This is a genomic window from Nocardia sp. CA-136227, assembly GCF_050955695.1.
Taxonomy (GTDB): domain Bacteria; phylum Actinomycetota; class Actinomycetes; order Mycobacteriales; family Mycobacteriaceae; genus Nocardia.
On sequence record NZ_CP192081.1, the window covers coordinates 2,118,394 to 2,174,829 of the forward strand.

53 protein-coding genes (2 of these 53 cut by a window edge) are annotated in these 56,436 nt (G+C 68.4%); 28 read left to right on the forward strand and 25 right to left on the reverse strand.

Annotated features, from left to right (window positions below):
- The 3 genes from ACQP06_RS09480 to ACQP06_RS09490 all read right to left on the reverse strand — a co-directional run.
- On the reverse strand, positions 1-510 hold the 5' portion of the coding sequence (locus ACQP06_RS09480; RefSeq protein WP_433671877.1) for a hypothetical protein. Its footprint begins 30 nt before the window's first position; 510 of the gene's 540 nt are visible here — the first part of the coding sequence; the start codon lies at positions 508-510; its stop codon lies off the left edge, out of view.
- Between the two features lie 26 nt (positions 511-536).
- Positions 537-956 carry a hypothetical protein gene (locus ACQP06_RS09485; RefSeq protein WP_433671878.1) on the reverse strand — a complete coding sequence of 140 codons (420 nt, stop codon included), beginning with the start codon at positions 954-956 and terminating at the stop codon, positions 537-539.
- Between the two features lie 211 nt (positions 957-1,167).
- Positions 1,168-1,818: an amino acid-binding protein gene (locus ACQP06_RS09490; RefSeq protein WP_357096145.1), complete on the reverse strand. Its 651-nt coding sequence runs from the start codon at positions 1,816-1,818 to the stop codon at positions 1,168-1,170.
- 245 nt (positions 1,819-2,063) lie between these two features.
- Between ACQP06_RS09490 and gatC the strand changes: the two genes are divergently transcribed.
- The 3 genes from gatC to ACQP06_RS09505 all read left to right on the forward strand — a co-directional run bounded on the left by gatC (position 2,064) and on the right by ACQP06_RS09505 (position 6,051).
- Complete coding sequence (gene gatC / locus ACQP06_RS09495; protein ID WP_357096144.1) at positions 2,064-2,363, forward strand: Asp-tRNA(Asn)/Glu-tRNA(Gln) amidotransferase subunit GatC; 300 nt, start codon at positions 2,064-2,066, stop codon at positions 2,361-2,363.
- On the forward strand, positions 2,360-3,829 hold the full coding sequence (gatA, locus tag ACQP06_RS09500; RefSeq protein WP_433671879.1) for an Asp-tRNA(Asn)/Glu-tRNA(Gln) amidotransferase subunit GatA: 1,470 nt from the start codon (positions 2,360-2,362) through the stop codon (positions 3,827-3,829). The genes gatC and gatA overlap by 4 nt, the downstream gene beginning before the upstream one ends.
- A 230-nt stretch (positions 3,830-4,059) precedes the next feature.
- Positions 4,060-6,051, forward strand: a complete 1,992-nt coding sequence (locus ACQP06_RS09505; RefSeq protein ID WP_433671880.1) for an ADP-ribosylglycohydrolase family protein — start codon at positions 4,060-4,062, stop codon at positions 6,049-6,051.
- Here ACQP06_RS09505 and ACQP06_RS09510 read toward each other — a convergent pair.
- Together ACQP06_RS09510 and ACQP06_RS09515 are read right to left on the reverse strand one after the other, a co-directional pair.
- Entirely contained in the window at positions 6,012-7,373 is a 1,362-nt protein-coding gene (locus ACQP06_RS09510) for an alpha/beta-hydrolase family protein (RefSeq protein WP_433671881.1), read from the reverse strand. The genes ACQP06_RS09505 and ACQP06_RS09510 overlap by 40 nt on opposite strands.
- Positions 7,374-7,507: 134 nt before the next feature.
- The gene (locus ACQP06_RS09515) at positions 7,508-8,293 is read right to left on the reverse strand and encodes a hypothetical protein (protein ID WP_433671882.1); all 786 of its coding nucleotides are present in this window, start codon (positions 8,291-8,293) and stop codon (positions 7,508-7,510) included.
- Between the two features lie 166 nt (positions 8,294-8,459).
- On the opposite strand from ACQP06_RS09515, the gene ACQP06_RS09520 reads away from it, so the two are divergent.
- The 3 genes from ACQP06_RS09520 (at position 8,460) to ACQP06_RS09530 (ending at position 12,427) form a co-directional block, all read left to right on the forward strand.
- A complete protein-coding gene (locus ACQP06_RS09520; protein WP_433671883.1) occupies positions 8,460-9,656 on the forward strand; it encodes a sensor histidine kinase in 1,197 nt (398 codons plus the stop codon).
- A gap of 96 nt (positions 9,657-9,752) precedes the next feature.
- Positions 9,753-10,412: a response regulator transcription factor gene (locus tag ACQP06_RS09525; protein WP_357096127.1), complete on the forward strand. Its 660-nt coding sequence runs from the start codon at positions 9,753-9,755 to the stop codon at positions 10,410-10,412.
- Positions 10,413-10,480: 68 nt separating this feature from the next.
- The gene (locus ACQP06_RS09530; protein ID WP_433671884.1) at positions 10,481-12,427 is read left to right on the forward strand and encodes a protein kinase domain-containing protein; all 1,947 of its coding nucleotides are present in this window, start codon (positions 10,481-10,483) and stop codon (positions 12,425-12,427) included.
- Here ACQP06_RS09530 and ACQP06_RS09535 read toward each other — a convergent pair.
- A complete protein-coding gene (locus tag ACQP06_RS09535) occupies positions 12,424-12,612 on the reverse strand; it encodes a hypothetical protein (protein WP_433671885.1) in 189 nt (62 codons plus the stop codon). The two genes, ACQP06_RS09530 and ACQP06_RS09535, sit on opposite strands and share 4 nt — an antisense overlap.
- Before the next feature lie 370 nt (positions 12,613-12,982).
- On the opposite strand from ACQP06_RS09535, the gene ACQP06_RS09540 reads away from it, so the two are divergent.
- Together ACQP06_RS09540 and ACQP06_RS09545 are read left to right on the forward strand one after the other, a co-directional pair.
- Positions 12,983-13,864: a helix-turn-helix domain-containing protein gene (locus tag ACQP06_RS09540; protein ID WP_433671886.1), complete on the forward strand. Its 882-nt coding sequence runs from the start codon at positions 12,983-12,985 to the stop codon at positions 13,862-13,864.
- Complete coding sequence (locus tag ACQP06_RS09545; protein ID WP_357096120.1) at positions 13,861-14,058, forward strand: DUF397 domain-containing protein; 198 nt, start codon at positions 13,861-13,863, stop codon at positions 14,056-14,058. Before ACQP06_RS09540 ends, ACQP06_RS09545 begins: the two co-directional genes overlap by 4 nt.
- 29 nt (positions 14,059-14,087) lie before the next feature.
- On the opposite strand, the gene ACQP06_RS09550 is transcribed toward ACQP06_RS09545, so the two are convergent.
- Positions 14,088-14,309 carry a hypothetical protein gene (locus ACQP06_RS09550; RefSeq protein ID WP_433671887.1) on the reverse strand — a complete coding sequence of 74 codons (222 nt, stop codon included), beginning with the start codon at positions 14,307-14,309 and terminating at the stop codon, positions 14,088-14,090.
- Between the two features lie 66 nt (positions 14,310-14,375).
- Positions 14,376-14,870, reverse strand: coding sequence for a carboxymuconolactone decarboxylase family protein (locus ACQP06_RS09555; RefSeq protein ID WP_433671888.1), 495 nt, complete (start codon positions 14,868-14,870; stop codon positions 14,376-14,378).
- Between the two features lie 86 nt (positions 14,871-14,956).
- Between ACQP06_RS09555 and ACQP06_RS09560 the strand changes: the two genes are divergently transcribed.
- Entirely contained in the window at positions 14,957-15,538 is a 582-nt protein-coding gene (locus ACQP06_RS09560) for a CGNR zinc finger domain-containing protein (protein ID WP_433671889.1), read from the forward strand.
- Positions 15,539-15,608: 70 nt separating this feature from the next.
- On the opposite strand, the gene ACQP06_RS09565 is transcribed toward ACQP06_RS09560, so the two are convergent.
- The 6 genes from ACQP06_RS09565 to ACQP06_RS09590 all read right to left on the reverse strand — a co-directional run bounded on the left by ACQP06_RS09565 (position 15,609) and on the right by ACQP06_RS09590 (position 22,620).
- Entirely contained in the window at positions 15,609-16,640 is a 1,032-nt protein-coding gene (locus tag ACQP06_RS09565; RefSeq protein ID WP_357279305.1) for an ATP-dependent 6-phosphofructokinase, read from the reverse strand.
- Between the two features lie 87 nt (positions 16,641-16,727).
- A complete protein-coding gene (locus ACQP06_RS09570; RefSeq protein WP_433671890.1) occupies positions 16,728-17,624 on the reverse strand; it encodes a hypothetical protein in 897 nt (298 codons plus the stop codon).
- Positions 17,625-17,780: 156 nt separating this feature from the next.
- A complete protein-coding gene (locus tag ACQP06_RS09575) occupies positions 17,781-18,737 on the reverse strand; it encodes a hypothetical protein (protein WP_433671891.1) in 957 nt (318 codons plus the stop codon).
- Entirely contained in the window at positions 18,727-20,550 is a 1,824-nt protein-coding gene (locus ACQP06_RS09580) for a protein kinase domain-containing protein (RefSeq protein ID WP_433671892.1), read from the reverse strand. The genes ACQP06_RS09575 and ACQP06_RS09580 overlap by 11 nt, the downstream gene beginning before the upstream one ends.
- 58 nt (positions 20,551-20,608) lie before the next feature.
- Positions 20,609-21,295 (reverse strand): response regulator, encoded by a 687-nt coding sequence (locus tag ACQP06_RS09585; protein WP_379101626.1) that lies wholly within the window; start codon positions 21,293-21,295, stop codon positions 20,609-20,611.
- Complete coding sequence (locus ACQP06_RS09590; protein ID WP_433671893.1) at positions 21,292-22,620, reverse strand: sensor histidine kinase; 1,329 nt, start codon at positions 22,618-22,620, stop codon at positions 21,292-21,294. Before ACQP06_RS09590 ends, ACQP06_RS09585 begins: the two co-directional genes overlap by 4 nt.
- A gap of 184 nt (positions 22,621-22,804) precedes the next feature.
- Between ACQP06_RS09590 and ACQP06_RS09595 the strand changes: the two genes are divergently transcribed.
- The 5 genes from ACQP06_RS09595 (at position 22,805) to ACQP06_RS09615 (ending at position 29,034) form a co-directional block, all read left to right on the forward strand.
- Positions 22,805-23,152 carry a hypothetical protein gene (locus ACQP06_RS09595; RefSeq protein ID WP_433671894.1) on the forward strand — a complete coding sequence of 116 codons (348 nt, stop codon included), beginning with the start codon at positions 22,805-22,807 and terminating at the stop codon, positions 23,150-23,152.
- A 40-nt stretch (positions 23,153-23,192) separates the two neighbouring features.
- On the forward strand, positions 23,193-23,987 hold the full coding sequence (locus ACQP06_RS09600; RefSeq protein ID WP_433671895.1) for an ABC transporter ATP-binding protein: 795 nt from the start codon (positions 23,193-23,195) through the stop codon (positions 23,985-23,987).
- Entirely contained in the window at positions 23,984-26,479 is a 2,496-nt protein-coding gene (locus tag ACQP06_RS09605) for an FtsX-like permease family protein (RefSeq protein WP_433671896.1), read from the forward strand. Before ACQP06_RS09600 ends, ACQP06_RS09605 begins: the two co-directional genes overlap by 4 nt.
- Before the next feature lie 24 nt (positions 26,480-26,503).
- Entirely contained in the window at positions 26,504-28,018 is a 1,515-nt protein-coding gene (gene gatB, locus ACQP06_RS09610; protein WP_433671897.1) for an Asp-tRNA(Asn)/Glu-tRNA(Gln) amidotransferase subunit GatB, read from the forward strand.
- 185 nt (positions 28,019-28,203) lie between these two features.
- A complete protein-coding gene (locus tag ACQP06_RS09615; RefSeq protein ID WP_433671898.1) occupies positions 28,204-29,034 on the forward strand; it encodes a MerR family transcriptional regulator in 831 nt (276 codons plus the stop codon).
- Between the two features lie 71 nt (positions 29,035-29,105).
- Here the strand turns inward: ACQP06_RS09615 and ACQP06_RS09620 are convergent, their stop codons facing one another.
- Entirely contained in the window at positions 29,106-30,233 is a 1,128-nt protein-coding gene (locus tag ACQP06_RS09620) for a PQQ-dependent sugar dehydrogenase (protein WP_433673278.1), read from the reverse strand.
- A gap of 198 nt (positions 30,234-30,431) precedes the next feature.
- Here ACQP06_RS09620 and ACQP06_RS09625 point away from each other — a divergent pair, with 198 nt between their 5' ends.
- Entirely contained in the window at positions 30,432-31,424 is a 993-nt protein-coding gene (locus tag ACQP06_RS09625; protein WP_433671899.1) for a DoxX family protein, read from the forward strand.
- A gap of 143 nt (positions 31,425-31,567) precedes the next feature.
- Here ACQP06_RS09625 and ACQP06_RS09630 read toward each other — a convergent pair whose 3' ends face one another.
- The 3 genes from ACQP06_RS09630 to ACQP06_RS09640 form a co-directional block, all read right to left on the reverse strand.
- Positions 31,568-31,888, reverse strand: a complete 321-nt coding sequence (locus tag ACQP06_RS09630; RefSeq protein WP_433671900.1) for a hypothetical protein — start codon at positions 31,886-31,888, stop codon at positions 31,568-31,570.
- Positions 31,889-31,904: 16 nt separating this feature from the next.
- Entirely contained in the window at positions 31,905-33,746 is a 1,842-nt protein-coding gene (gene ilvD, locus ACQP06_RS09635) for a dihydroxy-acid dehydratase (RefSeq protein ID WP_433671901.1), read from the reverse strand.
- Between the two features lie 158 nt (positions 33,747-33,904).
- A complete protein-coding gene (locus tag ACQP06_RS09640; protein WP_433671902.1) occupies positions 33,905-34,405 on the reverse strand; it encodes a PH domain-containing protein in 501 nt (166 codons plus the stop codon).
- A gap of 321 nt (positions 34,406-34,726) precedes the next feature.
- Here ACQP06_RS09640 and ACQP06_RS09645 point away from each other — a divergent pair, with 321 nt between their 5' ends.
- The 3 genes from ACQP06_RS09645 (at position 34,727) to ilvC (ending at position 38,260) form a co-directional block, all read left to right on the forward strand.
- Positions 34,727-36,685: an acetolactate synthase large subunit gene (locus ACQP06_RS09645; RefSeq protein WP_433671903.1), complete on the forward strand. Its 1,959-nt coding sequence runs from the start codon at positions 34,727-34,729 to the stop codon at positions 36,683-36,685.
- Positions 36,682-37,185, forward strand: a complete 504-nt coding sequence (ilvN, locus tag ACQP06_RS09650; protein WP_040860049.1) for an acetolactate synthase small subunit — start codon at positions 36,682-36,684, stop codon at positions 37,183-37,185. The genes ACQP06_RS09645 and ilvN overlap by 4 nt, the downstream gene beginning before the upstream one ends.
- Before the next feature lie 73 nt (positions 37,186-37,258).
- The gene (gene ilvC / locus ACQP06_RS09655) at positions 37,259-38,260 is read left to right on the forward strand and encodes a ketol-acid reductoisomerase (protein WP_357097642.1); all 1,002 of its coding nucleotides are present in this window, start codon (positions 37,259-37,261) and stop codon (positions 38,258-38,260) included.
- Between the two features lie 212 nt (positions 38,261-38,472).
- Here ilvC and ACQP06_RS09660 read toward each other — a convergent pair whose 3' ends face one another.
- Both ACQP06_RS09660 and ACQP06_RS09665 read right to left on the reverse strand, forming a co-directional pair.
- The gene (locus ACQP06_RS09660) at positions 38,473-38,781 is read right to left on the reverse strand and encodes a hypothetical protein (protein ID WP_433671904.1); all 309 of its coding nucleotides are present in this window, start codon (positions 38,779-38,781) and stop codon (positions 38,473-38,475) included.
- Between the two features lie 174 nt (positions 38,782-38,955).
- Entirely contained in the window at positions 38,956-39,726 is a 771-nt protein-coding gene (locus ACQP06_RS09665) for an SDR family NAD(P)-dependent oxidoreductase (protein ID WP_379101658.1), read from the reverse strand.
- A 183-nt stretch (positions 39,727-39,909) separates the two neighbouring features.
- On the opposite strand from ACQP06_RS09665, the gene ACQP06_RS09670 reads away from it, so the two are divergent.
- The 4 genes from ACQP06_RS09670 (at position 39,910) to ACQP06_RS09685 (ending at position 46,043) form a co-directional block, all read left to right on the forward strand.
- The gene (locus ACQP06_RS09670) at positions 39,910-40,473 is read left to right on the forward strand and encodes a TetR/AcrR family transcriptional regulator (RefSeq protein WP_433671905.1); all 564 of its coding nucleotides are present in this window, start codon (positions 39,910-39,912) and stop codon (positions 40,471-40,473) included.
- Positions 40,474-40,586: 113 nt separating this feature from the next.
- A complete protein-coding gene (locus ACQP06_RS09675) occupies positions 40,587-42,104 on the forward strand; it encodes an ATP-binding protein (RefSeq protein WP_433673279.1) in 1,518 nt (505 codons plus the stop codon).
- Complete coding sequence (locus ACQP06_RS09680; RefSeq protein WP_433671906.1) at positions 42,097-43,068, forward strand: PD-(D/E)XK motif protein; 972 nt, start codon at positions 42,097-42,099, stop codon at positions 43,066-43,068. The genes ACQP06_RS09675 and ACQP06_RS09680 overlap by 8 nt, the downstream gene beginning before the upstream one ends.
- A gap of 359 nt (positions 43,069-43,427) precedes the next feature.
- Positions 43,428-46,043, forward strand: a complete 2,616-nt coding sequence (locus tag ACQP06_RS09685; RefSeq protein WP_433671907.1) for a Z1 domain-containing protein — start codon at positions 43,428-43,430, stop codon at positions 46,041-46,043.
- A 90-nt stretch (positions 46,044-46,133) separates the two neighbouring features.
- On the opposite strand, the gene ACQP06_RS09690 is transcribed toward ACQP06_RS09685, so the two are convergent.
- The 3 genes from ACQP06_RS09690 to ACQP06_RS09700 all read right to left on the reverse strand — a co-directional run bounded on the left by ACQP06_RS09690 (position 46,134) and on the right by ACQP06_RS09700 (position 48,585).
- Positions 46,134-47,075 (reverse strand): HNH endonuclease, encoded by a 942-nt coding sequence (locus ACQP06_RS09690; protein WP_433671908.1) that lies wholly within the window; start codon positions 47,073-47,075, stop codon positions 46,134-46,136.
- Positions 47,076-47,427: 352 nt separating this feature from the next.
- Positions 47,428-48,312 carry an HNH endonuclease gene (locus tag ACQP06_RS09695; RefSeq protein WP_433671909.1) on the reverse strand — a complete coding sequence of 295 codons (885 nt, stop codon included), beginning with the start codon at positions 48,310-48,312 and terminating at the stop codon, positions 47,428-47,430.
- Between the two features lie 54 nt (positions 48,313-48,366).
- Positions 48,367-48,585 carry a hypothetical protein gene (locus ACQP06_RS09700; RefSeq protein ID WP_433671910.1) on the reverse strand — a complete coding sequence of 73 codons (219 nt, stop codon included), beginning with the start codon at positions 48,583-48,585 and terminating at the stop codon, positions 48,367-48,369.
- 14 nt (positions 48,586-48,599) lie between these two features.
- Between ACQP06_RS09700 and ACQP06_RS09705 the strand changes: the two genes are divergently transcribed.
- On the forward strand, positions 48,600-49,469 hold the full coding sequence (locus ACQP06_RS09705) for a helix-turn-helix domain-containing protein (protein WP_433671911.1): 870 nt from the start codon (positions 48,600-48,602) through the stop codon (positions 49,467-49,469).
- Positions 49,462-49,668 (forward strand): DUF397 domain-containing protein, encoded by a 207-nt coding sequence (locus ACQP06_RS09710; protein ID WP_379277547.1) that lies wholly within the window; start codon positions 49,462-49,464, stop codon positions 49,666-49,668. The genes ACQP06_RS09705 and ACQP06_RS09710 overlap by 8 nt, the downstream gene beginning before the upstream one ends.
- Positions 49,669-49,768: 100 nt before the next feature.
- Here the strand turns inward: ACQP06_RS09710 and ACQP06_RS09715 are convergent, their stop codons facing one another.
- Positions 49,769-50,608: a DUF559 domain-containing protein gene (locus ACQP06_RS09715; protein WP_433671912.1), complete on the reverse strand. Its 840-nt coding sequence runs from the start codon at positions 50,606-50,608 to the stop codon at positions 49,769-49,771.
- A 151-nt stretch (positions 50,609-50,759) separates the two neighbouring features.
- Between ACQP06_RS09715 and ACQP06_RS09720 the strand changes: the two genes are divergently transcribed.
- The 3 genes from ACQP06_RS09720 (at position 50,760) to ACQP06_RS09730 (ending at position 54,472) form a co-directional block, all read left to right on the forward strand.
- Positions 50,760-51,629 (forward strand): alpha/beta fold hydrolase, encoded by an 870-nt coding sequence (locus ACQP06_RS09720; protein ID WP_433671913.1) that lies wholly within the window; start codon positions 50,760-50,762, stop codon positions 51,627-51,629.
- Between the two features lie 271 nt (positions 51,630-51,900).
- Positions 51,901-53,970, forward strand: coding sequence for a neutral/alkaline ceramidase (locus ACQP06_RS09725; RefSeq protein WP_433671914.1), 2,070 nt, complete (start codon positions 51,901-51,903; stop codon positions 53,968-53,970).
- A 4-nt stretch (positions 53,971-53,974) separates the two neighbouring features.
- Positions 53,975-54,472, forward strand: a complete 498-nt coding sequence (locus tag ACQP06_RS09730; protein WP_433671915.1) for an N-acetyltransferase family protein — start codon at positions 53,975-53,977, stop codon at positions 54,470-54,472.
- Here the strand turns inward: ACQP06_RS09730 and ACQP06_RS09735 are convergent, their stop codons facing one another.
- Positions 54,473-55,471: an MBL fold metallo-hydrolase gene (locus ACQP06_RS09735; protein ID WP_433671916.1), complete on the reverse strand. Its 999-nt coding sequence runs from the start codon at positions 55,469-55,471 to the stop codon at positions 54,473-54,475.
- Positions 55,472-55,744: 273 nt separating this feature from the next.
- Between ACQP06_RS09735 and ACQP06_RS09740 the strand changes: the two genes are divergently transcribed.
- Positions 55,745-56,436, forward strand: the start of a protein-coding gene (locus ACQP06_RS09740) for an ATP-binding protein (protein WP_433671917.1). 1,357 nt of this gene lie beyond the right edge of the window; the window shows 692 of its 2,049 coding nt (coding positions 1-692); its start codon is at positions 55,745-55,747; its stop codon lies beyond the right edge, outside the window.

Below are 56,436 nucleotides of genomic sequence, written 5' to 3' on the forward strand. Positions count from 1 at the left end.
CGCCGTGCGCCAGGTCGGGGCCGGGCGGGTGCCGTCGAAAGTCCATCCGGCGATGGGTTCGGCGGCCTTCCAGAGCAGCACGTCCCCGGAGACCCGGACCACCTGGTACACGTCGTCGGTGCCCGGGATCAGCTGATTGCCGACGCAGTAGTCGGTGTAGCTGGTGCCGGGTTGCCGTGCGCCCGGACTGAATTGACCGACCGGGCTGCCGGTCGCGCCCGGTGTCCGCACCGTGGCGGGCCGATCGGTATCCGCCCCGGCGAACCAGTACGGCGCCCCGGCGTCGGTGCCGCACCGGAAGCTGGTGCCGCCCGCGATGACGGTGCTGTCCTGCGGGTAAGTCGTTCCCGCCCACAGACACCCGGCGCGGGCCCGGCGCTCGCCGGTCTCCGCCTCGGCGGTCGCGGCCAGCGGCAGCCCGGCGACGGCCAGGGCGGCGATGGCGATGGGCGCGGCGGCGGCCCGCCCGAAGCGTCGCGAGCCGCGCGGCGTGGTGATTGCAGTGGTCATGGTCGCTCCCTGGTCTCGGTACGTGGTCAGCAGTGGCTGGCGAGCGCGGGGCAGACGGTGTAGCCGGAACCGTCCCGGTCCCACTTGGGCGTCCAGGTGGCCGGGTCGCCGCCGCCGACCCGGTTCGGCGGTTGGTGCGGCGGGCGGACCGTGCCGGGTTTCCGCGGGTGCTGATTCTGGAGAACCGGATCGGTGTCGGTGTGGTTGAAGCCGAGCGGATCCCGGGCGTGGATGCCGGTGGGGTCATTGCCGTGCGTGATGATGCCGGACCGGTTGCCGCGGTCCCCGGACGTCCGCGACGGGTCGGAGGCTCCGGGTGATGTGCCGCCGTGTGTGGACGGGTCGGCGGATGCCTGTCCCGCGGCGAGCACGGCGGCGCCGGCCAGTGGGGCCAGGATCAGGCCGATGATGCGGAGGTGGGGTCGTGGTCGATGGGCGTGCTGCATGGCGTCATTGCCTCTCTGCGCGGCGTCTCGGCCGTTCCTTATCTACTAAGTAAGAACGTAGATGACCTACGTAGGTGAATAGTAGATAAAACCTGGGAATCTACTGAGTTCCTACGTAGGAAACGGCAGGCGCGCGGCGGCCCGGCAATGCGAAACGCCCCCACCGGATCTCCGGTAGGGGCGTGAAACGCGAGGTGAAAGCGGGTGTGACTCAGCCCAGCACGGTCGCGACGATGCCGGCCAGGTAGCCCAGGCGAGCCACCTCCGAGGGCCGGAAGTCCGGTCCGCCCGGGCGGCCCAGCAGCAGCACCTTGCCGGTGTTGCCGAGTGGCGCCGCCGCCAGCTTGGTGTCCATGTCCTTCCATAGGTCCGGCACCCAGTCGGCGTCACCGTCGAGCACCGACGGCTTCTCCAAGGGCATCCACGGCGCGGAGGCGGCCTGTGTGGACGGCGCGCTCTGGGAACCCACCACCCGGTAGGCGCCCTGCGGGCCCATGTCGATCACGGTCGACCAGCCGACCCGCAGCACCCGGGGCGCACCGTCGACGAGCACCTGCAACCGGTCGTCGCGTGCGTTGGCGACCTGGTCGATGAGCTCGAGTTCGCGATGGGTGTCGAGGATCCCCGAGTACGGCCGCAGCGAATCCACTTGCACATCGTGCAGTGATTCGGCGGCGGTGATGAGGGTGTCGGGCAATGCGCCCGTCGGCACCTCGACGACGATGTCGTCGATCGCGAAGCCGTCGCCGCGCTCGACGACATCCAGCGAGAGGATGTCCGCGCCAACGGAACCCAGCGCCAGCGCCAGCGATCCGAGACTCCCCGGGCGATCCGGAAGTTGCACGCGAAGCAGGTATGACACGTGCCTTCCTTTCTTTACTGTGCGACCGAAACTTTCCGACGGGTACCCGAGTCCCGCAATACTTACACCCTCGAGAGCCCGTTATCGAATCGAAGCATCTGCTGTGACGCGGGCCACCTACCCGTGGGTCACACATTGATGGTGCCAGGTCCGGCGCGTACCTGCGACCGGTGGCCGAAGGTGAACCCACTAGGCTGTCGGATGGCCAATCACCTAGCTCGAACCATGCCGAAAGGGGTCCCGCGGTGCCCGCCATCTCCAGGGACGAGGTAGCCCACCTCGCCCGGCTGTCCCGGCTCGCTTTGACGGACGACGAACTCGATCTGTACGCCGGTCAGCTGGATTCCATCCTGACCCACGTCGCACAGATCTCGCAGGTCGCCGCCGCCGATGTGCCCGCCACCGCATCCCCGAATCCGGAGACCAACGTGACGCGCCCGGATGTGCCGCGCCCGTGCCTGACTCCGGACGAGGCGCTCGCCATGGCCCCGGCCGTCGAGGAGCAGCGGTTCATGGTTCCGCAGATTCTGGGAGAGGGCGAATGACGGACCTGACCAAGCTGTCCGCGGCGGAACTCGCGGACAAGATCCACACCCGCGAGGTGTCCTCGGTCGAGGTCACCGAGGCCCACATCCGCCGCATCGCCGAGGTCGACGGGGAGATCAACGCCTTCCTGCACGTCGCGGGCGAGCAGGCGCTGGTCACCGCCGCCGAGGTGGACCGTCAGGTCGCCGCCGGGACCGTGGCCTCGCCGCTGGCCGGTGTTCCCTTGGCGCTCAAGGACGTTTTCACCACCGTCGACATGCCGACCACCTGCGGGTCGAAGATGCTCGAGGGTTGGGTGTCGCCCTACGACGCGACGCTGACCACCAAGCTGCGCGAGGCGGGCATCCCGATCCTCGGCAAGACGAACATGGACGAGTTCGCCATGGGTTCGTCGACCGAGAACTCGGCCTACGGCCCGACCCGCAATCCCTGGGACACCGAACGGATTCCGGGTGGTTCGGGTGGCGGCTCGGCCGCCGCGCTGGCCTCTTACCAGGCCCCGCTGGCGATCGGCACCGACACCGGCGGCTCGATCCGCCAGCCCGCCGCGGTCACCGCGACCGTCGGCACCAAGCCGACCTACGGCACCGTGTCCCGCTTCGGCCTGGTCGCCTGCGCGTCCTCGCTGGACCAGGGCGGCCCGTGCGGTCGCACCGTGCTGGACACCGCGCTGCTGCACGAGGTCATCGCCGGGTACGACCCGCGTGACTCCACCTCCCGCAATGTGCCGGTGCCGCCGGTGGTCGCCGCCGCCCGCGAGGGCGCCAAGGGCGATCTGTCGGGCCTGAAAGTCGGTGTGGTGCGCGAGCTTCACTCCGACAGCTACCAGCCGGGCGTCCTCGCCTCCTTCGACGCCGCGGTCGCGCAGCTGAAGGAGCTGGGCGCCGAGGTGATCGAGGTGTCGTGCCCGCACTTCGAGTACGCGCTGCCCGCCTACTACCTGATCCTGCCGTCGGAGGTGTCGTCGAACCTGGCGCGCTTCGACGCCATGCGGTACGGCCTGCGCGTCGGCGACGACGGCACCCACTCGGCCGAGCAGGTCATGTCCATGACCCGTGAGGCCGGCCTGGGCCCGGAGGTCAAGCGCCGCATCATGATCGGCACCTACGCGCTGTCCTCGGGCTACTACGAGGCCTACTACGGCCAGGCCAACAAGGTCCGCAACCTGATCGCGCGGGACTTCGACAAGGCCTACGAGACCGTCGACGTGCTGGTCTCGCCGACCAGTCCGTTCACCCCGTGGAAGCTGGGCGAGAAGGTCAACGACCCGCTGGCCATGTACCTCTCGGACCTGTGCACGCTGCCGACCAACCTGGCCGGGCACTGCGCCATGTCAGTGCCGTCCGGGCTCAGCGCGGACGACGGTCTGCCGGTCGGCCTGCAGATCATGGCCCCGGCCCTGGCCGACGACCGCCTGTACCGGGTCGGCGCGGCCTACGAGGCGGCCCGCGGCCCGATCGCCTGATCGGTCGATCCCGCAAGCGAATTCGGCCCCCGTCGGTATCCACCGGCGGGGGCCGTTCGCTGTCCGCGGACCGGACCGGTGCGCCGCAGGTCAGCGGGGGATGCGCGCCATCGTCCGGCTTGTCCGATTCCGGGCAGTCGGTATCCGGCCGATCCGGCATTGCCTGCGACGCGTCGGTCCCGACCGGTAGGCTGGCAGCGTTTCGGCGTGTGTGAAGGGTTTGTCAGGGGATGTTGCGACGCGGCGAAGTCTTCGCGGGCTACGTGATCGAGCGCGAAGTGGGCCGTGGCGGAATGGGTTCGGTCTACGCGGCCCGCCACCCTCGGCTCCCGCGGCTGATCGCGCTCAAACTGCTGCACCGGGAGATGTTCGGCGACAACGAGACCCGGCAGCGCTTCGAGCGCGAGGCCGATGTGATCTCCCAGCTCGACCACCCCAACATCATCACCGTCTTCGACCGTGGTGACGAGGGCGAGCAGCTGTGGATCGCCATGCAGTACGTGGACGGCGTCGACGGCGCGTCCATCGACCCCTTCGATCTGCCCCCGGACCGGGCGGTCGAGATCATCGTGCAGACCGCGGCCGCACTGGATTACGCGCACGCGCGCGGCGTCCTGCACCGCGACGTGAAGCCCGCCAACCTGCTGCTGTCGCGCTCCGGCGGCATCGGCACCGGCTTCGCCGAACGAGTCCTGCTCAGCGACTTCGGCATCGCCCGGGTGCTCGACGACACCGCGCACCTGACCCGCACCGGCATGCTCAACGCCACCCTCGCCTACGCCTCCCCGGAGCAGCTGACCTCCGCGCCCATGGGGCCGCGCTCGGACCAGTACTCCTTGGCCTGCACCCTGTTCCGGCTGCTCACCGGGCGCGGGCCCTTCGACGCGCCGAACATCGCGACCGTCATGCTCGGCCATCTGCAGTCCCCGCCGCCGTCCGCCGGCCAGTTCCGGCGTGAGGTCCCCGCCGAACTGGACGCGGTGCTGCGACGCGCGCTGTCCAAGGACCCGCGCGACCGCTACGAGACCTGCTACGAATTCGCGCGGGCCGCATGGGAGACGGTGGCCGAACCGGTGTCCCTGGTGCGGCGGCCCCGCGCGTTGGCCGCCGACCGGCTGCCCCGCGAGGACACCGTGCGCGGCTGCCTGTTCGGCGGCGCCATCGGGGACGCGCTGGGCGCGCCGATCGAGACCATGCTGCTGCGGAACATCCAGCTGCGCTACGGGAATCAGGGCGTCACCGGGGAGGGCGGCGGCTACAAGGGCCGCATCTCCGACGAGACCCAGCTGACGCTGTTCACCATGGAGGCGCTGATCCGCAGCGCGCGCGTGCGAGCTCGCGGCAATGCCGTGGCCGCCGGCATGATCCAGGAGAACCTGCTGGTGTGGCTGCGCGGGCAGGGTCAGGCCGCCGTGCCCGAACAGCCGGTGCCGTTGCAGAGCGGGCTGACCATGTACCCGGAGCTGATGACCTACCGGGGCCCCACCCAGACCACCATCTCCGCCATGCTGCGCGCGGCCGCCCGGCAGCGCCCAGGCACCCCGCTGGGCACCCGCGACCATCCGATCAACGACTCCAAGGGCTGCGCGGCTGTGGTGCGTTCCGCGCCCTGCGGATTCACGCCGTCGCTCGAGCACGCCTTCGAATTGGCCTGCGACGCGGCGGCCCTCACCCACGGCAACCCGAGCGGCTGGCTGCCCGCGGGCACCTTCGCGGCCACCGTGTACGGGCTGGGCCGGGGACTGGACGTGCGGACCGCCGTGGAACAGGCTCGCGCGCAGCTGGTCCGGAACCGGAACCACGAGGAGACCTCCGAGGCGCTCGACGCGGCCGTGCGGCTGGCCGACACCATCGCCTTCCGGGGACGGCCCATGCCCGCGCCCGGACTGCTGGAACGACTGGGCAGCGGCGTTATCGGGTCCGAGGCCCTCGCGCTGGCGGTGTGCGCGGCGGTGTGCGCCGAGAACGTCGGCGGCACACCGGAGGAGATCTTCCGCAACGGCGTGCTGCTGGCGGTCAACCACTCCGGGGACAGCGACTCCACCGGGTCCATCTGCGGCGCGCTGCTCGGGGCCCGCCTCGGCGCGGACGCCATTCCGGAGGTCTGGCGGGCTCGGCTCGACGCGGCCGCCGCCATCGACCGGCTGGTCGCGGACTTCACCCGCGAAGTCCGCGAACCGACTCAGCAGCCCGGCAGCACCGTGCCCTGGTCCACGCCGTAGCGGTGTCCGTGACCGGCCGGGGCGTCCAGCGCGCCCAGCAGGTCGGCGGAGGTCTGCAGGAAGCTCACCACCGGAAACCACGGCGGGACAGGAGCATCCGGCCGGGTGCCGGTGAGATCCGGTGCGCGCCACAGCAGGGACGGTGACCAGTGCACCACCGGATCGGAGGCATTGGCCAGCACCGCCGCCCGCCCGTGCCGCACCTGCCCGCCCGGCGGGCCCGCCCAGAGCGCACCGCAGGTACGGCGGTCCAGATCGGTGTCATCGGTGAACACCGCGCTGCCGCCGAGCGCGCCCAGGCTCTGCCCGTAGATGTAGAGCTTCGGCGGATCCGGCAGCGTCGAAATCCGTTGTTCGACAGCCCGGAACAGGGCCCGCGCCGACTCCTCGGCAGCATCGCGCCCGAAGACGAAGGTGACCCAGCTGGGCGCGTCCGAGTACTGCAATCCGACCAGCGCCACATCCCCGCCGAACCGCGCGTCCAGTCCCTTGGCGGCATCGCTGTCGATCCACCCCGACCCGGTCGGCACGGTCACCACCAGATTCCGCCGTTCGAATCCACCCGTCCGCTCCAGCTCCCGCACCGCCAGCGCCACCCGCGCCTCCAGCCCCGTCGCCGAGTTCAACCCGACGTACACCCGCACCGCCCGCGCCGGCGTCCCCGCCACGAACCGCCGCCCCTGCGCTCCCAGCGACGGCCAGCTCGCCATCGACACCGGACTCCCCGACCGGGTCGGTGAATCCGGTTGCACCAGCTCCGGATCCACGAACGAATCCGCCGCCGCGTACGCCGCCCGCCGCCACTCCACCACGCTCGGCACCACCAGCAGCTGCGCCGCCACGCCCAGCGCCGCCGCCGCCGCGATACTCCGCGCCCGCCCCAATCGCCGCACCACCCACCGCACCCCGTGTGCCAGACCCACCACCAGCGCCACGATCGGCACCGTCCACGCCAGCCACTGCACCCAGTACCCCGGTCCGATACCCCCGACCCCCATGGCATTCCGCAGCGAGTTCTGCCAATGCTCGGCATACCCCATCGCACCCCCGACCAGGCCCGTCCCCGCGACCGCCACCGGAACCCGCCACCGCGCCAGCCGCTCCACCCCGAACCGAGTCCAGCGCAACACCATCCGGACGATCCCCGCCAACGCCAGCCCGATCAGCACCAGCAGCGCGGTCACGATCGCCTGCGCCGACGGGGTGCGCGGCAGCAGCCCCGGCGCCAGCGACGCCAGCGTCCCGCCCGCCACCGCCGCGCTCGTCCCGACCCGTGGCGCGTGGAACCATGTCCACCCCGAGGCCCCACGAGGCCGCGGCACGGCAGCACCACTTCTCCCCGTCGGAGCTTCGCCCGGCGTGGGTTCGGTTTGATTGCTCGACTTCCGCAGCGCGACGGTCGCATCCGTACGCACCCGCTCGAGGCGCACGCGACGAGCGGCGTGCCCGGCCGGGATCACAGCGCCACCGCCGAGGCGGTACCGGCGATCGCGAAGTCGCGCTCCCGAGCCGCTGTGTCCCGGCGGGAGCGGGCACGGCGCACCAGAACGGTTGCCGCGGAGGCCAGTCCGGCGATCCCGACGCCGGCCACGGCGAGGGCGGCGGGTGTGGGGCCCGCGCCGGTGTGCTCGAAGAACGGCTCGTAGACGGGGCTGCCGTAGTCCTGGCGGATGGAGTTCAGGTCCACGGCCGTCGCGGCGATCGTGGCCATGACCTGGCACTGTGTGCGCGACATCGCATCCTCGCGGGCCGCGCACGCGGTGTGCATGCGCTGTTCCAGTGCGGCGTCCACGGATTGGCGGGCCCAGGGGCCCAGCGGCTGGCCGTGGGCGGCGGCGTAGCGCAGCAGGTCGTAGCCGAGGTCATGGGATTTGCAGGCCAGGTCGAATTCGGCGGGCAGGGGGATGGGGGAGGAGCAGTCACCCTCCGGGTTGAGGAGCATGCCCGCCTCGACGACGGGGCGGTACCCGGCTGCGGTCGCGAAGTCGTCGGGGATCGCGGCGGGATTCGGCCGGGCGGCGATCGACTCCAGCAGGCCAGCCCGGGCCGACGAGCTCTCGGGTTGGCGCGGCAGGCCGGCCGCCGCTCCGGCCGCCGGGGCGAACGCGACGCCGACCGTGCACACCACGGCGGCCGCGGCCGCGAGCGCGCCGTACCGGTGGAGTCCGGCGGCGTCGTGCGACGGGATGACAGACGAGGTGGAACGGGGCGAATTCCTGCGGGAAGTCGGGAACGCTCTCATGGGATCGACGCTAGGAATCGGCCTCCGACCGGGGCGTCAGCCTGTGGGGCGGTTGCGTCGTGGGCGGTGCGGGGGACACCCGTGCCGGTGTCGTACCGGGGTAGGGGGTGGGAGATCACTCAGGGGTATGAGGTGCGGGGCGGGCGGAGTCTCTACCGTCGATGCCATGGGTGGAAAGTTGTCAGGGCAGGCCCGGGTGGCACGGGCGCGGCAGTGGTTCGACGGGTTCACGGTGCTGCTCGCGCTCATCTTCATCGCGGTGGCGTGGCCGACACTGCATGTGACCCACAAGGTGCCCGCGGCCGCCGCGCCGTTCATCGCCGGGTTCGCGGCCTTCCCGATCCTGCTGGTGCGGGTGAATCCGCCACTGGGATGGGCGGTTTCGGCCGGGTCGGCGCTGCTGATCACGCTGGCCGTGCCGCATCAGCCGGGAAACACCATCCCGTTCCAGGTGGTGCACATTCTGGCGCTGTTCGCCCTGGTGTTCGCGGTGGCGGTGCGCGCGCCCATCCGGATCGTGGGTGTGGTGTGGCTGTCGACCTCGCTGCTGTTCGCCACCGCCATGGCCCAGACCGGCGACAGTTTCGCCGAGTCCGGTTTCGGCTGGCCGCTGGCCATCACCGGCCTGGTGGTGTTCGGCCTGCTCATCCGGTGGGTGGTGCTGTCGCGGCGGGCGCTGCTGAAGTCGGAGGAGGAGACCGAGCTGGAGCGGGCCCGGCGCGCGATCCTGGAGGAGAAGGCCCGCATCGCCCGCGACCTGCACGACGTGGTGGCCCACCACATGTCGATGGTGGTGGTGCAGGCGCAGACCGCGCCCTACCGGATCGACGGGCTCTCGGCCGAGGCCCGCGCCGAATTCGAATCCATCGGGACGGGTGCGCGGGCCGCGCTCAACGAGATTCGCGGCATGCTGGGCGTGCTGCGCAGCGACGGGCAGCTGCCCGAGCACGCGCCGCAGCCCTCCGCCGCGGACCTGCCGGGCCTGCTGGAGGGCGCGCAGCGGGCCGGGGTGCCGCTCACCTGGACCGTCGACGGCGAGCTCGGCGCGGTACCGGAGACCACCGGGCTGGCGCTGTACCGGATCGTGCAGGAGTCGCTGGCCAATGCCTCGCGGCACGCGCCGGGCGCGGCGGTGCGGGTGCACATCGCCTGCACCCACGAACTCACCCTGAGCGTCGGCAATGATCGCCCGATCGCGGTCCGCACCGGCGACCACTCCTCCGCCGCGGGCTCCGGTATCGCGGGTATGCAGACCCGCGCGGCGGCGGTCGGCGGCGTGCTCACCGCCGGACCCCGGCCCGACGGCGGCTTCGACGTCCACGCCCGGCTGCCCTTGACCGCCCTCACCCCGGTCACGCTGTAATCCCGGTCCCTACCCGGCCGGGGGTGCGAAGTTGTCTTCGTGACGGCCGTTCCGCCCCCGGCATGGCAAACTCGGTTGCGTGCGTGAGGTGGGACAGTGGCGATAACCGTGTTGATCGCCGACGACCAGGCGATGGTGCGGCAGGGGTTCGGGGCATTGCTGGCCGCGCAGCCCGACATCAGCGTGATCGGTGACGCCCCGGACGGGAAAGCCGCTGTGGCCGAAGCGAAACGGCTGCGGCCGGACGTGGTGCTCATGGACGTGCGCATGCCCGAGATGAACGGGCTCGACGCGGCCAAGGTGATTCTCGACGCCGGATTCGACCCGCCGGTGCGGGTGCTCATGCTCACCACCTTCGACATCGACGACTACGTGTACGAGGCGCTCGGCATCGGCGCCAGCGGCTTCCTGCTCAAGGACGCGCCCGCCGAGGAACTGGTGCGCGCCGTGCGGGTGGTGGCCGCCGGGGACGCGCTGCTCGCGCCGACGGTGACGCGCCGGCTCATCGCCGACGTCACCAGCCGCCGCACCCGGCGCGCGCCCGCCCCGCAACTGTCGGTGCTCACCCCGCGCGAGCGGGAGGTGCTGGAACTGGTGGCGCGCGGCATGTCCAATGCCGAGATCGCCGAAAGCCTGTTCGTGGCGGAACAAACCGTGAAGACCCACGTGTCGAAGGTGTTCACCAAACTGAACCTGCGCGATCGGGCGCAGGCGGTGGTGCTGGCCTACGAATCCGGACTGGTGACCCCCGGCTGACCTGCCCCGACAGCGTTTCGGCGGGTAGGCTCACGGATTTGTACGTCACCGGAAGGGGGTCGTGGACAGTGCTGAATGGCGGTGACGTGTTCGCCGGGTTCACCATCGAACGACTGCTCGGTCAGGGCGGGATGGGCTCGGTGTATCTGGCCCGGCATCCGCGCCTGGGCAAGCTGACGGCACTGAAGCTGCTGAACCGGGAACTGTACGCGGACACCGAGATCCGCGCCCGATTCGAGCGCGAGGCGGATCTGGTCGCGCGGCTGGACCACCCCAATATCGTGGAGGTGTACGACCGCGGCACCGAGAACGAGATGCTGTGGATCTCCATGCAGTACGTGGACGGGGTGGACGCGGCGGGCGTGAACGTGGCCACGCTGCCCCCGGAGCGCGCGGTGCAGGTGATCGAGGGCGTCGCCGACGCCCTGGACTACGCGCACGGCATGGGCGTCCTGCACCGGGATGTGAAGCCCGCCAACATCATTCTGGCCCGTGCCGTCGCCGGCCACGGCGAACGCGTCTTCCTCACCGACTTCGGCATCGCCCGCCTGCGCGAGGACTCCACCCACCTCACCCAGGCCGGGATGTTCACCGCCACCCTGGCCTACGCCTCGCCCGAACAGATGACCGGCGCCCACCTCGACCCGACCACCGACCAGTACTCCCTGGCCTGCGCCCTCTACTGGCTCCTGATCGGTGTGGGCCCCTTCGATTCCCCCCACCCCGGTGAACTGATCCGCGGCCACCTCCAGCTCCTCCCGCCCCCGGTCAGCCTCCGCCGCCCCGGCCTCTCCCCGGCCATGGACGCCGTCCTCACCAAGGCCATGGCCAAACGCCCCGCCGACCGCTTCCCCACCTGCACCGACTTCGCCAAGGCCGCCCGCCGGGCCCTCTCCGGCCCCCCGGCCCAGCACCCCGTGTACCCCAACCCACCCGCCCCCCAACCGAACTACGCCCAGCCCTACCCCGCCCCGCCGTTCCAGGCCCCGCCCGCCGCCTACCCGCCCCCGGCGGTCCCGGCGAACCAGCAGCCCTACCCGGTGCCGCCGTCCGCCGCCCAGCCCCCGCCGGCCGCACCCAACTTCCCGGCGCCTCAGCCGGTCGCACCGAACTCCCCGCAACCGGCCGCCGCTCCCAATTACCCGGCCCCGCAACCCCAGCCCGGCCAGCCCGTCCTCCCACCCCCGGTGGGACCGGCCTATCCGGTACCGCCGCCATCCCCGGCCGGGCCCTCCGCGTATCCCGCGCCCGCCCAACCGGCCGCACCGGTCCCCCCGGTATCGCAGGACGCGGACCGCGTCGGCTCAGGCCCGACCGTTCGCCCCTACCCGCAGGCGCCGGAACCCGCCGATCAGGTCGGGTCGGGGCCGAGGTACCGGCCACAGCCTTCCGGGGATGAGGTGTGGCAGCGGCCGACCGATGTCGTTCCGCAGCCGGTGGTTTCGGCGGTCTCTCCGGAGGAGGGGCCGGAACTGGTGGTGCAGGAGGCGGAGTCGGCGTCGGAATCGTCCGATTCGACGGATCTCGCTGCGGTGGTGGAGGATTCGCCGACCGCCGTCGGGGAGGAATCCGGATCGACCGGCGGCGACGCGGCGACCCGGCCCGATGAGTCGGCCGGTGACGGCGCGGCCGAGCCTGCGCCGGAGACGGTGGTCCGCGGCGAGGATGAGAAGGGCGGGATGTCGCGGCACCCGGATTCGGGCGCGTTCGTGCCCGCGGGTGCGAATCAGGCCACCGCAGGCGCGGTGCAGGCCGCGCCCGCGGCGGAGTTCGTTGTGGCCGAGCCGGTTTCGAGTGGTGCTGTCGAGCGGGTGGCGGCCGGACCGGTGGGGATGCCGGGGCGTCAGGGATTCGGTCCGCCGCCGTTCGGGGTCGGGCCGATGCGGCCGCCGGCGGTTCCGGCGGCCGGGCAGCGGGCCGGAGCCTCGCAGGCCACCGCGCTGGTGGTGCTGGGGCTCGCGGTATTGGCGCTGGTGCTGCTGGTGGCCGTGGCCGTCGTGGTGGTGTCGGGCTAGGGATAGTGGGCGCGGTCGCCGAGGACCATTTGCCCTTTGTCGACGAGGATTTGGCGGGCTCGGCGGCGGACCAGGCAGTTGTCCACGGTGCAGAACTTGTGGATCTGCATGGCTTGATGGGCCTGGGGCAGGCCCAGGTCGCCGGGGTCCATTGTGCAGTCGAACAGATACATCATGGTGTCCACCGGGGGCAGCGCAGGGGGCTGGACAGTTCGCGGTCCGGCGCTGGCGCTCGGCGTGCGGCGCTGGTGCGCCGGGCCCACACAAGCCTACCGAGATTCCTTGCGCGCCACGCCGCAATCGGGTCCTTGTCACACCCGATCTCGGAGGTCGGCACGGGGGGATTGGGTGCGCCCGGCTCGGGGACGAGTGGGTCCAGAGATATCAGGGCTCCGGTTCTCACCGGGCGCGACTCCAGTCCAGCACCGTTTCGGCGAACCGACAATCACTGCCCGCCCGCGGTGGGAAACTTTCCGAAAGCTCCAGGTCAGCATTCATATCGCGTGGGAGCATCATTCGCAGTGACCGAAAACAGCCTTCGTGGGGGAGGATTCGATGTCCGATCATGGTTCGACTTTGCCGCGCCGGCAGCTGGGCAGGTACCTGCGGGAAGGCCGGATGCAGTGCAATATGACGATTGCCGAGGCCGCCGCCCTGATGGAGTGGAGCGAGTCCAAACTGCAGCGTCTGGAAACCGGAAATGCCGAGAAGATCCGGGTTCTCGATGTCCGCGAATTGTGCCGGATCTACGACTTCGACGACGAATTCTGTTCGGCCCTGACCGGCCTCGCGCAACAGACCAGCGTCAAGTCGTGGTGGCACGAGTACGACGATCTGATACCCGAGGGTTTCAATGTGTATGTGGGCCTGGAGGCTTCGGCCCGCGGCCTCATCTCCTACCAGCCGGAGATCATTCCCGGCCTGCTGCAGACCGCCGAGTACGCACGGGTCCTGATCAATGATTACTGGCCGGATGCTGCAAGTGACCAACTCGACCGCCGGGTGCAGTTGAAGACCCGTCGTCAAAGCCTCTTGACGCGCAAGCGAAGTCCCGCGCACTTCGATGTGGTGGTACACGAAACCGCACTACATCGCGTTGTCGGCGGTCCGCGCGTAATGGCGGGGCAGCTGCGGCGGCTGGCCGACATGTCGACTCTGCCGACGATCGCTGTTCGTGTACTACCCTTCTCGGCGGGGGTGCCGATCGGCCACACCGTGGGCCCGTTCGTGATCCTGGATTTCGGCCATGACGCGGGTAACCGGCCCGTCGAACCCACGGTCGTCTACCTGGAGAACTTTCTCGGCGACCTCTACCTGGAGAAGCAGGCCGCGGTCGATCGCTACCGCGAGGCCTACCAAGCGATTCAGCGCGCCGCGTTGGACGAGACGACGAGCAGAGACCTCCTGCGGAGGGCGGCGAAGGAGTACGCGACGTGACCGTCGAACCCGGCGTCCGGTGGTTCAAGAGCGCCCGCAGCACCGGGGCCAAGGAATGCGTGGAGATCGCGTTCCTGGCCGGCGGTGTCGGGGTGCGGGACAGCAAGAATCCCGGTGGTCCGGCGCTGGTGTTCCCGCCGGCGGATTGGGATCGTTTCACCACCGCCGTGGCCGCGGGGCGATTCGACCACTGAGATTGCGCGCGAGCCGCTTTCGGTCGCGTTCAGGCGGTGCGCGCGGCGGCGCGGGCGGAATTGAGGGTGACCGCGGCGGCGTTCCAGATGGCGTAACCGCTGACCGCGTAGGGGACCCAGGTGGGGTGGTGGATGGCGAGCAGCACGATGGTGGCCACGGCCAGCGCGACCGCGCGGACCACGATGCCGTTGTGCAGCAGGGAGCGCAGCACCTGCGCGTCGATCAGGCTGGGGGACTTGACGCCGTTCATGAGTGTCGACCTTAGGTATTCGCGTGCGGCCCCCGAGGGGGCCGATCACGCCATGAATGGGACAAATTACGCGGCGGGCCAGTCGTTTTCGGTCTCGCCGACCTTGTTGACGTAGTTGGTCAGGGTCTGCAGGGCGACCAGGGCGACGATTTCGAGCACCTGCTCCTGGGTCCAGCCCGCGGCCAGCGCTTCGGCCGGATTGGCCTTGCCGCGGCTCTCGGTCAGCTCGCGGGCGAAGGCCACGGCCGCGGCCTCCTTCGCGTCCGCCGAGGTGCCCTGCTTGGCGGCCTCGATCTCCTCGGTGCTGAGCTTGGCGACCCGCTTGCCGGTGAAGGTGTGCGCGGCGACGCAGTAGCCGCAGTCGTTGGCCGCGCCGACGGTGAGCGCGATGCGCTCCGAGGTCGGAGCGGGCAGCGTGCCCTTCTTCAGCGCGCCGGCCAGCCCGAGGTAACCCTCCAGTACCACGGGCGCGTTCGCCATCACCTTGGTCATGTTCGGCACCCGGCCCATGCGCTTGCGGACCTCGTCCAACAGGGGTGCTTGCTCGATCGGAGTGATCATGACGTCCCAACTTTCTAACGGAAGATCGTGCTTTCACACGTTAGAACATCATGGCTTCGGAAATCAATACCCGTTAGAATCGAGTCATGGTCGATCCCTTGGCACTTCGTTTGGCGAACACCATCCGCGCCACCAGTCGCGGTCTGACCGACGCCTTCGGCACCCGTGAGTCCACCCGGGAATGGCTGGTCGCTCATGCCGCCGACGTCGGCATGTACGTGGATCTCGAGGCCTACCTGCCCACCGAGGACGAGCGCGCCGCCCTGGTGGACCTGCGCCAGCAGGTGCGCGCGCTGTTCGCGGAATACGTTGCGCCGCATCCGCCCAGCTCCGCCGACGCCTCCGTGCTGCCGCCCTTCCCCGAGTCGCTGGCCGCGATCAACCACGCCGCCGCCCCGGCGCTGCGGCTGCTCGAATGGGACAGCGAAGGGCAGCGTCTCGAATACCGGCTGCTCACGAAGACCGAACTGGACACGGTCAAGGCCGGATTGGCCGACGCCGTCATCGAGTTCTTCGGCGGACCGCAGGCCGAGCAGATCCGCGTCTGCCCCGCCCCGCGCTGCGTGCGATATTTCGTGAAATCCCATCCGCGCCAGGAGTGGTGCTCGGTGGCCTGCGGCAATCGCGCCCGCGCGGCCCGTCACTACGCCCACCACCGCGACGACTGAGCGGGTTCTCCCCGGGACGCGAAACGGCCCTCGCACGGTCGCGTGCGAGGGCCGTGAGAGCTGTTCCGGCTCAGCCGAAGAAGGCGGCCGCCTCCCGATACCGGTCCTGCGGCACCAGCTTCAGCTGCTTGGTGGCCTCCGACAGCGGCACCAGCGCGATCTCGGTGCCGTGCAACGCCACCATCTGCCCGAATTGCCCGGCGTGCACGGCTTCCGCCGCGTGCACGCCGAATCGCGTGGCCAGCACCCGGTCGTACGGCGTCGGTGTGCCGCCGCGCTGCACGTGCCCGAGCACGGTCACCCGGACCTCCTTGCCGATGCGCCGCTCGATCTCCGGCGCCAGCTGCTGGGCGACCCCGGTGAAGCGGACGTGCCCGAATTCGTCGATGCCGCCGTCGCGCAGCGTCATGGACTCCGGATCGGGGTGCGCACCCTCGGCGACCACGCAGATGAAGTGCGAATCCCCGCGCTGGAAGCGCCGTTTCACCATGGCGCAGACCTCGTCCACGTCGAACGGCACCTCGGGCACCAGGGTGAGGTGGGCTCCGGCGGCGATGCCGGAGTTGATGGCGATCCAGCCCGCGTGCCGCCCCATCACCTCGACCAGCATGACGCGCTGGTGGGATTCGGCGGTGGTGTGCAGCCGGTCGATGGCCTCGGTGGCGATGGCGACCGCGGTGTCGTGGCCGAAGGTGGTGTCGGTGCAGTCGATGTCGTTGTCGATGGTCTTGGGCACGCCCACCACGGGGACGCCCTCGTCGGCCAGCCAGGAGGCGGCCGTGAGGGTGCCCTCGCCGCCGATGGGGATGAGCGCGTCGATGCCGTTGTCGTCGAGGGTCTGCTTGATGCGGGGGAGTCCGGCGCGCAGGACATCCGGATTGGTGCGCGCGGTGCCGAGCATGGTGCCGCCCTTGGTGAGCAGCCGGTCGGTGCGGTCGTTGTTGAGGATCTGGATCTTGCGATCCTCGAGTAGTCCGCGCCAGCCGTCCTGGAATCCCACGATGGCGTCTCCCCAGCGGCCGTTCGCGGTGCGAACGACAGCACGGATCACGGCATTCAGGCCTGGGCAGTCTCCGCCTCCGGTCAAGACTCCGATGCGCATGGACCCCATCTTGCCCTGAGATCGGTGGTCCGTGGGCTGCACCCCCGTGAACCGCCGGTTACGGTTCGCGGCGGTTCGGCCGGGCCGCTAGCCCGCCGCGCAGACGCCGCCCCGGAGCTCGTCGAGGTGCTTGCCGATCAGGGTGGCGACCTTGGTGAGCATGACGGTGCCGTCGTCGAAGGAGCCCGAATTGGGCTGGGTGGCAATCGCGATGGCGATCTGCCCGCCCGCGGTGGGAATCAGGCCCAGCTGCCTGACCAGGTAGTTCCCGCTGGTGTCGGGGCCCCAGCCGCCCTTGAACTCGGCCCCGTCCAGCGTGCCCAGGCCCCAGCGCTGACCGGAGCTGACCTTGCTCATCAGCGAGGTGACCGCGTCGGACTCGGGCAGACAGGGCAGTTTGGCCGCGAATTTGACCTGATTGGCCAGCGACCAGTCGGCCTGTCCGAACGCCGAGTAGTCGGATCGGGTGCGGGTGGCGGGCACCGTGGTGTCGGTGTCGCCACCCTCGCGTAGCACGTCCTGGACGGTCTGGGCGGCGACATCGGGCGAGCCCAGCGCCTGCCACAGGGTGTCGGCCGCGCTGTTGTCGGAGTACTCGATGGCATTGATCGCGGCCGTCTGGTTGGACGAGCTCTTGCGCAGCGCGGCCAGGGTGAGCGGCACCTTCATGGTCGACCAGCCCGGTCCCGAGCTCCAATCGCCCAGCGCCACCGTGCGATCGCTGCCCACCGGCGTGATGGCCAGCCCCACCTTGCCCGACAGCGACGGCTTCAGCTCATTGACGAAATCCCAGGCCAGGGTGCCCGGCAGTGCGACCACGGTGGCCGGGACGGTGGCTCCGGGCGTCGCCGCGGTGCTCGTTTTATCCGGTACCAGTACGGGTTTGCTGCTGCAGGCCGTCAACGCCCCGAGCAGCAACACCAGGGCGCCGCGACCGGCGGTCCGGGCGAGCCGCCGCCGTCCGCGTGAAATCGGTGCGTGCACCCGTCAACCTCCATCTGCCCCGGCGTCCGGCGCGTTCCCTGTTCCTAGCGGACGCACCGGAACCCCGTCAATCTCAGGGATTGTCGTGCTCCCGGACGAGGGGGGTCAAATGCCGTGGGTATGGGTGATTTTCGGTGGGCATGCGGCCGAAAAGGGTCAGTGCGAGCAGAGTCCGCCGTGGAGGTCGGGCAGGTGGTCGCCGACCAGCAGCGCCAGCTTGTCCATCATGTCGGTGGCGTCATCGAAACTGCCCGAGTCGGGTTCGGCCGCCAGCGCCACCGCCACCGGTCCGTTCAGCGTCGGGACGAGGCCGAACTGGCGGACCGTGTATTTGCCGGTGTCGTCGTCGGGACCCCAGCCGCCCTTGAACTCCGCGCCGATCAGCCGGCCCAGGCCCCAGCTCTGGCTGGGGGTGATCTCACTCATCAGCGAGACAACGGAATTGGCGCGCGGCAGGCAGGGCAGCCGGGAGGCGAAGTGCACCTGGTCGGCCAGCGACCAGTCGGTCGCGCCGAAGGCGAGCAGATCGTCGGATTCCAGCGCGGCCAGCTTGGTGTGGCGGGCGGCGACATCGGTGGCGACGTCGCCGGCCTCGCGCAGGATCGACTCGACCGCGTCGGCGGCCTCGCTGCCGGTGCCCAGCGAGGTCCACAGCGTCTGCGCCGCATCGTTGTCGGAGAAGGTGATGGCGGCCTCGGCGGTGGAACGCATGCCGGTGGGGTCGTGGCGCAGTGCCGCCAGGGCCAGCGGCACCTTGATGGTGGACCAGGCGATGCCGGTGGTCCAGTCGCCCAGCTGGGTCATCTCGCCGCCGCCGACCGGCATCACCGCGAGGCCGATCCGGCCCTCGAGTCCGGCCTTCAGCTCGGCGAAATCCGCCGCGAACGCAATGGTTTTCGGCAAACCGAACAGTTCGGGCAATTCGGGCGCGATCAGGGGCGGGGACTGCTGCAGCTTCGAGCTGTCCCCGACCGGCTTGATCTCATCCGCCTGCGCCGAAGAGTGGTGCACCGCACCGACATTCACACCACACCCGGACACGGCCAGGACAGCCGCCACCGCCAGCCCGCGCACAAAACCCTTGCAACAGGCCGGGATCGGATCAGTAGACATACACCACCGCGTTCTCGCCACCAGCGCAGGTCACCAATTTGCCTGCGGCCGTGCAGTTCATCGTGTAAGACCGGCCCGTCACCGGACTCACTGCCACCACAGTAACCGGCGACCCCGGCCGGCCAGTAGCCGTATCGGCATAAGACCGGCGAACCGCCTCCGCGAAAGGACAGGACGTGACCGTGTTCCCGATCGCGGAATTGGCGAAGCCGCCCAGCGCCGCATACGTCGGTGGACACGGCGTAGCACCCGCCGGCAGCTGGACCGCGTCGGATGTCGTGGTGGGCGCCGCCGGGCTCGTCTGCTGTGAGCGCGGAGGCGTGGTTCCCGGAACACCCTGTGCTGCCGTCGTTATGGGTGTTTCGTTGCCGGAGCGGTCGAGGACTTGCCAGCCGATCGCACCGGCGATCGCGGCCAGCGCCACCACCAGCACGGCGATCGACACCGGCGCCGCCACCGACCGCTTGCGCCGCCGCCCCGGCGCCCGCGGCTCGGGCTGCACGATGGCGTGCTCGGAGGTCGGATACAGCGAGGGATCCGGCGCCGGCGCGTACGGGAAGTCCCGCTGTTGCGCCTGCGCGTGACCCCACACCGCCTGCTGCTGGGCATCCGGCGGCAGCGGCGTGTAGTGGAAGTCGCTGACCCGCACCCGGGTCGGGTCCGAGGGCGTGATGATCGGCAGATCGCTCGACGGCGAGGGATCCTCGGCCGCCGGGAAGGAGCCGGTGATGTAGGCCGGGATCGACGTGGTGTTCGGGCGGCCGGGATTGGTCTGCCGCACAGTCGGATCGGTATTGCGGGCGGGCGGCGGCGGGGTGCCGCCCGGCAGCATGGTCGTCGCCGGACCGGCCGGGCCGCCGGTCGGCAGCACGGTGGTCGGGGGCGCGCCCACGGGCGGGCCGGGCGGCACGGTCCGGCCGGGCCGCGGCGGCTGACCCGGCGCGCCCTGGCCACCGGCGCCCGGCATATTCGGGGGCAGACCCTGACCGGCCAGCGCCGAGCGGGCGGCCCGCGCGAATTCGCCCGCGGTGTAGAAGCGGTCGTTCGGGTCCTTGGCGAGCGCCTTGCCGATCACCGCGTCCAGGGCGGGCGGAATCCCGCCGCGCAGCATGCTGGTCAGCGGCGGCGCCTCGGACAGGTGCGCGCGGATCAGCACGCTCATATTGTCGGCCGGGAACGGCTTGTCGCCGGTGAGGCATTCGTGCAGCACGCAGCCCAGCGAGTAGATGTCGGCGCGGCCGGAGACCGGGCCCGCGTCGAACCGCTCGGGGGCCATGTAGGCGTAGGAGCCCACGGCCGTGCCGGTCATGGTGATGGTGGAGTCGCCCTCGGCGCGCGCGATGCCGAAGTCCGCGAGATATGCGAAATCCGCATCGGTGACGAGGATGTTGGCGGGTTTCACGTCACGGTGCACCAGCCCCGAGTAGTGCGCGGCGTCCAGCGCCGCGGCCACCTGCTCGATGATCCCGATGACCCGCAGCGGCGGCAGCGCCCCCGAACCGTCCAGCAGCGAGCGCAGATCGCGGCCGCGCACCAGCCGCATGTCGATGTAGAGGACGCCGTCGATCTCGCCCCAGTCGTGGATGGGGATGATGTGCGGCTCCGCCAGCCGGGCCGCCGCCTGCGACTCGCGCCGGAAACGCTCCTGGTAGGAGGGATCTTTGGCGAGCTCGGCGGGCAGCAGCTTGAGCGCGACGACCCGATCCTTGGACGTGTCGTAGGCCTCGTAGACCTCGCCCATGCCGCCCTTGCCGAGCAGCGAGCGCAGCTCGTACGGCCCGAACCTGCTCCCGGCCCGCGATGGCGCATCCACCCCGTCAAACCTCCACACTCTTGGGAGGGAAGCAGACGAGGACCCGCGACCCACCCCTCTAGGAGGTGGATTCTCCCGGTGCGACTACGCCGTGGTCAAACGCAAAGACGATGGCAGCGGAACGGTCGCGTAACCCGAGCTTCCCGAAGATATGTCCCACGTGGCTCTTCACCGTTACTTCGGAGATGCCGAGCGCGGTCGCGATCTCCGCGTTGACCCGGCCTCTGCCGATGAGTCCGAGCACCTCGAGCTCGCGAACCGTGAGCTCGGACAGGCGATTGCCGGCGGGCGCCGGGGTGGGGCGCGCCGAACGGTAGGTATTCAGGACACGCGGGGTGACGGTCGGGTCCAGCCACGAGCCGCCGCCCGCGACCGTGCGGACCGCGCGGATCAGATCCTCGGCGGGGGAGTCCTTGAGCAGGAACCCGGCCGCGCCCGCGCGCAGCGCGCCGGACAGCAGCTGGTCGTCGTCGAAGGTGGTCAGCACCAGCACCGGGGGCGCGTCGGGGGCGGCGCGCAGGGTGCGGGTGGCCTCGATGCCGCCGATCCGCTTCATCCGCAGGTCCATCAGCACCAGGTCGGGGCGGTGGGCGGCGACGGCGGCGGGCACCTCGTCCCCGTCGGAGCATTCGCTCACCAGGAAACCGTCTCGGCGGCGCAGGATCCGGCGCAGTCCACCGCGGACCAGTTCCTGGTCGTCGACGACGAGGACGCCGATCAGTTCCTCGTCCGAGCGGTCGGTCACATACCCTCCTGGGCGGTCTTGCGGAACAGCGGTTGCAGCAGCGACTGCAGGTGGTCGTCGGCGGCGGTGAAGCCGCAGGGCACGGTCCCGGTCAGCGGGATGTGCGCGAACACCCGCCAGCCGTCGTCGTCGGGTCCCGCGGTGAGCCGCCCCGCCAGCGGCGCGACCCGCTGCCGCATACCGGAGATGCCCATGCCGTTCCCGGCCCGCGGGGCCGCCCCGGCCGCCAGCGTATTGGTCACCGTGACCTCGATGTACTTGGGGTGCAACTGGATTCGCAGCCGCGCCCGCTCGCCGGGGGCGTGCTTGGCGACATTGGCCAGCGACTCCTGGCAGATCCGGTACATGGCCAGGCCCACCCCGGCGGTCACCGCGGACCGGTCGCCCTCGAGGCGATAGTCGACCGTCACCCCGGCGCGCACGAAGTCCGACACCAGTTCGTCGATGTCGTCGAGATCCGGCTCCGGCGCGAGCGTGGCGGGCCGGTCGCCGAGCAGGCCGACGGTGCGCCGGATATCGGCCATGGCCTGGCGGCCCAGCCGTTCGGCGTCGGAGAGCGCGTCGATCGCGTCGTCCACATCCCGGTCGGTCTGCAGGGCGTGCCGGGCGGCCGTCACGTGCAACAGGGTGATGCTCAGCGAATGCGCGATCACGTCGTGCACCTCGCGGGCGATGCGGCGGCGCTCCTCGTCGGCCGCGGCCTGCGCGCGAATGTCCTGGTAGTCGCGCTCCTGATACAGGTAGCGGCGCTGAAAGTTGAGCAGCTGGCCGGTGAACCAGGCGAACAGGATGCCGAGTGCGAACCAGGTGAATCCCTCGATGTGCCCGATCGATTCGAAGAACATGAGCTCGGCGAACATGACCAGGGCCACCGGCACGCTCACCGCCGGGCCGGTGATGGCCGCGATCTCCCCGGCGATGATGATCAGGACCAGCGGCGCGACGTCCAGCGGGACCGGCTGGGTCAGGAACAGCGCGGCGGCGGCCACGGTCAGCGTGGCGAGCAGGACGGGCCGCGGCTTGAAGTCCAGGATGATGCACGGCGGACCGGTCACGCAGATGAGCATGAGCGCGACCACCGCGACGACGCCCGGGAAGTACCCGGCCACCACCCGCTGCACGAAGGCCACGGTGGCGACCGTGCACATCATGGAATCCACCAGGATGGCCATCGACGCGGGGTAGTCGAATCCCGTCGACTCCACCCAGCGCTGGTAGTCGGCGAACGGATTGCGTACGAATCGCCGGAACCCCACGCCGACGCGGCGCAGTCCCTCCAGCAACTCCTGCCCCAGAGCGGCGGGGGTGGCGCTGGTCACGTTCATTCTGCAAGGCTATCCGTCGAATCAGACGGCGTACATCGTCCGGCGGCAGGGGTACGTCTCCTACCGGGGTAGGAGGTCAAGTCGCGTCCGCGGCACGAAGACAGCGGCCGCGGGCCGCTCGTAGTTTTGGGGACAACAGCCGACACGTCCGCCACCAGCGGGCGTTCAACGAGAGGTTGGCGTCATGTCCTGGGCAGATCTTCACGCTCGCACCGACATCCTGCACACCGTCCTGGACCGGGCGGCGCGCCGCGACTTCGCACGAAATCCAGTGGACCCCAAGCTCTTCCACGACCTGCCGGACCTGGACCGGCTCTTCGGCGGACCCGAGGGCGTGCTGCTGGCACTGCGGAACCGCTGGGAGAACCACCTGACCGTTAAGCTCGAAAACGCTATGGAGAAAGGCATTCTGGCGCAGGAGGCGTACGCCGAACTGTGCGCCGAGCAGCCCGCGCTGCGCGCCCTGCTGGATGCCTTCGACACCGATCACCTGTACCACCGCCGTCCTCGCCTGCGCGCGCTGGCCGGCTGACCGCACCACACCGATGGCACTGATCTTCGAGGGGTAGACCATGCTGGAATTGACCGACGTCACCAAGGAATACCGGGTGGGTGAACAGGCCGTCCGCGCCCTGGACGGCGTCAGCCTGCGGATCGGGGCGGGGGAGTTCACCGCGATCATCGGGCCCTCCGGCTCCGGCAAGAGCACCATGCTGCACCTGCTCGGCGCGCTGGACTCCCCGGACTCCGGGTCGATTCGATTCCAGGACAAGGAGATCGGCGACCTCGACGACGACGCGCAGTCCGAATTCCGGCGGCACCGGGTCGGTTTCATCTTCCAGTTCTTCAACCTGCTGCCCACCCTCACCGCGTGGGAGAACATCGCCATCCCGAAACTGCTGGACGGCACCGGACTGCGCAAGGCCAAGCCGCGCGCCCTCGAACTGCTCGACCTGGTCGGACTCGGCGAACGCGCCGACCACCGGCCCGCCGAACTATCCGGCGGGCAGATGCAGCGCGTGGCGGTGGCGCGGGCACTGATCATGGACCCGCCGCTCATCCTCGCCGACGAGCCCACCGGCAACCTGGACTCCAAGACCGGGGCCTCGATCCTGCGACTGCTGGCCGACATCACCGAGGCGGGGAACTCGGTGGTCATGGTCACCCACGACATGGGGGCGGTGCGGTACTGCGATCGCGTGATCAACCTGCGCGACGGGCGGATCGGGTCCATCGACCGGGTCGAGCGGGGGGATGACGGGGAGGTCCGGACGATTCCCGAGGCCGGGCACGACGGCTCCGAGTCCGCCGTCGCGCCTGCTTCGAAGGGTGCCGCCGTGAACGGCGCCGGGGCGGTGCGCGCATGATCCGCGCCGCCTGGGACCGCCTCCGGCTGTTCAATATCGGTGAGCTGCTCGCCCACCGCGCCCGCACCATCATGGCCATGGTGGTGATGGGAGTCTCTGCCGGACTGCTGGTTTCGGTGTTCAGCATCTCCGGCTCCATCACCGGCTCGGTGGACAAACTCACCCACAGCCTCGGCGGCAAGGCCTCGCTCGAGGTCAGCGGCATCACCGACGCCGGCTTCGATCAGGCACTGCTGCAACAGATCCGGACCGTGCCCGGCGTCGAGACGGCCGCGCCGATGCTGCGCCAGTCCATCGGGGCCGACGACGACCGGGCACTGCTCATCGGCGTCGACCAGTCCATCGCACAGCTCGGCAGTGATCTCGGCGGGACGCTGAAAGACCAGGCGGGCAAGCTGCTCACGGTTCCCAACGGTGTGCTGGTGGGCTCCGCCATGGGGCATAGTGAAGGGGAGCGGTTCCAGCTCGGCACGGTGACCGCCACGGTCGCGGGCGTCATCGACGACGCCACCGCCGCCAAGCTCAACGGCGGCCACATCGTGTTCGCGCTGCTGCCGGTGGCGCAGAAGATCACCGATCGGGCCGGGCACATCGACTCGGTGCAGATCGTGCCCGCCCCGGACACCGATGGGGGACAGCTGCGTTCGGACCTGACCAAGGTGGTCGCGGGCCGGGCCGTGGTCGCCGATCCGGACCTGCGCACCGCGCAGGCGGGCGGCGCCATCATGCTGGTCCGCTTCTCGACCCTCGCCTCCTCGGCGGCGGCGCTGATCGTGTCGACCTTCCTCATCTACAACGCCATGAGCATGGCGGTGGCGCAACGCCGCCCGACGCTGTCGCTGCTGCGGGCCATGGGCGGCAGAGGCGGTCCCATGGTGCGCGACCTGCTCACCGAGGCGGCGTTGCTCGGCCTGGTGGGCGGCCTGATCGGCGCGATCATCGGAATCTTCATGGGCCGCACCGCGATCCACCAGCTGCCCGCGGCGATCGTGAACTCCGTGGAATCGCGCACCGAGTACGAGGTGCCCGGGTACGCGGTGCCGGTGGCGATCGCGGCCTGCGTGCTGGCCAGTGTCGCCGCGGCCGCTCTGGCGGCGCGGCAGGTGTACAAGGTCGCGCCCATCGAGGCGCTTGCCCCGGTCGGCGTCGGCGCGGCCGATCAGGTGAGTCCGCTGCTGCGCTGGTCCGCGGCCGCCCTCGGCCTGGTCATGGTGGGCGGCGGCATCGCGGTGGCCGAGGTGGATCTGGGCCGGTATTCGATCGGCGCGATCTCGCTGTCGATCGCCGGATCGGTGGTGCTGTGCTTCGCGGCCACCGGGCCCATCGTGCGCGCCGTCGCCGCGGTGGCCGGACTCTTCGGCGCGCCGGGAGCATTGGGCGCCACCACCATCGAACGCGCGCCGCGCCGGGTGTGGGCCACCGTCATGACGGTCATGATCGGCATCACCGCCATCGTCGCCATGGGCAATGCCAGCCGCAATATGGTCAGCGCCGCGACCGACAGCTTCGAGGGCCTGGGCCGCACCGATGTGTTCGTCAGTCCGACCGCCATGGAGCAGTTCCCCACCGGGCCGCTGCTGCCCGCCGACCTGAAGGCGAAGCTGGCCGCCATCCCCGGCGTCGGCGGAGTCGGTTCGGCGCAAATGGCTTTCGCGACCCTGGGCCGCGGCCGCGTCATGCTGCAGGGCTACGAGGACGGCGTCGCGCGCACCTCGGCGCTGGACAGCGTGGACAAGGCCGAGCAGGCGCGGATGGCCGCGGGCGAGGGCATCGTCATCTCCCGCGACGTGGCCCGCTCCCTCGGCGTCGAGGAGGGCTCCGAACTCACCCTGCCCACCCCGTCGGGCGAACACCGGGTGCAGGTGCTGCGGGTGGTGCCGTACTTCTCCGCCATCGCCGGGGTCGTCGTCCTCGACCTCGACGTCATGCGGCAGTGGTATCAGCGGCCCGGCGAGACCATCATCGGCATCGACTTCGCGCCCGGCGCGGACCACGCCGCGGTGATGGCCGCCGTCCGTGCCGCCGTGCCCGCCGACATCCACGTCAGCACCGGACGGCAAGCGGTGGACGCGATCTCGTCGAGCGTCCAGCAGGGCACGGCGATCAGCGCCGCCATCCTCTGGATCGTGGTGCTGGTCGCCACCATCGCCCTGCTCAACACCCTGATGCTGTCGGTCCTGGAACGCCGCCGGGAAATGGGCGTGCTGCGGGCCATGGGCACCAGCCGCCGCTTCCTGCTGCGCAGCGTGCTCACCGAGGCCGCGGGCATCGGATTGACGGGCGCGGCCCTGGGACTGGTGATCGGGTCGGGCGTGCACTATCTGGCGACCGTCGCCCTCGGACACGCCATCGCCATGGACATCGCCTATCGTCCCAGCCCACTGCTGGTGGTGTACGCGATCATCGCGCTCGGACTGGCCCTGCTCGGGGCGATTCCGCCCGCCCTGCGCGCCGCCCGGATGCCCATCGTGGAGGCCATCGCCGTGGACTGACGGCGGGTAAATAGGATGGAGCGCATGAGCGCAGCGACCGTGGACTTGATGGACTACTCCGATGTCATCGACCGGTACGACCCGGTGCTCGGCATGGAGGTACACGTCGAGCTGGGCACCGCGACCAAGATGTTCTGCGGCTGCCCGACCGAATTCGGCGCCGAGCCCAACACCCAGGTGTGCCCCGTGTGCCTGGGCCTGCCGGGCTCGCTGCCGGTGGTGAACGAGAAGGCCGTCGAGTCCGCGATCCGCATCGGGCTCGCGCTGAACTGCTCCATCACCCCGTGGGGGCGGTTCGCGCGGAAGAACTACTTCTACCCGGACCAGCCGAAGAACTACCAGATCAGCCAGTACGACGAGCCGATCGCCACCAATGGCTACCTGGACGTGATCCTCGACGACGGCGAGGTCTTCCGCGTCGAGATCGAGCGCGCCCACATGGAGGAGGACACCGGCAAGTCGCTGCACGTGGGTGGCGCGACCGGCCGCATCCACGGCGCCTCGCACTCGCTGCTCGACTACAACCGCGCGGGCGTGCCGCTCATCGAGATCGTCACCAAGACCGTCGAGGGCGCGGGCGAGCGGGCCCCCGAGGTGGCGCGCGCGTACGTGACCGCGCTGCGCGAGGTGCTCAAGTCCCTCGACGTGTCCGACGTGAAGATGGAGCAGGGCTCGCTGCGCTGCGACGCCAACGTGTCCCTGATGCCCAAGGGCGCCAAGGAGTTCGGCACCCGCACCGAGACCAAGAACGTGAACTCGCTGCGCAGCGTCGAGGTCGCGGTGCGCTTCGAGATGCGCCGCCAGGCCGCGGTGCTGGCCTCCGGCGGCGAGATCCTCATGGAGACCCGCCACTTCCACGAGACCGACGGCACCACCTCGCCGGGCCGCATCAAGGAGACCGCCGAGGACTACCGCTACTTCCCGGAGCCCGACCTCGAGCCCATCGCGCCCGACGCCGCCTGGGTCGAGGAACTGCGTGGCACCATCCCCGAGTACCCGTGGCTGCGCCGCGCCCGCATCCAGTCCGACTGGGGCCTGTCCGGCGAGGTGTTCCGCGACCTGGTCAACGCCGGCGCGCTGGACCTGATCATCGCGACCGTCGACGCGGGCGCCTCGGTCGACGCCGCCCGCTCCTGGTGGGTCGCCTACCTCACCGAAAAGGCCAAGGAGAGCCAGGTTTCGCTCGAGGACCTGCCCATCACCCCCAAGCAGGTCGCCGAGGTGGCCGGGCTGGTCGAGGCCAAGACCATCAACAACAAGGTCGCCAAGCAGGTCGTCGACTTCGTCCTCGCCGGTGAGGGCGAGCCCGCCGCCATCGTCGAGGCCAAGGGCCTGGGCATGGTCTCCGACGACTCCGCCCTGCAGTCCGAGGTCGAGAAGGCCCTCGCCGCCAACCCCGACATCGCCGAGAAGATCCGCTCCGGCAAGGTCCAGGCCGCCGGCAAGGTCGTCGGCGACGTCATGAAGGCCACCCGCGGCCAGGCCGACGCCGCCCGCGTCCGCGAACTGGTGCTGGCCGCCTGCGGCGTCGAGGGCTGATCCCGCCCGCGGCCCGATCGGCCGCTGCGTATCGGTGGCGCGCAGCTGACCTCGCGCGCCGCCGGGTGGACCCACCCACCGAACTCTCGTCCTCGGGGCGCGCGGCACCAGCCGCGCGCCCCGAGCCTTCTGAGCGATCATGAGCTTGACCCTCACACCGTGTGAGGCCCGAGCCTGGAGGAGTCATGTTCAGTATCGGAGACTTCGCCAGGTTCGGATCGGTGTCGGTGCGAATGCTGCGTCACTACGACGAGATCGGGCTGCTGCCGCCGTCCGAGGTCGACCCGTACTCGGGCTATCGGTTCTATGCCGCCGATCAGCTCGCGCGGCTCAACCGCATCGTCGCGTTGAAGGATCTCGGCTTCACCCTGCAACAGGTGGCCGAGATGCTCGACGGTCAGCTGTCCGCGGAACGGTTGCACGGCATGCTGCAACTGCGTCGTGCCCAGCTGGCCAATCAGGTGGCCGCGGACACCGCGCGACTCCAGTCCGTCGAGGCGAGGCTCCTGCGCATCGAAAGGGAGGGCGTCATGCCCGAGCAGGAAATCGTCGTGAAATCCCTGGCCCCCACGCTCGTCGCCGAAATGAGCGAGGTGGCGGCCGAATCCGGTGAGGCCGCCGTCGGCCCGATCATCGAGCGGCTCTACCAGCGGCTGGGGACGTCGATCCCGGAGGCGGGACTCACCATCACCGGTGCGCCGGTGGTGTATTACGAAGAGCTGGAAGCGGGTCTGCGCGTCCACGTCGCCCACCAGGTCGCGGGCGCCGCCACCCCCGGCACGCCCTTCGAGCTGCGTGAGCTGCCCGCGATCACGCAGGCCGCCACCCTCGCCCACCGCGGCAAACTGTCGGAACTGTGCGTGTCCTTCGAGGCCATGGGCCGCTGGGCCGACGAGAACGGTTACGCCCCTTGCGCTCCCATTCGCGAGGTCTACCTCAACGCCCCCGGCGACCCCGCCTCCGCCGAATGGGTCATCGAACTGCAGATGCCGGTCACGCAGGCCGCCCGAGCCTGAACCGGAATCCCGAGCCCGGAAAGCGCCGCGGCGCACAGCGAGTGCTGTGCGCCGCGGCGTGAGCCGGGAGGCTAGTCCGAACCGCCGCGCTCGCCGCCGTTCGGCGGTGGGATCCGCACCACGCGATCGTCGTACTGGTTCGGACTGCCGTCGGGCTTGTTCACGGTGCCGACCCAGATATTGCCGTCGCCGCCGATCGACGCGCCGTCCAGGCGGCCGTACTTGTCCTGCGCCAGCAGCGAGGGCGCGGCGGTCACCGCGTGGGTGTTCTTGTCGGCCATGGCGATGGCCAGCGCCTTCTGATTGGTCATGGAGATCGCGACCGCGTCCGTGGCGGCCGTGCAGCCCGCGACACCCGGGTGATCGGGCCAGGTCCACGCCTTCACCGCCAAACCGTCCGCGCCGACCCGCTGCAGCCGGTCCTCGGTGGCGGTGCGGTCGGTGAACCAGATCGACCCCTTGCCGTCCGAGCACACGCCGCCCGCCACCCCGATTCCGGACACCATCACCTCGGCGGCCGCACCGGGCGCGGGGGCGCTGATGCTCAGCAGCTTCCCGGCCAGCGAGCCGTTGTCGGCGGCCAGCGCCGGATTGCCCGCGTCACCGGTGAGCACCAGCATGCGGTCGTGCGCGGTGAAATCGATCGACCCGCGATTGCCGTTGGCGCCCTTCGGGATTCCGGTCAGGATCGGCTTGGGCGCGCCGCCGCCGGTGGAGATGCGCACCACCCGGTTGTCGCTCGGCGTCGTCACGTACGCGTAGACCAGGCCGTCCTCACCGTAGGTGGGCGACAGCGCCAGCCCGGTCACGCCGCCGTCCCCGGCCGGGTCGACCTCCACCTTCGCCACCTCCACCGGCGCGGGCGGCTCGCCCTCGTCGGTGGCGACCACCTTCAGGATCCGCCCGGTGGTGCGCTCGGCCACCAGCGCGCTGCCGCCGTCGGGCAGCGCGACCAGCCCGCCGGTGGTGTCCAGGCACGAAACCACCACGGCCAGATCGGGATCCACGCACGGCAGATCCGGACGCTTGGCATTGGTCGGCGGCGTCTTGGGGGTGGAGGTCTTGGGCTCGGCGTCCTGCCAGGTCGGCTCGGTGGTGAACGGGCTGGAGGCGCGATCGTCGAAGCGCGCGCACCCCGACAGCAGCACCGCGCCGAGCGTCATGCCCAGCACGATCCGCCCGGCGCCCGCACGGACCATCCGTGCACCCACCCCGACACGGTCAGCGGCAACCAGACTCATGGTGGAGACGTTACGGAAAACCTGCCGTCACCGCTCGGACGGGGTGTCGCAAAAAGGCGTGCCGTGGCGAAACACTCCACCGTGGCGCGAATCGGCCAGCGGACACGCCCGCGTTCTACGGGGTGCCGGACGGTTGCGGCTAATACTCTGACCCGGGTGACGAACAAGCCGAACGAGCCGTCCGCCGCGGCGGGCGACGCCCCGCCCGCAGCTCCGCGCCCGGCCGGCGCACCGGTCCGCAGCCCCTTCGACTCGCCGACCGAGCAGTTCGCCGCCCCGTCGGGCGCGCAGACCACCGAGACGATCACGCTGCCCGCCGCCCCTCCGGGTCCGGCCGCCGAGCAGACCGGCCAGGCCACCGGGCAGCCCGACCAGGCGACCGAGAAGATCACGCCGCAGAAGGTCGGCCACGGCACCGAGCGGAACCTGCCGCGTACCGACGAGGAACTCGGCCTCGATCTGGACGTCCCGCTCTACTCGCAGGTCAAGAACGCCATCCCGGGCGCGGCCGACAGCTCCGCCGCCGAGCCGTCCTCGACCTACACCTTCGCCAGCATCCCGCCGGCCCCGGCCGCGCCTCCGGAGAACAATGGCCGCCGCCGTCGCGACGACCGCCGCGGCACCCTGGACCTCGGACTCCTCTTGCTGCGCTTGGTCGTCGGCGGCACGTTCATCTACCACGGTCTGCAGAAGGCCTTCGGCTGGTTCCACGGCCCCGGCTTCGACGGCATCAAGACCTCGATGGAGGGTGGCGGCTGGAAGCACGTCGACTTGGCCGTGCCCATGCTCATCGCGGGCGAGCTCGGCGGTGGCCTGCTGGTCGTGATCGGCCTGGCCACGCCGCTGGCCGCGGGCGCGCTGCTCGCGGTGATCCTGGACGGGTGGATGTGGAAGCAGGGCATGGTTCCCGGATTCCAGTACTCCGCCAAGACCAACTCGGTCGAGATCGACTCGATCCTGGTCGGCATCACCACCGCGCTCATCCTCACCGGCCCCGGCCGCTACTCGCTCGACCGCAACCGCGCCTGGTCCACCCGCCCGTTCCTGGGCTCCCTGGCCGCCTTCGTCGCGGCGGTGGCGGCGGCCATCCTCGTCTACATCTACCTGCACGGCGGCAACCCGCTCAACGGCATCGGCCCGTTCAAGTAGCAGGCTGCGCACGGCGCGGCCGGGGGCTCGAAAAACCAAGCGGCCGGGCTCGATCCACTGGATCGAGCCCGGCCGATTCGTATCCGGGGTGCGGGGCAGGCCCCGCGAATCTCCTCAGGGGGTGTGGGGGCTAGCCCCCACCCTCACTGGCGTGCGGTCCAGGCTTCCCATTCCTGGAAGGTCTCCTGGTGGAGCTGGAGCACCCGGCTCGACTTCGCGTCGATCTCGCGCTGCAGCAGCGCCCGGTGCGCCCCGATCCGAACCTGCTCGTCGGGAGCCGCCATGAACTCGGCATTGTCGAGGTCGCGCACCTCGGCCGCCAGGGCCTCGGCGTCGGCGAGCAGTTCGCGGGCCTCGGCATTGCGGGCGTCGGAGCGACGCAGCATCGCCGTGTACTCGGCCAGCATGGAGTCGGCCTTGCCGACGAATTCGGTGTCGGCCTGGCCGATGTATTCGATTGTCATTCCCTTGCTTTCTCGATTACGGCACGCGCCGGACGGCACCCTTGTCGGCGGAAGTGGCGAGCGCGGCGTACGCGCGCAGCGCGGTGGTGACCGGACGCTCCCGGTTCACCGGCTGCCACGGCCGCTCGGAGGCTTCCATCTTCACGCGGCGCTCCGCGAGAACGTCTTCGGGAACCAGCAATTCGAGTGCGCGGGTGTGCACGTCGATGTGGATGCGGTCACCGTTCTCGATGAGCCCGATGGACCCGCCGCCGGCGGCCTCCGGGGACATGTGGCCGATGGACAGGCCCGAGGTGCCGCCGGAGAAGCGGCCATCGGTGATGAGCGCGCAGACCTTGCCCAGGCCCACGCCCTTCAGGAACGAGGTGGGGTGCAGCATCTCCTGCATGCCCGGACCGCCGCGCGGACCCTCGTAGCGGACCACGATCACGTCGCCGGGCTGGATCTCCTTGCCCAGGATCTTGGAGACCGCCTCCTCCTGGGACTCGACCACCACGGCCGGGCCCTCGAAGGTGAACAGGTCCTCGTCGATGCCGGCGGTCTTGAGGATCGCGCCGTCGGGAGCGATATTGCCGCGCAGCACGCACAGGCCGCCCTCGACGGTGTAGGCGTGCGCCACCTCGCGGATGCAGCCGCCCTCGGCGTCGGTGTCCAGCGAGGACCAGCGGTTGGCGGTGGAGAACGGCTCGGTGGTGCGGACCCCGCCGGGCGCGGCGTGGAACAGCTGCACGGCCTCGTCGGACGCCTTGCCCGAGCGCACGTCCCAGGTGTCGAGCCACTCGTCGAAGGAGGCGGTGTGCACGGTGGTCACGTCGGTCTCCAGCAGCCCGCCGCGGCGCAGCTCGCCGAGGATGGCCGGGATGCCGCCGGCGCGGTGCACGTCCTCCATGTGGTAGTCGGAGTTGGGGGAGACCTTCGACAGGCAGGGCACGCGACGCGAGATCTCGTCGATGGTCTGCAGATCGAAGTCGATCTCACCTTCCTGCGCGGCGGCCAGGGTGTGCAGCACGGTGTTGGTGGAACCGCCCATGGCCACGTCCAGCGCCATGGCGTTGCGGAAGGCCTTGGCATTGGCCACGTTCCGCGGCAGCACCGAGGCGTCGTCGTCGCGGTACCAGCGGGTGGCGATGTCCACGATGACCTTGCCGGCCTTCTGGAACAGCGCGCGCCGCGCCTCATGGGTGGCCAGGGTGGAGCCGTTGCCCGGCAGCGCCAGGCCCAGCGCCTCGGTGAGGCAGTTCATCGAGTTGGCGGTGAACATGCCCGAGCAGGAGCCGCAGGTCGGGCAGGCGGACCGCTCGACCTCGCTGAGGCCCTCGTCGCTGACGGCCTGGGAGGCGCTGGCGGAGATGGCGGTGATCAGGTCGGTCGGGGCCTGCGCGACTCCGTCCACGATCACGGCCTTGCCGGCCTCCATCGGGCCGCCGGAGACGAACACGGCCGGGATGTTGAGCCGCATGGCGGCGTTCAGCATGCCGGGGGTGATCTTGTCGCAGTTGGAGATGCACACCAGCGCGTCGGCGGTGTGGGCGTTGGCCATGTACTCCACCGAGTCCGCGATGATCTCGCGCGAGGGTAGCGAGTACAGCATGCCGCCGTGTCCCATGGCGATGCCGTCGTCGACGGCGATGGTGTGGAATTCGCGCGGGACGCCACCGGCCGCCCGCACCGCCTCGGCCACGATCTCGCCGACGTCCTTCAGGTGCACGTGGCCGGGTACGAACTGGGTGTAGGAGTTCGCGATGGCGACGATCGGCTTCCCGAAGTCGGAGTCGGTGAGGCCGGTCGCGCGCCAGAGCGAGCGAGCGCCCGCGGCATTGCGTCCGACGGTGGTGGTGCGTGAGCGAAGCGGTGGCATTGGTCCTCGGTTCGTGTCGCAGGGGGCTGTTGAGCGACTGGCCGGCGGTTCGCGACACGAGAATTCGGGTCTCGCGACGTTCCTCCGGCGGGCATCAACGTTACTCCCGGCCTATGACCCCGATTACCTCCGGTGGAAACTCCGCACCCCCGAAACGCCTACGACTTGCCGGATTCGCCCTCGGCCTCGGTGCCCTCGGTGTGAGATTCGTCCGCTTCGACCGGTTCGTCGGTTTCCTCCGGCTCCTGGGCGAACGGGTCCGGGATGCGCCCGCCCGAGGCGTCCACGAGGTCGGCGAGCCGGTGGTAGCCGACTGCGGGCAAGGTCACATCGGTGTCGTCGGCCAGGTGCAGCCGCAGGTACCCGCGCTTGGGGATGACCAGCCCGCGTACGTCGGCCCAGTCGATGTGCCGGGAGCCGACCAGGGTGCGGGTGTCGATGCCGTTGTCCGAGACGGTGGTCCGGGTCCGCTCGATCCAGACCACCAGCGCGGCCGGGATCGCGAACAGGATCCACAGCACCTTGGGCGCCCCGAAGAACGGGAAGGCCACGGAGAACAGCAGGATGAACACCCCGAGGTGAGCGAGCCGGGGGATGCGGATCACGCGACCCGCGTCCGATTCGGCGCCGGGAGTATGGGACGATCGAGCAGGTGGCACGGACTGATGCTGTGAGGACACACCCATATCCTCGCATCATGGTGAACGGACCCGAACAACCGCACTGTCTCACATAATGAGACCCCATAGGTCAGCTGTTTGACTGAACGACTAGCGCGCGCATACCGTCGAGCGCGTGAATCGAATCGAGTTGCTCGTAATCGGCCGGCGCGTCCAGCGCTGAGCCGACGACTATTAGGTCCATTACGTCAGCTCGCAGCTGCGACGCGCCACCCTCGAACAGCCCATGGCTGTCGGGGGCTTTTTTGTGTTCAGGCAAGTCCCTCGGACTGGAACGACAAGCAGTAAGGAACCAAGACGGTGAGCGCACCTACCGCCCGGCCCGGGCCCTCGGCCCGCAGGCCCGCGCCTTCGGCCACTCAGCCGACCGCGGCTCCGGCCGCGACCCCGAACCGCCGCCAGGTCCCGCCCGAGCGGGTCACCGGCGCGCAGTCGGTCGTCCGTTCGCTCGAGGAACTGGACGTCGACACGGTATTCGGTATTCCGGGCGGTGCGATCCTTCCCGTCTACGACCCGCTCTTCGATTCCACCAAGGTCCGCCACGTGCTGGTCCGCCACGAGCAGGGCGCGGGTCACGCCGCGACCGGCTACGCGCAGGCCACCGGCAAGGTGGGTGTGTGCATGGCCACGTCCGGTCCGGGCGCGACCAACCTGGTCACCCCGATCGCGGACGCCCAGATGGACTCGGTGCCGCTGGTCGCCATCACCGGCCAGGTGGGCCGGTCGCTGATCGGCACCGACGCCTTCCAGGAAGCCGACATCTCCGGCATCACCATGGCGTGCACCAAGCACAACTTCCTGGTCACCGACCCGATCGACATCCCGCGGATGATCGCCGAGGCGTTCCACATCGCCTCCACCGGCCGTCCCGGCGCGGTGCTGGTCGACATCCCGAAGGACGTGCTGCAGGCGCAGACCACGTTCTCGTGGCCGCCGGAGATGAAGCTGCCCGGCTACCGTCCGGTCACCAAGCCGCACGGCAAGCAGGTCCGCGAGGCCGCCCGCATGATCATGGAGTCCAAGGCTCCCGTGCTCTACGTCGGCGGCGGCGTGATCAAGGCCGACGCCTCGGCCGAGCTGCTGGAACTGGCCGAGCTGACCGGCATCCCGGTGGTCACCACCCTGATGGCGCGCGGTGCGTTCCCCGACACCCACACCCTCAACATGGGTATGCCGGGTATGCACGGCACCGTGGGAGCCGTTGCGGCGCTGCAGCGTTCGGACCTGCTGATCACCCTGGGCGCGCGTTTCGACGACCGCGTCACCGGCCAGCTGGACTCGTTCGCGGTGAACGCCAAGGTGATCCACGCCGACATCGACCCGGCCGAGATCGGCAAGAACCGCCACGCCGACGTGCCGATCGTGGGTGACTGCCGCGAGGTCATCACCGAGCTGATCGAGACCCTGAAGGCCGACCCGGCCACCGGCGGCAAGACCCCGCTGCTGGACCTGACCGAGTGGTGGGGCTACCTGAGCGGTATCCGCGACGCCTACCCGCTGGGCTGGAAGACCCCGTCGGACGGTTCGCTGTCGCCGGAGTTCGTGATCGAGAAGCTGGGTCAGCTGGCCGGTCCCGAGGCGATCTACTGTGCCGGCGTCGGCCAGCACCAGATGTGGGCCGCGCAGTTCATCAAGTACGAGAACCCGCGTACCTGGCTGAACTCGGGCGGTCTGGGCACCATGGGTTACGCGGTGCCCGCGGCCATGGGCGCCAAGATGGGCATGCCGGACTCCGAGGTGTGGGCCATCGACGGTGACGGCTGCTTCCAGATGACCAACCAGGAGCTGGCCACCTGTGCCGTCGAGGGCGTGCCGATCAAGGTCGCGCTGATCAACAACGGCAACCTGGGCATGGTCCGCCAGTGGCAGACCCTGTTCTACGAGAAGCGCTACTCCAACACCGACCTGGGCACCCACACCCTGCGCATCCCCGACTTCGTGAAGCTCGCGGAAGCCTTGGGCTGCCACGGTATTCGCGTGGAGAAGGAAGAGGACGTGGAGGCCGCGATCCGCGAGGCGCAGTCGATCAACGACCGTCCCGTGGTGATCGACTTCATCGTCGGCAAGGACGCGCAGGTGTGGCCGATGGTCGCCGCCGGCACGTCGAACGACGAGATCATGGCCGCGCGCGGCATCCGCCCGCTGTTCGACGACGACGAGCAGGCTTCCGAGCCGGCCGTCATCCACGAGGCCATGTCGCACGAGAAGGCTTCGCTGAACGCTCACGAGCGCGCTTCCCAGAAGGGGACCGAGGAATGACCACCACCCACACCCTCTCCGTGCTGGTGGAGGACAAGCCGGGCGTGCTGGCCCGGGTGGCTTCGCTGTTCTCCCGGCGTGGCTTCAATATCCAGTCCCTCGCGGTGGGTGGCACCGAGATCCCCGAGATCTCGCGCATGACCATCGTGGTGACCGTGGAGGACCTGCCGCTCGAGCAGGTCACCAAGCAGCTCAACAAGCTGGTCAATGTCATCAAGATCGTGGAGCAGGACACCGATTCCTCGGTCGCCCGTGAACTGATCCTGGTGAAGGTGCGTGCCGACGCGAGCGTGCGCACCCAGGTGATCGAGGCCGTGAACCTGTTCCGCGCCAAGGTGATCGACGTGTCGCCCGACGCGCTGACCATCGAGGCCACCGGTACCCGCTCCAAGCTGGACGCGCTGCTGCGCATGATGGAGCCGTACGGCATCCGCGAGATCGTGCAGTCCGGTGTCGTGGCCGTGGGCCGCGGACCGAAGTCGATCACCGCTACCCGCTAGGTCCGGCGAATTCCGCCGACCGGATACTTCTCACTAACCAAACAATCTGAAGGGAACCACAGTGGCAGTCGAGATGTTCTATGACGACGATGCTGACCTGTCGATCATCCAGGGCAAGAAGGTCGCCGTCATCGGCTACGGCAGCCAGGGCCACGCTCACTCGCTGAGCCTGCGCGACTCCGGCGTCGACGTGCGCATCGGCCTCAAGGCGGGCTCGAAGTCCATCGCCAAGGCCGAAGAGGCCGGCCTGACCGTCGGCACCCCCGCCGAGGTCTCCGAGTGGGCCGACGTGATCATGGTCCTCGCGCCCGACACCGCGCAGGCCTCCATCTTCACCAACGACATCGAGCCGCACCTGAAGGACGGCGACGCGCTGTTCTTCGGCCACGGCCTGAACATCCACTTCGGTCTGATCAAGGCTCCGGCCAACGTCACCGTCGGCATGGTCGCCCCCAAGGGCCCCGGCCACCTGGTGCGTCGTCAGTTCGCCGACGGCAAGGGCGTTCCGGCCCTGATCGCCATCGACCAGGACCCGACCGGCACCGGCCAGGCGCTGGCCCTGTCCTACGCCAAGGGCATCGGCGGCACTCGCGCGGGCGTCATCAAGACCACCTTCAAGGAAGAGACCGAGACCGACCTCTTCGGTGAGCAGGCCGTGCTCTGCGGTGGCACCGAGGAACTGGTCAAGACCGGTTTCGAGGTCATGGTCGAGGCCGGTTACGCGCCGGAGATGGCCTACTTCGAGGTCCTGCACGAGCTCAAGCTGATCGTCGACCTGATGTACGAGGGCGGCATCGCCCGCATGAACTACTCGGTCTCCGACACCGCCGAGTTCGGTGGCTACCTGTCGGGCCCGCGCGTCATCGACGCCGGCACCAAGGAGCGCATGAAGGCGATCCTGACCGACATCCAGGACGGCACCTTCGTCAAGCGCCTGGTCGCCAACGTCGAGGGCGGCAACAAGGAGCTCGAGGGTCTGCGCAAGGCCAACGCCGAGCACCCGATCGAGGTCACCGGCGCGCAGCTGCGCAGCCTGATGAGCTGGGTCGACCGCCCGATCACCGAAACCGCCTAAGGTTTCAGGTCCTCGAAAGGGCCCGGCATCCGATTCGGGGATGCCGGGCCCTTTCGTCGTCGAACTGCTGGTCCTGGCCCGCGGTTGGTGCTGGATCGCGGTGGACCGCCCGCGCGATTACGGCGGCGCTGACCTGAATGCGCGAAGGCCCGCCGGGGAATTCCCGACGGGCCTTCGCCGTTCGCGCGGGAAGGAGGGCCGCGCGAGCGTGGTTACCAGCTGCCGAAGCTGCCCGGCAGCATGTGCCGCCACCAGCAGTCGTTGTCGTGGCGGTGGGGGCGGTTCCAGTCGTCGCGATCGCGATCGCGCCACCAGGCGTCCCGATCCCGGTCGCGGTCGTGACCGCGGTCCCGGTCCCACCAGGGGTTGTTCTGCTGGTGCGGCCAGGCGACGTCGGCGGGTGCGTTGTCGACGGGCACCTCGGCGCTCGCCGGAATGGTCACCGCCGCAAGGGGAATCACAGCGATAGCACCGGCGACAGCCACGCGGGCCGCCGTCCGGCGTAGAAATGTCTGCTTCATGGTCTGCACTGTGCCCCAGTAACCCGCGCGCGGGGAACGCTTTTCCTGTGAATTCAGGGCCGAATGGTCCTCATGTATGACATTCACCCCGAGACACCCTGAAACTCATTGCACGGCAACGGCCCCGCAGGATTCCTCCCGCGGGGCCGTTCGCAATTCGACTGTGGCAGTGAATCAGTAGTGCGTGCCGCCGTCGATCCGGATCTCGGTACCGGTGATGAACGCACCGTCATCAGAAGCCAGCATGGCCACGACACCGGCCACGGTGTCGGGCGAAGCGAAGCCCTGGCCGATGCCGGGCGCCAGCTTCATGAACAGGCTCAGATCGGCGTCCGCGGGCAGACCCGGACCCCGGCCGCTGGTCATATCGCTCGAAATCGACCCCGGCGCAACGGCGACCACGCGCAGCCCCTGCTTGGAGTACTCCGCGGCGAGCGCGTGCGTCATGGACATGATCCCGCCCTTGGACGCGGCGTACGCGGACATGTACGGGTGCGCGAAGAACGCGGACGTAGAGGTGAAGTTGACGATCACACCCTTGTCCGACGCCAGCAGCTGCGGCAGCGACTCCTTGATCATCAAGAAGGTGCCCGTCAGATTGATCGCGATAATCTTGTTGAAATCCTCGACCGGCTGCTCGTGGGTATGCGCCGACCGCAGAATCCCCGCCGCGTTGATCAGCGCATCGATCCCGCCCAGCGCCTCGGTAGCAGCAGCCACCCCAGCCTTCACCGACGCCTCATCGGAGATATCCACGGTCAGGGTCGTAAGCCGATCCCCATTCCCGTTCTCCGCAGCCTGCTTGGCAGTCTCCGCAAGCCCCGCCTCGTTGACATCGGCCCCCACAACCTGCCCACCTTCGGCCAGGATCCGGTGCACGGTAGCGCGCCCAATCCCCGACCCGGCCCCGGTGATCACTACTCGACGCCCGTCAAAACGCTCCATTGCGACTCTCCTTAGCTATGTTCCAGCCTCTACAAGACACGTTACGCCTATGTGGCACGCCATGCCAGACTGGCATCCCGTCGACTAGGATTGGTTCAACCAGCCCGCCCAAAGGAGGTGAAAATGTCCGCCCACCCCATACTCCGCCCCACCCTCGCTGAACGCCGCAAACAAGAAACCCGCATGGACATAGCCCGAACCGCAGCGCGGTTGTTCGCCGAACACGGCACCTCCGAGGTAACGGCCGAACAGATCGCCTCCGAATCCGGCGTGGCATTGCGCACCTTCTACCGCTACTCCCGCACCAAGGAAGAAGCGGTAGAACCCCTCCTGGCCACCGGCGCCCAACGCTGGCTCGAGCTGGTAGCCGCCGGCCCCCACCGCCTCCCCACCCTCCCCGAACTCGAAGCGGCCATCCAAACCTCCCTCACCTTCGACGGCGCCCTCGAAGACCTCGAAATCACCCGAGGCCTCATCCACGCCATGGACGACGACCCCGCCCTCCGCACCGTCTGGCACCGCATCAACCTGGAAGGTGAACGCGACCTGCTCCGCGTCCTCACCGATTTGGCCGGCCCAACAGCAGATCCCTTGCGGCTCCGCCTCCTCGCGGCAGCCTCGGCGGGCGCGATCCGAATCGCGGTGGAGCAGTGGGCATCCGACAACGCCCCGGCGACCGGACCAGGATCCCCAGCGGACCTGGCGGTACGGTCCCTGCGCGCGCTCGCCGGCGGAATCGGTCACTGAATCTGCCGTCCTACTGACAATTCGTAACGCCCACCGGTTCAGGGCGAATTCCTCGCTAGAGTTCTCGTTCTTGTCGGCGTTCTCGAGCAGGGGTGACCATGGTGGAAGAGTGGATGTTCGACGTCCCCACAACGGGGACCAAGCATCTTCCGCCGGATTCGCGCTACATGGAGGCTCTGAGTAGCCAGGGCTACGGCTTCGAGGCCGCGATCGCCGACCTCGTCGACAACTCGATCGACGCCGGCGCCAAGGATGTCGTCATCCATTTCCTGCGGTCGGGAGACCGTTTGGTGAGCCTGCTCGTCATCGACGACGGCTGCGGAATGACCGAGGACGAGCTCGATGTCGCGATGACCGTCGGCGGCCGCCGCAACTACAGCAGCAATGCGCTCGGTATGTTCGGCACCGGTCTGAAGTCCGCGTCCCTGAGCCATGCCGCCGCGGTCACCGTGGTCAGTCGCACCCGGTCCTCGCGGCCCGTCGGACGTCGATGGGCAATGGAGCACGCGCTCAACGGATTCCAATGCGACATCGTCGAGCCGATGTACGCGCAGTCCCTGATCGATCGCTACGCCGACAAGCCGATCACGTGGCAGGGCACAGTGATCCGATGGGATGGCGTCAAGAACTTCCCGCAGAACGGATCGGGTGGCCAGACAGACCGCTACCTGCAGCGCACGATCAACAAGCTCGGCATGCACCTGGGACTCCAGCTGCACCGCTTCCTGGAGCGCGACGACTTCAACATCACCGTGGCGGTCGAGGACATCGACACGGGCACTGTCTACATGGACTTCGGTGTCCTGCCGCTCAATCCGTTCGGCTATCCCGTTTCGGGGCGCCCCGGCTACCCGCGCACCTTCACCGAGAAGGCGGGGGAGGGGTCGTCGGTGCAGTTCACCGCGCACATCTGGCCTCCGAAGTCCTCCCTCGACGAGTACCGAGCCATCGGCTCGCTGATGAACCGCCAGGGCTTCTTCTTCTACCGCCATGATCGTCTCGTTCAGGCGGGCGGCTGGAACAACTTCCGACAGCCGGAGCAACACTTGTCCCCGGCGCGAGTCGCGATCGACATCCCGGACGGTCTCGACAGCCTCATCCGCTTGACGGTCAAGAAGGACGGCGTCGACGTCGCGCCTCAGCTCTTGTCGGAACTCGAGAGCGCCGTCGACGAGCAAGGCATGCCGTTCACCCAGTTCGTCGCGGACGCGGAGGCGACCTATCGGGAATCACGGAAACGATCCGGCGCGACTCGGAAACCGGTCATTCCGCCTGGGCGAGGGGTAGATCCGACGGTTCGTGAGGTCATCGAGGACGAGCTGCCGATTCTCCCGGGCGAGGAGCCGATCGACTTCCGCTGGGCCGCACTCGAGGGTGATGTCTTCTTCGACCTGGATCGCGAAGGCCGAACGATATACCTGAACAAGCGCTTTCGAAACGCACTGTTGGGTGGCCGCCGCGGCGGGATGAACGATGCGCCGATGATCAAGTCTTTGTTGTTCCTCTTGATGCACAACGTGTTCGAGAAGGAGTACAGCGGCAGCCGTGAGAAGGACAACCTGCAGCTCTGGCAGTCGATCCTGTTCACGGCGGCGACCGCCGAGGAGAAACGGATGAGCAACGATGGATGACGGCCTATCCCTGGTTCTGTCCTGGTCGGACGTCGACTACTACTTAAGTAGAGGCGAGGCTGCGAGTATCGTTCTGTCGTCGCCGGGCTCGAGCCCGCTGGTCGTCTACGAGATCAACGGCGACGGCGTGGTCCTGTTCGTCGAGCTGGTCAATCGCGCCGCCCTGCCGCGGTCGCCGTTGCCGGCGGTCGTCGTCGATCGGGTCTCCCATCACGGCACGACGATGGCCCGGATCCGCACTACGCGACCTGAACTCATGCGGGACTTCCACGACCTGATCGCCGCGATCGCCGATCGGCTGCTGCGGGACCACCACACTTTGTCGACTGCGTTCGGCGAGACCATTCAATCCTGGTCGGCGTTGCTCGATCGTGGTCGTCTGGCGAATCGGCAACGCAGCATCGGGCTGCTCGGTGAGCTCACCGTGTTGCGCTCGTTGGTGGACACCAATGGCTGGGACGAGGCTCTGCGCGCCTGGGGCGGTCCTTTCGACGAGGAGCACGATTTCGTTCTCGGCGCCGTGGGTATCGAGGTCAAGACGACTGCCGCCGAGGCGCGTCGGCACACGATCAACGGGCTGGATCAGTTGACACCCGCGGTCGGACAGTCATTGTGGGTGGTGTCGATTCAGCTGACCCGTGGGGGACCGGGCGGGCGGACATTGGGGGAGGCGGTCGAGGCGCTCACACAGTCGGCGAGCACTGAGAACGCCTCGGCGCAGTCGCGTTTCGAGCAGGCGCTCGCGGCCTCGAAGGTCGACCGTGAGAGTGGGGACGAGGATCGGTGGATCCTGCGGAACGAGCCCTTGATCGTCTCCGCTGCCGACGTGCCGCGGATCTCTGTGGAGCACCTCGACTCCGATGCTCGTGCCCGAATCTCAGCGGTGCGGTACGACATCGAGTTCGCCGGACTGCCGCCTGCCGCCGACCCGCCCGTCGATCCCGTATCGCTGCGTCTGCCCTGAGCCTCTAGGACCGAATCATCGTGAACCCGGACACCGCACGTCTGAAGCTGCACCGAGATGTGCTCGACGCTATCGGCACTCGCCCCCGGCCGCTGGAACGGGCTCTCGCCTACCATGCCGAAGACCTGCCCGAGCTGCAGCCGTTCGCGTCCGAGGCGGACTTCCGCGCGGCGCTGCTGTTCTCGACCGCCACGGATCAGCTCGTGGAGCTGTGGCGAAAGCAGCTGACCCACTGGGACTTCAAGTCTGTCGTCGAGTGGTCGCAGGAGGAGCCGCGTACGGCGCGTCGCCGCAGCGAGGTCTACCGTCTGCTCGGGATCCGGCCGGAGACCAGTGCGCTGCTGGATTCGTTCGTCCCGGTGTACGACGCCGCCGGGCCGGTGGTGATCAGCGACAAGTTCACGCCCTGGTACACCCCGCCACGGGAGGTCGGCCGATCCTTCTACTGGCCGGCGTATCGAAAGTTGTTGGAGGACAAGGGCTGGCCCGCACACGCGGTGGACGGTCTCGACGACGCCACCGACCGCGTGGTCGAGCGCCTCGCCGACCCCGCGGCGGATGCCGCATACCAGGCCAAGGGCTTGGTGGTCGGCTACGTGCAGTCGGGCAAGACGGCGAACTTTACCGGTGTCATCGCCAAGGCGGTCGACGCCGGGTACCGGCTGATCATCGTGCTCGGCGGCACCTTGAACATGCTCCGCGCCCAGACGCAGCGCCGCCTCGACATGGAACTCATCGGCCGGGAGAACATTCTGCGCGGCGCGAACGAATACGAATCCGACTACGCCGACGACCCGGACTGGAGCAAGGGCAACTTCGTCTCGTTCGGCGCGATGCCCTCCTTGCTGGGAGCGTTCGACATCGTCCGCATGACCACCCGCGACGACGACTACAAGAGTCTGCTCCAAGGCATCATGGCGCTCGAGTTCGAGAAGCGCGAACCGAGCTTGCCGCTGTACGACCAGCGCAATCTGCACCACTCGAACGCGCGTCTGATGGTGGTGAAGAAGAACAAGACGGTGCTCGGCAAGCTGGTCAAGGATCTGAACCGGATCAAGACCGACCTGCGGGAGATCCCAGTGCTCATTATCGACGACGAATCGGATGAGGCGTCGCTGAACACGACCAACATGGTCAAACCCAACGCGGAGCGCACGGCGATCAACCTGAAGATCTCCGAGCTGCTGCACCTGCTGCCCCGCGCCCAGTACGTCGGCTACACCGCCACCCCGTTCGCTAATGTTTTCGTCGACCCGTCCGACGCCGAGGATATCTTCCCCAAGGATTTCCTCATCTCCCTGCCACGGCCGCAAGGCTATATGGGCGTCAGCGACTTTCACGACATCGACTCCGAGATCCCGCTCGATGAACGCGATTTCGCGAACTCGAACGAGAAGGCGCATGTCCGTGCCATCACGACCGCCGACGGGGATGACGACACCGACGAATTGCAGCGCGCGCTCGACATGTTCGTCCTGACCGCCGCGGTGAAGATCTACCGTGAGGACAACGACCCGAAAGCCCCCACCTACAAGCATCACACGATGCTGATCAACGAATCCCGCCTGACCGAGGACCACCGCGAACTCTCGGGCCGAATCACCCAGATGTGGTGGAACTCCGGCTATACCGGCCCCGCCGGCCACGACCGACTGCGCCGAATCTTCGACACTGACGTCGCCCCCGTTTCCGCGGCCCGCGCCGAAGGCTACGTCGACCCCGCCTCCTACGACGATCTGCAACGGTACGTCGGCGCGGCCTTCCAACGCATCGGCGGCGACGACCGCCCCATCATGGTGATCAACAGCGACAAGGAATTGGAAACCGGCGCAGCGGACTTCGACAAGCGCCCCATCTGGAAGATCCTCATCGGCGGCCAGAAGCTCTCCCGCGGCTTCACCGTCGAGGGCCTGACGGTCTCCTATTTCCGCCGCGCCACAAACAACGCCTCCACCATGATGCAAATGGGCCGCTGGTTTGGCTTCCGCCGAGGCTACCGCGACCTGGTCCGCCTCTACATCAGCCGCCAGCAGGCATTGGGGGGCAAGGAGGTTGACCTGTACCAGGCGTTCGAGGCGATCTGCCTGGACGAGGAGAAGTTCCGCGAGGAACTCCGGCAGTACTCGGTCCTGATCGACGGCGAACCCCAGGTGACCCCGGCACAGGTTCCGCCGCTGGTCTCACAGCATCTGCCGTGGCTGAGGCCGACCAGCGCGAACAAAATGTACAACGCCCAGTTGGTCGAAATCCGCTCGCCTGGTATGTGGCGCGAGCCCTTCGGATACCCGAGCCGCTCGGCTTCAGCTGATTTGCGACATAACACCGGCTTGTGGTCGCCGGTGTTCGACCGACTATCCACCGAGACAACCGATTACGCCTACAACTTCGCGGAGAAGGACGTCGTCCATCGCGTCACCGCCTTGACCGGCAGCCTCGCTCCCGACGAGTTCCTCTCCATCGTCCGTGGGATGCGTTGGCTCGTCCCAGGCATCTTCGATCCCCATATCGAATACCTGACTGAGATCACCCGGGGCTCCGCGGTCGACGAGTGGGTCGTCCTGGTCCCCCAAACAATGCGAGGCACCACCAAGGAAATCATCCTCGGCGGCGCCGGTCGACGCTTCACCCGCTGGGAACGAGCCCGCCGACGTGATCCCCTCTTCGGCGCGATCAGTACCAGCCGGCACCGCAGCATTGCGATGAGAATCGCCGGCGGCCTCGCTGATTCCGGTGACCCCAACACGGAAGCCCTGGCAGGTCCACATCGCGGCGCCCTCATGCTCTATCCGGTCGTCGAGCCGACTTTCAGCTCGGACATCACTCCGGACGGCCACATCGACTCCGGCAAGGTCGTGATCGGCTTCGGCTTCGTCGCACCCGCCGCCGCTCGTGCGGCGGACGACCGAGTCATCCGGTTCCGGACCATCGACTCGTCGAATGCGGTCATTGTCGATGTCCCTCATGACATGGATTGATCCATGTCATCACGATCGGTTAGTCGCGGCGAGAGTTGACGACTCGCAGGCAGGGGTGTCGTGGTCGGTCTCGAGCCATCCCGCGCGACGTCAGGCTGATCGGAATTCGTACCAGTGCATTGAAAGCCAGTTTCGCTGCTTGGGAGACGGTGTGATGCCGAACTGGCGTTCGTGAAGGTCGGCATATAGTGGGTAGGACCGTATTTCGGGCGCGACATCAATGGTGTCGGAGTCGTCGACCGCAATGAGTCCACGGTCGAAGAGGCTATGGAGGTCGCGGCGGAGCAGAATCCCACCATGTGGATCATGCCTGCCAACCTCGGCGTAGCTGTAGAGGTGGCACGCCTCCAGCGCCGGTGCCGGCAGAGGGCCTGAGAACGCGCAGCTCGCTCCATATCGCCGCAGAAGTTCCGCGCGGAAGCCTGCTTGCCCCAGCCGAACACGGACCGGCCGGATATCGTGACCGCCTCGGACCTGTGCGGCGGTTCTGTCGACCATCAGCAACGGATCGCCGCTCGCGGCGACCCGCACAGCTGCCGCGAACTCAGTCCAGCGAAGTTCGCGAATACTGTTCTGGGACTTGGGACGGATGCACAACCTACGGAGTTCGGCGGCTTGTAATGTGCCAGCGAGGTCCACCCACCCCTGACTGTGATTCGAGCGGTACGTCGTGACCCCGGCGTCCTGCAGCTCAGGTTCATCGAAAAGCGCCTTGCAGTCGTAGCAGCGGAACGTCGGTTTCATCGTCGTTCGTCGTTCGATGTTGGTTCGGCGGCAGTCGCGGCACCGCGCGATTGGACGCCTTCCGATCCCCTTGTCGATTGACTCGATCACCGAGGCCCCGAGTAGCTCTTCCTCATCCCATACCGCGATGACGTCACCAGGGCGGACCTGCCGGAAATTGGGGACGCGGGAGTCCCAACTGTAGTGCGACGATGCCACGTCACTGTAGAGAACGCCACTGCTCAGGCGACGATAGTCCGATTTGACGAGGACGAGCCATGCCCGTGTTTCAGAGGCGATGTCGAGCATCTAACGCGTTCTCCCGGAGCATGTTTGGATCGTTCGCCGGATCTCCGGCCGTATGCCACACGTCCAGTATGCCGCGCGTCAGCGTCCACTGCGAATAGGTGATGCGTCAGATTCAGGCAGTCATATTGAAGCCGCTGCGCCTCGGTCAGCGACATCGACGTCTCTGGAACCACGACATCGCTGTCACTGCCTTCTTCGAGATGGAGAACGGCTGGCGTGCGCTACGCCCCGCACGACGGGGCGGTGGTCGACCTTTCCCAGTTGTTGCGATCTCTGCCCATTTGCCGATGGACGCGATCGTCGCAGCACTGCAGCTGGTAGCACCCCAATCTCAACGCTGCTGATGTACTGATCAGCTAGCGGCCTGGAATTCGGCGAAGCGCACGGCCAAACGGTCAGCGCCAGGTTTCTCCCTGTCCTTCGCGGGTACGAAGAGTCGGCGGCCGTGCATCTCTTGTATGCCATGACGTAGCATCGGCCCGTCGATCTCATCCAGCAAAGCTTGGTTGATGCGGACCTCGAAGTCGGGCGTAATTCCGAGAAGGTTCTCGTCGTACGCCGCATGGTGGATCTTGCACAGACTTAGTCCGTTGTCGACAGTCGGAGTGCCGTTCGGTTCGCCGTCGGCGATGATGTGGGCGGCGTCGAGTAGCTTGGCGTGCTTGAGATGGCAGACGGCACAGCGACATTCGTAGGCGCGTAGGACGCGGCCGCGGAACTCTGGTTGGTGTAGACGCTGTTTGGTGACCCGCTCGGCGTACTGGCGTTCCAGAGGCTGGAGTTTCAGGGGATCGCTGACCATGCGGAGGTCATCGTCCAAGGCGATGAGGAACTGGCGGTTCGGTTGGTCGTCTGCGACGACGTAGACGCGTGGTACCGGGACGAAGACGCCGTCAGCGATCTTGCGCAGTAGGAGGAGCGGCAGTTTGTGGGTGAGGGCGGCGCGGAGCTTCTTGTTGTCGCCCTCGACGCTGCCTTCGCGGTAGGCGTACGCGAACAGGGAGTCGTGCAGTTCCTCGTCCGCGTACTTGCCCTTGGGGTCGGACAGGATCGACAGGGTTGCGAGCATGTCTTTGGGGTTGCGGATGCCGCGGTTGCGGTCGATGAGGCGGTGGGTCTGGCCGTTGAGCGTGAAGTCCCACAGTTGTTCACGGGTAACGACTCCGGTGTCTCCGACCAGTTCTTCCAGATGCTGGAAGATCTCCTCGCGGAGGATGGCCTCGGCATCCCTTTCCATAGTGGAAGTCTGTCATGGACCGAGGACCAAAAGTTGATCTTCAACGCATACGTTTCAACGCAGTATCTGTGGGCTCCCGGTGATGCCGGCCAGAGCCTCACGGCCGTGCTCGAGGATGGCGGCGAGAGTTGTTATGTCGAGGCAGATTTCGAACTCTCGGTGGGCGTCGCCGAGGATGAGGGTGACTCGGTGGTCTTGGGGGTTGGGGACGAAGCGGACTGGGCAGTCGGCGGTGGTGATGACCCAGGCGCCGATGGTCAGGTTGTCGAACATGGTGGGCTCCTTCGGTGTGGCGCGGTTGGAGGCAGCTGGGGCGGTATCTGCGGGAGGCGCGAAGCGCGTTGGGGATGTCGCAGGATCGGGTGGCCAAGGCTGCGGACGTGAGTACTTCGGTGATGCAGCGGCTCGAAAGCGGCACACCTACCCGGCTGAAAGCTCGGGACCTGCAGGCGATTTGCGAGGTTCTAGAGATGGCGGGTGACGCGGCGGACGCGATGGTCGGTTTGCTGCAACAAGCCGGGGAGAAGAGTTGGTGGCACGAGTACGACAGCGTGATACCGGCGAACTTTGATGTGTACGTCGGACTCGAGACTGCGGCACGACGGTTGATCACGTATCAGCCGGCGCTGGTACCGGGGCTATTGCAGACTCCCGAGTATGCCCGCGCCCTCATCTGCGCAGTCAAGCCCGACGAGTCGCCACTGGACCATCAGCGGCGAGCCGACTTGCGGATGAGACGACAAGCCAAGGTTTTTCGGAAGTATCGGCCGCTTGTGCTGGATGTTGTGCTTCACGAGGCGGCGTTTAGGTGCAAGGTCGGTGGCGAAGCAGTGATGGCAGCTCAGTTGCGGCGGCTTGCAGAGGTGGGGAAGGTTCCCAACATCTCTGTTCGTGTGCTTCCGTTCGACGTGGGAGCGCCACTCGGAGATCCGGTGGGGCAGTTCGCGATTCTGGAATTTGATGATGACGTTCGCGGTGAGCGGGTGTGGCCGCCGGTGGTGTATCTCGAGAGCTTCATCGGGTGTATGTACCTCGAGAAGGAGGGGGATGTGCGGCGGTACTATCGGGTTCTCGACAGCCTCCAGCGGGCGGCGTTGGACGAGAAGGTCAGTCGGGGCCTGCTGCGGCAGGTAGCGAAGGAGTTTCAGGGTGACTGACGACCTATCCGCGGCGGCGTGGTTCAAGAGCAGCTACAGCGGAGACAAGGCGGACTGTGTCGAGGTTGCTTTCCTCCCGGACGCCCATGTCGGAGTCCGCGATTCGAAGGACGCGGTCGGTCCGGTCCTTGTCTTCGCGCCGGAGGAATGGGATGCCCTCACTGCCGGCATTCTTCGTGGGCGGTTCGATCGAGCATAGGTTGGCTGGGCTGCGGCGTACATGGGCCTATTCGTGCACAGATCGCGTGAAGTTGGCAGAAATTGCCACTTCGGCGCGGATTGTGCACGAATAGGCCCATTCAGTTGGCGCGGTAGCGTCGGCGTCGGCGTTTGATGACTGCTGCAGCCTCGTCGGCGCACCCGTCCACCGAGCTGTAAACGTCGGATGCTGCGTAGCGGAGGACGAGCCAGCCGGCGAGGAGCAGGTGGTTTTGGCGGCGGCGGTCTTGGCGGAAGACTGCGGGGGCGCTGTGGAATTCGCGGCCGTCGATTTCGATGATGGTGTGGGAGCGTTCGTCTACCAAGTCGCAGATGTATTGGCCGACTGGGTGGTTCGACAGGAGGGTGAGGCCTCGTTGTTTCAACGCTCGGGTGAAGAGGCGTTCGGGGTCTGAGGCTGCTCGGGTTGCTGCTTCGCGGAGGTGGCGGCTGAAGGTGGTTCGGCCTGGGATGTTGGCGTGGGACAGGCGGAGCGCGTCGGTTGGGTTCACCGTGCGGCCGAGGTGCTCGTCGATCATGGCTTCCGCGGCTGGGCGGGGGAGGACTGTGAGGCAGTCGAGCAGTGTGAGGGCGGGGTGGGTGATGGGGAGGTCTTGGGTTTCGGTGGCCCAGCCGTCGGGGAGGTCGCGGCGGTAGAGGTGAAGCCAGGGTGGGGTTTTGCGGTACAGGCGCTTCGGGACGGTTACCTCGAGGCGAGTGGGGTCGGTGGGGAGCATGCTTTGCAACCACGCCGCGGTGCGGTGGCTCAGCAAGGCTTGGGGCATCCAGGCGACGATGGCACGGCAGCGGGCGATGGAGTCCGGAGTGTCGGTGCTGTACACGCCAGGGAGGAGGCGGGTGTAGGTGCCGCGGCGGCACCTGTTGTCGATGGTGGTGTTGGGAACGCCGTTGGCTGTCAGCTCCGCCCGGGTCACGATCATGTTCTGAGGGTGGCAGGGTCCCGTGGTGGCGATTGGGCTTGCAGCCCGGGATTCTTCGCGGGTGTGGATAGCGGCCGGGATGTGGATAAATCGCTGTAGATACGCTGGCAGAGGTCATGTTCTGGGCGTGCGTCCTGGGTTAGCGTGGTCTATGGCTGCTGATCAACCACCCGTCATCCCGGATGTTCGTCGGAGCTTCGTCGAGGCTCGGGGAGTGCGCTTCCATGTGACCGAAGCGGGGGAGGGGCGGCCCGTACTGGTGTTGCATGGGTGGCCGCAGCACCACTATGTGTATCGGGATCTGCTGGGGAATCCGCCGGAGGGGTTGCGGGTCATTGCGCCGGATCTGCCGGGATATGGGTGGTCGGGGGCGGCGCCGCATCGGTGGGCGAAGGATGACGTTGCGTCGGATGTGTTCGCGTTGATGGATGCGTTGGGGCTCGAGAAGGATGTGCTGCTTGTGGGGCATGACTGGGGTGGGTATGTGGGGTATCGGATGGTGCTTCGGGAGGCCGAGCGGTTTCGGGGGTTTCTGGTGATGAATATGGCGCATCCCTGGGCGCCGAAGGGGGATGTGGCTCGGCAGTTTTGGCGGTTGATGGCTTATCAGCCGTTGATGGCGACGGTGGGGGTGCCGTTGCATCGGCGGACTCGGTTCCTGGAGTGGATGTTCGGGGCTGGGACGTCCGGGGGGATGGATCGGGAGACCATTCGGATTTTTGCGGAGCGGTTCAGGGATCCTGTGGTGGCTCGGACGGCCAGGGATACGTATCGGACGTTCCTGTTGAAGGAGATTCCGGCTTCGGCGCGGACGCCGGAGAGGCGGCGGGCGACTGTGCCGGTGCGGGCGTTGTTCGGGAAGGACGATGCGGCGGTGCATTACTCGCTGGCCGCGGCGGAGACGGCTCAGGCGGATGACTACACGCTGGAGTTGGTGGAGGGGTGCGGGCACTTCATCGTGGATGAGCGGCCGGAGTTGGTTCGGGAGCGGCTGGTGGAGCTGGATCGGGCTACTCGGTGAGGTTTCAGCCCCGCAAACTCTTCGGCGGGGCTCGCTGACGCATCGGGTGGCTCGGGGGCCAGAGAACTGGGTTTGACCTGGAGGTTGTCGGCGTGTGCGGCGGGCCGGGCGGGGCCGTCCCGGATAGGGTGGCGGGCGCGATTCTGGACGGATGGCTAGAAATTGGTCAAGTGACCGACTAGTCTGCGGGAAACCTGGAATGGAACAGGTTCACTCTTTGGCGTGGCGGCTCGTGGTCGCTGTGGCGCGGTGACGGATAGTGAGGGTTCGGATGAGTCTGTCCCGGCGGGCTGTGTTGGCTGGCGCTGCTGTTGGTGGCGTGGGGGCCAGTGTGGCTTTTGGTGCGAATATTGTTGGGGCGCAGCCCATCAAGCATCGGGAAGCTGGGGCCGGCTATCTCGTCGGGGTCGGGATCGCGGACATCACCGGGGCGCCTGCGGGCCAGGGGATGATGGGGTACTCGGAGGCTGATCAGATCACCACGGGGCTGCTGTCGCGGTGTTACGCGCGCGCCTACGTCGTGGTGGATCAGGCGACCGGGGATCGGGTTGCGTTCGTGAACACGGACAATGCCTGCTTGTTCCAGTCGGTGCACCTCGTGGTGATGCAGCAGTTGCAGCAGCGGTTCGGGGGGCTCTACACCGAGCGGAACGTCAACCTCAACGCGACGCACAATCACAACTCCTGCGGCGGTACCGCGCGGGAGTACGCGTATTCGCTGGCGGCCATGGGGTTTCAGCAGAACTCGCATGATGCCGAGGTCAACGGGATCGTCAAGGCGATCGTCAACGCGCACGAGAACCTGGCGCCGGGGGCGATCATGCTCGGGCGCGGGGAGTTGCACGACGCGAGCGTGAACCGGTCGCGGGGAGCGTTCGAGGACAATCCGGCGGAGGACAAGGCCGCCTTCCCGGACGCCATCGACCCGCAGCTCACGGTGTTGAAGTTCCGGCAGGGTGGCAAGGATGTCGGGGCGATCACCTGGTTCGCCACGCACGGCACCTCGATGACCGACCGGAACACGCTGATCTCGCAGGACAACAAGGGGTATGCCAGCTATCGCTGGGAGCATGACGAGATGGGGGTGCGGCATCTGGATGGGCCGCCCTCGTTCGTGGCGGCGTTCCCACAGACCAATGCCGGCGATATGACGCCGAATTTGTGGATCAAGAAGATGCACCCGTCGGGGCCCACCGAGGACAATCGCACCAACTGCGCGATGATCGGTGAACGCCAGTATCAGGCGGGGCGTAAGGCTTTCGACGCCGCGGCGCCGATGGGCAGCACCGGTGTCGACTCCGTGCTGCATTACGTGGACCTGTCGGACACCGCTATCGACGGCGCGTACACGCCGGACGGCAAGCCGGCCCGCACCGCGCCTGCCATGATGGGCGCGGCGGCGATGGCCACCAGCACCGAGGACAACTGGAACTCGCAGCTGTCGTTCCTGCAGGAAGGTGACGCCAACCCGATGGTGGCGGCGCTCGGCGGATTGAACTCGCCGATCGAGGACTGGATGCGGGATGTGCAGTCGCCCAAGCTGATCCTCGCGCCGCTCGGCGTGCTGCCGCCGCGGCCGTGGGTGCCGCAGGTGGTGCCGCTGCAGTTGATGCGGATCGGCGATCTGGTGCTCGCCTCGGGACCCGCGGAGTACACCGTCGTGTCGGGGCTGCGGATCCGGCGGCTGGTGGCGCGGGCGCTCAACGTGCCGCTGGAGAACGTCCTGCTGCAGGGTTACGCCAACGGGTACTGCGGGTACGTGACCACGCCGGAGGAGTACGCCAGCCAGCAGTACGAGGGCGGCGAGACGCTGTTCGGGCGGTGGACGCTGTCGGCGCACATGCAGGAATTCGACCGGCTCGCAAAGGCTTTGGCGGCGCGCGTCGACCTCGGACGCGGGCCCGCGCCACTCGAGTGGGCGTTCGGGTTGCAGCCCAACCTGCTCGCCCCGGTCCCGGCCGACACCCCGCACGCCGGTCGTGCCTACGGCGATGTGCTGACCCAGCCGCAGTCGAACTACGCGGCGGGACAGACGGTTTCGGTGGAATTCGTCGGCGCGCACCCGAACAACGACTTCCGGCTCGACGGCACCTACTTCGAGATCCAGCAGGGCGCCGGCGACGACTGGCGGCGCGTCTACGACGACAACGACTGGTGCACCGAGCTGCACTGGTCGCGGCCGGCGGGCCAGGACTCCGCGTCCACCATCGCCATCCAGTGGACCGTGCCCGACAGCGCCCCCGCGGGCCGCTACCGCATCCAGTACACCGGCGACAGCCGCGACGGCGCCGGAGCCAACCATGAATTCACTGGCACATCAGCGGAATTCGTGATCGGCTGATCCGATGTTCGTCCGACCCGCCGAGCCCGCCGACGAGAAACTCCTCTGGGCGATGCTCTACGAAGCCTCCTACGCCCGTGACCAGGGCATGGACTCACCCGATCAACTTCGAGACGTGCCCGGACTCGGACATTACGTCGAAGGATGGGGAGCCGCAGGCGATCTCGGCGTGGTCGGCGGCTTCGACGGAGTGCCGCTCGGCGCCGCCTGGCTGCGGTTGTTCAGCGCCGACAACCCGGCCTTCGGCTATGTCGACGCCGACACGCCGGAACTGGCCATCGGTGTCGCGCCCGAGAGCCGTGGCACCGGACTCGGCACCGCGCTGATGACCGCGCTCCTAGACGCCGCGCGGGAAGACTACGCCGCCGTCTGTTTGAGTGTGCGGCAGGACAATCCGGCGTTCCGGCTGTACCAGCGCCTCGGCTTCGTCACGCTCGACGGCTCCGAGAAGGTCAATCTCGCCGGAACCACCAGCGTCACAATGGTTCTCCGCTTCCGCTGATCAGAGGTCGAACGACAACCGTCCGGGCGCGAGGTAGTCGTCACGGTCGAGCAGCATGCGGACCTCCGGACGCGAGCCCTCGGGCATGCGCTCCAGCTCCGCGTGCAGCGGCGTCACGAACGCCTCGCCCCGGGCCGTGATCAACGGCAGCCAGTTGTCGTGATGGTTGGGCACGAACACCTTCGGCCGCAACGCCTCGACGTAGCTGCGCGGATCACGCAGCCCATTGGTGAACTGGTTGTAGCCCTGTACCGCGCCGATGTGCACGTCGGAGGCGGGCAGAGCGCGCAGGACATCGAGCACCTCCGGCGCCTTGTCCAGCAGCGGCCCCGAGGAATCGTGCCAAGTCAGCACGAAATCGCCGAGCCGGAACTGGTAGAGCAGCACCCCGCCCTCCGGCGCGAGCAGATTCCGGGCCAGATGCCCGGCCTCGGACCGGCCCGGGGGATAGGCGCGGATATCGCACAGGCACGGCTTGGGCCGGACCGGCGTGGAGGCGTCGGGCCCCTCGTGGCGAGGCGTGCGCGCCGAGTGCAGGTGCCGGACGGCGGTCACCGACAGCCCCGGCGCGAGTTCGAAGTCGTAGCGGTCGCCGGGCTTCGACCCGTCGGAACCCAGCTCCCGGCAGGCCAATTCGGCCCCACCGACCTGCTTGCGGGCCGTCGCGCAGTGGGACGCCGTCCCGTGCACCACGGCCCCGCTGGCCCGTGCGATGGCCCCGGCGTCGGCGGCGTGATCGAAATGCCCGTGCCCGATGAAGATCGCCGCGGGCTCGAGCGCCGCGACCTCCTCCGGCGTGGTCGGCACGTACCCGGCCGTGAGTCCGCGCGGCACCCACGCGTCCAGCAGGAACACGACTCCGCCCAGGGCGACCGCGAAACTGGCGCAGCCGAACCAGGACACGAGCACCCGATCGGCGCGCACAGCCCCGCTGTCCGGGTCCACGGCGTCCGCGCCGAAGAAGCGCTGTCGCGCCGCGATCATCCGACTGTCGGCCACCGTTCCCCCTGTCTCCTTGGGTGGCGGACCACGCTGTCCGCCGGGGAGCATTCTGCCCGGAACCGACCGGACTGTCACTCAACGGCTTCCGTCCGGACACGGAAGCGGTTGCCGAGATCTTGCCGTTGCTCTGGGCTACCGCCAGGTGAATCCTGGAATCACACCGTGACGAAGTGGTGGGTGAATGTTCAGCGCGTTGTTAATCAATCGGCGTTGCATCGTATTCAGAGGTAGCTGAACGGAGGCTGCCCCGAGGGCAATTGGGGGCTCACCATGTACAACGACGTGCATGTGGCCGCGCAGGATCGCGAGGACCGCAAGTACACGATGCGCATCAGCCGGTTGGCGATCGACAAGCTCGGCATCCGGCTCTACGACCGGGTCTCGGCGGTACTGGCCGAGCTCATCGCCAACTCCTACGACGCGGACGCCACCGAGGTCGAGGTGGTGCTGCCGTGGGGCGCGATGCTGGCCGGAACCATCAGGGCCGCCGACGAACCCGCCTACCAGATCGTGGTCTCCGACAACGGGCACGGCATGACCGCGGCCGAGGTCAACGAGCACTACCTGATGGTGGGCTCGGACCGGCGGGTCCGCACCGGCTCCGACCTCTCGCGCGAGCGGCGACGTCCGGTGATGGGGCGCAAGGGAATCGGGAAGCTGGCCGCCTTCGGCATCTGCCGCACCATCGAGGTGATCACCGCGGGCAGCCGCGACGACGACCGAACCCCGATGGGCTGGACCGTCTCCCACATCGTCATGGACCTCGACGACATGCTCTGCGACACCGAGAGCGACTACTTCCCGCGCCCGGGTGCCCTCGACGGCACGGTCACGGCGAAACGCGGCACCACGATCATCCTGCGCAATTTCTTTCGGAAAAGGGTGAATTCGGGAACCGAACTGAACCGTCAGCTGGCCGCGCGCTTCGGAATCGAACGCCAGGACTGGCGGGTGGAGGTCCG

Excerpts from the sequence above, each read along its gene's own strand:
- ACQP06_RS09485 (WP_433671878.1), bottom strand. The coding sequence starts at position 956 with ATGCAGCACGCCCATCGACCACGACCCCACCTCCGCATCATCGGCCTG.
- gatA (WP_433671879.1), top strand. The coding sequence starts at position 2,360 with ATGACGGACCTGACCAAGCTGTCCGCGGCGGAACTCGCGGACAAGATC.
- ACQP06_RS09505 (WP_433671880.1), top strand. The coding sequence starts at position 4,060 with ATGTTGCGACGCGGCGAAGTCTTCGCGGGCTACGTGATCGAGCGCGAA.
- ACQP06_RS09515 (WP_433671882.1), bottom strand. The coding sequence starts at position 8,293 with ATGAGAGCGTTCCCGACTTCCCGCAGGAATTCGCCCCGTTCCACCTCG.
- ACQP06_RS09520 (WP_433671883.1), top strand. The coding sequence starts at position 8,460 with ATGGGTGGAAAGTTGTCAGGGCAGGCCCGGGTGGCACGGGCGCGGCAG.
- ACQP06_RS09540 (WP_433671886.1), top strand. The coding sequence starts at position 12,983 with ATGTCCGATCATGGTTCGACTTTGCCGCGCCGGCAGCTGGGCAGGTAC.
- ACQP06_RS09550 (WP_433671887.1), bottom strand. The coding sequence starts at position 14,309 with ATGAACGGCGTCAAGTCCCCCAGCCTGATCGACGCGCAGGTGCTGCGC.
- ACQP06_RS09555 (WP_433671888.1), bottom strand. The coding sequence starts at position 14,870 with ATGATCACTCCGATCGAGCAAGCACCCCTGTTGGACGAGGTCCGCAAG.
- ACQP06_RS09560 (WP_433671889.1), top strand. The coding sequence starts at position 14,957 with ATGGTCGATCCCTTGGCACTTCGTTTGGCGAACACCATCCGCGCCACC.
- ACQP06_RS09565 (WP_357279305.1), bottom strand. The coding sequence starts at position 16,640 with ATGCGCATCGGAGTCTTGACCGGAGGCGGAGACTGCCCAGGCCTGAAT.
- ACQP06_RS09575 (WP_433671891.1), bottom strand. The coding sequence starts at position 18,737 with ATGTCTACTGATCCGATCCCGGCCTGTTGCAAGGGTTTTGTGCGCGGG.
- ACQP06_RS09590 (WP_433671893.1), bottom strand. The coding sequence starts at position 22,620 with ATGAACGTGACCAGCGCCACCCCCGCCGCTCTGGGGCAGGAGTTGCTG.
- ACQP06_RS09595 (WP_433671894.1), top strand. The coding sequence starts at position 22,805 with ATGTCCTGGGCAGATCTTCACGCTCGCACCGACATCCTGCACACCGTC.
- ACQP06_RS09600 (WP_433671895.1), top strand. The coding sequence starts at position 23,193 with ATGCTGGAATTGACCGACGTCACCAAGGAATACCGGGTGGGTGAACAG.
- ACQP06_RS09605 (WP_433671896.1), top strand. The coding sequence starts at position 23,984 with ATGATCCGCGCCGCCTGGGACCGCCTCCGGCTGTTCAATATCGGTGAG.
- gatB (WP_433671897.1), top strand. The coding sequence starts at position 26,504 with ATGAGCGCAGCGACCGTGGACTTGATGGACTACTCCGATGTCATCGAC.
- ACQP06_RS09615 (WP_433671898.1), top strand. The coding sequence starts at position 28,204 with ATGTTCAGTATCGGAGACTTCGCCAGGTTCGGATCGGTGTCGGTGCGA.
- ACQP06_RS09620 (WP_433673278.1), bottom strand. The coding sequence starts at position 30,233 with ATGGTCCGTGCGGGCGCCGGGCGGATCGTGCTGGGCATGACGCTCGGC.
- ACQP06_RS09630 (WP_433671900.1), bottom strand. The coding sequence starts at position 31,888 with ATGACAATCGAATACATCGGCCAGGCCGACACCGAATTCGTCGGCAAG.
- ilvD (WP_433671901.1), bottom strand. The coding sequence starts at position 33,746 with ATGCCACCGCTTCGCTCACGCACCACCACCGTCGGACGCAATGCCGCG.
- ilvN (WP_040860049.1), top strand. The coding sequence starts at position 36,682 with ATGACCACCACCCACACCCTCTCCGTGCTGGTGGAGGACAAGCCGGGC.
- ilvC (WP_357097642.1), top strand. The coding sequence starts at position 37,259 with ATGTTCTATGACGACGATGCTGACCTGTCGATCATCCAGGGCAAGAAG.
- ACQP06_RS09660 (WP_433671904.1), bottom strand. The coding sequence starts at position 38,781 with ATGAAGCAGACATTTCTACGCCGGACGGCGGCCCGCGTGGCTGTCGCC.
- ACQP06_RS09665 (WP_379101658.1), bottom strand. The coding sequence starts at position 39,726 with ATGGAGCGTTTTGACGGGCGTCGAGTAGTGATCACCGGGGCCGGGTCG.
- ACQP06_RS09670 (WP_433671905.1), top strand. The coding sequence starts at position 39,910 with ATGGACATAGCCCGAACCGCAGCGCGGTTGTTCGCCGAACACGGCACC.
- ACQP06_RS09675 (WP_433673279.1), top strand. The coding sequence starts at position 40,587 with ATGTTCGACGTCCCCACAACGGGGACCAAGCATCTTCCGCCGGATTCG.
- ACQP06_RS09680 (WP_433671906.1), top strand. The coding sequence starts at position 42,097 with ATGGATGACGGCCTATCCCTGGTTCTGTCCTGGTCGGACGTCGACTAC.
- ACQP06_RS09690 (WP_433671908.1), bottom strand. The coding sequence starts at position 47,075 with ATGCTCGACATCGCCTCTGAAACACGGGCATGGCTCGTCCTCGTCAAA.
- ACQP06_RS09695 (WP_433671909.1), bottom strand. The coding sequence starts at position 48,312 with ATGGAAAGGGATGCCGAGGCCATCCTCCGCGAGGAGATCTTCCAGCAT.
- ACQP06_RS09700 (WP_433671910.1), bottom strand. The coding sequence starts at position 48,585 with ATGTTCGACAACCTGACCATCGGCGCCTGGGTCATCACCACCGCCGAC.
- ACQP06_RS09715 (WP_433671912.1), bottom strand. The coding sequence starts at position 50,608 with ATGATCGTGACCCGGGCGGAGCTGACAGCCAACGGCGTTCCCAACACC.
- ACQP06_RS09720 (WP_433671913.1), top strand. The coding sequence starts at position 50,760 with ATGGCTGCTGATCAACCACCCGTCATCCCGGATGTTCGTCGGAGCTTC.
- ACQP06_RS09725 (WP_433671914.1), top strand. The coding sequence starts at position 51,901 with ATGAGTCTGTCCCGGCGGGCTGTGTTGGCTGGCGCTGCTGTTGGTGGC.
- ACQP06_RS09730 (WP_433671915.1), top strand. The coding sequence starts at position 53,975 with ATGTTCGTCCGACCCGCCGAGCCCGCCGACGAGAAACTCCTCTGGGCG.